The sequence below is a fragment of the Geobacillus sp. CAMR5420 genome (assembly GCF_000691465.1).
In the GTDB taxonomy this organism is placed as follows: domain Bacteria; phylum Bacillota; class Bacilli; order Bacillales; family Anoxybacillaceae; genus Geobacillus; species Geobacillus thermoleovorans.
In genome coordinates this window covers 1-55140 of the sequence record NZ_JHUS01000017.1, presented here as the reverse complement: position 1 = coordinate 55140, position 55140 = coordinate 1, and the positions used below count along the sequence as shown (strand labels likewise).

The following is a 55140-nucleotide window of genomic DNA, read 5'->3' as shown; positions in this document are numbered from 1 at the left end:
GGCTGGCGGACAAGCGCCACCAAGTCATACCCGATAAAGCTGATCGTAAAAATCATGATCATCTTTCCAAGCAAGACCGCTAATACAAACTGCTGGCGGCTGATGCGTGACAGACCGGCAACGATATTGACAAGCGCCGACGGGGTGAAAGGAAAGCAATACAGCAAAAACAGCGGCCCGAATCCGTGCCGTTCAATCCAGTGCATAAACTGGCGCACTTTTGGATGGCGGCGGACAAAATGAAAGAAACGCTGCTGGCCGATCTTCCGCGTCAGCCAAAAGACGATGAGCGAGCCGAGCGAAGCGCCAATCCAAGAAATGAAAAACCCTTTCCACAACCCGAATGCCGCTGCGTTCGCCATCACAAACACAACCATCGGCAAAATCGGAAAAAACGACTCGAGCAGCGTCGCCGCAATGCCGGGAAATATGCCGAAGGAACGGTAATGGTCGAGCAAGGAAAGCACGTGGTCGAGCGTGAGCCATTGTTTCAAAGTTTCCATATTCATCGTTCTTTCTCCATTCAAATGCCGTTTATATTTTTATTTTACACGCTCGGCCGCGCAATTTGAACTTTTGCTTGTGAAAACCCATTTTTTTATCATGGCGGTTATTCCGTCACATGCTTTTCTTGCTGCATGCGATATATGTATTGCAGTTTGCGCTCTCTCGCCTCCATTCGCTCCGACAGTTTCGTCCGCAGCTGGGCTGTTCGGTGCAATTGGTTGATGAAAGATTTGCAGGACACATCGAGGACAACGCTTTTCCCGTTGCGGAAGTATACAACCGTCCGCTCATATTTCGCAGGCTCATACCGATAGACATGCATATGCGACAGCCAAACACAGCAGGAATCTTTCGGGGAAGCGGTGGGAAAGAAGTAAATTTCGTTGGACGGTTCAATGGCGATCGGCGCTTTGTGGGTGATGCCGATCACGGCCTTTGTTCCCTCTTTTCTGCCTTGAAAGCTGCAGCCATAATAATCGCAGCTATGTCTAATAATGTCGAGGGGCGTTTGTTTGACAATGTACTCGCCATCTTCCTCGACGACCTTTGCATACAGGTCATTGTTCAACAAATAAGGGAGAATCGCCATCGTATAACGGCTCACGACGAAATGGTTTAGGATGATAAATTCATTTACTTTCATCGTCTCATCTCCTCTCAACGAACTCACCACTCCTATCATACCACTAATAGTTATATTTTTCTATATTTTGAAAAAAGTTAGCGGGTTTTTTGCACAAAAAATCCCATGACGATCGTCATGGGCATTGTCAGGAGTTTTCAAACGTCTGGCCGATTTCTTTCATTGCTAAATACTCGTTCGCTTGCTCGAGCGCCGTATGTTCGCCGACCGAATCGCCTGCATACGTTTCCTCGTTCATCCACGATTGTTCAAAATGGAGATCGGTGCTGACGCGGAATTCGGCAGGGATTAGCTCCGGCAGACTATCTTTTTTCTTTTCCATTTCATCGCCTCCCTCCGTCTATAGAGTGCGCCAGCTTTTTCCTTTTATACGCAAAAAAAGCCCGGTCAAACCGGGCTTCCGTCGATATACGGCAATAGCCGCCGTCAAGCGGTCGTAAACTGCTCCTCTTCCGTCGATCCTTTCAAAGCGACTGTTGACGATTGGCCGCCGGAGATGACTTGGGCGACTTCGTCGAAATAGCCGGTGCCGACTTCGCGCTGATGGCGCGTCGCCGTGTATCCGTACTTCTCGGCGGCAAATTCTGCTTGCTGCAGTTCGGCGTATGCAGCCATGCCGCGTTCTTTGTAGCCGCGCGCCAGTTCAAACATGCTGTAGTTGAGCGCGTGGAATCCAGCCAGAGTAACGAACTGGAACTTGTACCCCATTTTGCCGAGCTCTTGCTGGAATTTGGCGATCGTTTCGTCGTCCAATTTTTTCTTCCAGTTGAACGACGGCGAGCAGTTGTACGCCAGCAGCTTGCCAGGGAATTTTTCATGAATGGCTTCCGCAAACCGGCGCGCTTCTTCCAAATTCGGTTCGCTCGTTTCGCACCAAATAAGGTCGGCGTACGGCGCATAGGCAAGTCCACGGGCGATCGCCTGATCGAGCCCTGCACGCGTGCGGTAAAATCCTTCCGGCGTCCGTTCACCGGTAATAAACTGTTGATCGCGCGGATCAATGTCGCTCGTAATCAAGTCGGCCGCATTGGCGTCCGTGCGGGCGATGAGCACGGTCGGGACGCCCATGACATCGGCGGCAAGCCGCGCCGCGATCAAGTTGCGCACCGCCGTTTGCGTCGGCAAAAGCACCTTTCCGCCCAAATGTCCGCATTTTTTCTCCGATGACAGCTGGTCTTCAAAATGGACACCGGCCGCTCCCGCTTCGATCATCGCTTTCATGAGCTCAAACACGTTCAGCTGGCCGCCGAACCCCGCCTCGGCATCAGCCACGATCGGAACAAAGTAGTCGATGTCTCCACTACCTTCCAAATATTGAATTTGATCCGCGCGCTGCAACGCCTGATTAATGCGTTTGACGACGTGCGGAACACTGTTGGACGGATACAAGCTTTGGTCCGGATACATTTGCCCGGCGAGGTTGGCGTCGGCTGCCACCTGCCATCCGCTTAAATAAATGGCTTTCAACCCGGCTTTCACTTGTTGCACGGCCTGATTCCCCGTCAACGCACCAAGCGCGTGGACATAGTCTTCGGTATGGAGCAGTTTCCATAGTTTTTCTGCGCCGCGCCGAGCGAGCGTATGCTCAATATCGATCGAGCCGCGCAGTTTAATGACATCTTCGGCGCTGTACGGGCGGACGATCCCTTTCCAGCGCTCTTCATTTTTCCAGCTTTCCTCTAATTGTCGGACACGTTCAGCAAATGACGCCATTTTTCCTTCCCCCATCTCTTTGTTATAATACATTATTTTTATTTACGGTTTTATTATATAACAGAAAGAAAAAAATGCAAGCTTTTTTTGAAACTTTTTTTGAATTAGGAAAATAGACACAAACTGTTCGTAAACAACACCGTTTTCCTATCCGTACTTTTGGTATGATCATGAATAGAGGAGTGATGAGAATGAGAAAGTGGTATACGATAGCAGCGTGCCTCGTACTGTTCGGAATCGGCGCCGGCATCTTTTACTTTACCGTTTATAAGCCATCTGCCGCGCGCCTTCCCCACGATGTCACAATGGAAACTGCCTGGGGGCGTCCGTATGCGTTCGGCGACTTGCCGCCGAAAGTGCGGCTCGTTGAGTTTATTTATACAAACTGTCCGGATATTTGTCCGAATACGACAATGCAAATGGCGAAACTGCGCGACCGGCTGGAAAGCGCTGGTGTATTTGGGCGGGATGTCGAATTTATCACCATCACGATTGATCCGGCCCGCGACACGAAAGAAAAGCTGCAAACATATGCCCGCACGTTTGGCGTAACCGGCGACGGGCAAGGCTGGGTATTTTTGCGCGGCAGTGAAGCGGACACGAAAAAAGTAGCGGACGCCTTCCACTTTCAATACCGCGACCCGGGCAACGGCATGATCGTACACACGACGCTCGCCTACTTGCTTGGCCGCAACGGTCGTGTCGTCAAACAAATCGGCATGGGGACATCTCGATTTCATGTCGATGAGGTATACGAGGCGATTATGGAGGAATTGTCATAACCATGCAGCAAGTTTGCATACCTGTCGCAAAAGGAAAAGAGGAAGCGATGTCCGCTTCCCTTTGTGAACTACCCACCACCTACGCTTCGCTTAGAGGTGGGGGCTTCAAGCGACTTGTGTGTGTTCGCTGAACGGTAAGCCACACACAAGAACCCTTTACGCTTCCCTTCGTTCCGAAGGTGTCCGTTCTAACCATATTCTATCCTATTCGTTGGCTAACGCCAACCGAAATTCATCTCCCACTTTCACTGGTGCTGGCGCACCTTCACGTTTAGAAGTAGGAGACTTCTTTCGGAGGGAAGTTAAACAAATAACGAATACAGGCTGAGCGCTGCAACCGCCGCAAGCACGACGATCATGACGTTGGCCCCAAGCCAAGCTGTGATGACGGCCGCCGCAAAACCGATGACACCGAACCAAAAATCATCTTGGATGAAAAAAACGTCAGGAATAATGAGCGCCCCGAGCACCGCATACGGCACATTTTTCAGCACTCCTTGCCAAAACGACGGCAGCTCGACGCCGCCGAGCAACACAAACGGCAACAGGCGCGGCAAATACGTCACGACCCCCATGCCGATGATCATCCATACGATTGTGCTATTCACCGCCGTTTCCCCCTTCCTTCGTCAGCCATTGAACGATGATGGCCGACAACAATGTAGCCAAAACGATCGACCAGCCTTTCGACAAGTGAAGAGCAAACGTGCCGATCGAGTTGAATAAAGCCGACAGCCCCGCCAGCCAGACGATTTTCCGCTGCTTTTTCAACGCTGGAACGAGCAGGCCGATAAACATGGCATACAAGGCAATGGACATACTTTCTTGCAAACTTTCCGGCAAACCGGCCCCAGCGGCATAACCAATGCCCGAGTTGACAACCCAACTGCCATACGCCATGGCAATGAGCCCAAACATATACGAGGCGTTGATCGTTCCTTCTTTCATCGCCGCCACCGAAAACGTTTCATCTGTAATGCCAAAGGCGTACAACGCTTTTTTCCAAAGCGCGTCCGGCTCAGCCTTTTCATTAAGGGACGCCGACATTAAAAAATGGCGAATGTTTAATATGAATGTCGTCAACACGATTTCAAACACCCCAGTGCCAGCGGTAAGCAGACTTAACGCGATATATTGCGAGGCGCCGGCGAAGACGACGATGCTCATGAGCACAGTCTCGGCGAACGTCAGTCCGGTTGTTTTGGCGAGCAGCCCAAACGCCAGCGCGATCGGCATATAGCCGATGGCGATCGCTACTCCTGCTTGCACCCCTTGGCGAAACGGCGCCATCTTGCCGGCTGCCCATGTCGTTTCCATCCATTTATCCCCTCCATTTGACTAGATTGATAACTTTATTATCTAAAAATTCCTTTCGTTTCGCAACCCGAACGTCCATTCATTGTTTCCGCTCACGCCAAACACGAGACAAACGCAGAAAGAGGCCAATCTATGATATAATCAAACTGATTCATGATTGATGGCAACAGAAAAGGAGTGCACGTCCATGTCAGTGAAACCGTATGTATTAACCGACCGCGGCATTTTCCGTTATGAACAAGTCACGTACCCGATGGAAGAGCGCGGCTTGCAATTCGGTGATGGCGTCTACGAAGTCGTCCGCTTATATAACGGGATATACGTTTGGCTTCGCGAGCATCTTGACCGGCTGTACCGTTCAGCGGCCGCCATTCGCCTATCCGTTCCGTTTGGCTGCGAAGAGCTCATCGAACAGCTTGAGGAGCTTCGCCGCCTCAACGATGTGCAGGAAGATGCGATTTTGTATTTGCAAATGACGCGCGGCAGCTTCCCGCGCAACCATGCGTTTCCGGCGGAAAACCGGCCGAACTTGTACGCCTACATCCAGCCGATGGCGCGGAAAACCGAGGAAATGACACATGGGGTGCGCACGATTTTGACGAAAGATGTCCGCTGGGAATACTGTTACATTAAAAGCTTGAACTTATTGCCCAACGTATTGGCTAAACAAGAAGCGGTTGAGCGCGGAGTGTTTGAAGCGATTTTGCATCGCGACGGCGTCGTAACCGAAGGCAGCTCGTCAAACATTTTCCTTGTCAAAAATGAAACGGTGTACACCCATCCGGCCACCGCACGGATTTTAAACGGCATCGTCCGCACGAAAGTGAAGCAGTTTTGCGCTGAGCTTGGCATTCCATTTGTCGAAGAAGCGTTTTCCACCAACGACCTTGCGGAGGCGGACGAACTGTTTTTAACGAGCACGACGTCAGCGATTATCCCGATTATTCAAGTCGACGAAACGGTGATCCGAAGCGGCGCGCCAGGGGCGGTGACGAAGGCGCTGCAAGCCGCCTACCGACAAGCGACGCAGCGAGAAACCCAAAATATCTGACCGGCCGGCCGAACAGAAGAGGTGTCCCCTAGCCAAAGAAGGACACCTCATTTCGTTTATGAGCTGAGCACGGCGCGGTCGCTCGCAAACTGGCTGCCGCGGATGCGTTGGAATGCCTCAAGCAGCCGCTCGACCGTCAGCTCCTCTTTCTCCTTTCCTTCTGCGGCAAAAATGATTTGCCCGCCATCCATCATGATCAACCGGTTGCCAAGGCGAATCGCCTGCTCCATGTTGTGCGTCACCATGAGCGTCGTCAGGCGGTGCTGCTCAACAATTTGCTTCGTCAACTCCGTGACCAACTCCGCCCGCGCCGGATCAAGGGCGGCGGTATGTTCATCGAGCAACAGCACATCCGGTTTTGTAAACGTCGCCATCAACAAGGAAAGCGCCTGCCGCTCCCCGCCGGAAAGAAGTCCGACTTTGGCGGCGAGCCGGTCTTCAAGCCCTAAATGAAGCGTTCGCAGCGTTTCCCGAAACCACTCGCGCTTTTGCTTCGTGACGCCAAGACTTAACGTGCGCCGCTTCGTCCGGTTGTAGGCGAGCGCCAAATTTTCCTCAATCGTCATATGCGGGGCGGTGCCGGCCATCGGGTCTTGAAAGACGCGGCCGATGTAGCGGGCGCGCGCATGCTCCTTGAGCGCGGTTACATCGCAGCCGTTGATCCACACTTCGCCGGTATCAGGAGACAGCCGTCCGGAAATGATGTTCATGAGCGTAGACTTGCCGGCGCCGTTGCTGCCGATGACGGTGACGAAATCGCCGGGGGCAAGCGTCAGATCAATGCCGCGCAAAGCGATTTTCTCGTCAGCCGTTCCTTCGTTAAACACTTTTGTAATTCGTTTCAGCTCCAGCAACGGTTTCCCCCCTCTCCAACTGCCGCACCCTCCGCTTTTTCCGCTGCCGTTCTTTTTGCGCCGCCAACGTGTTGGGCACGACGAGCGCCAGCATGACAATGAGCGCGGTAATCAATTTCACATCGCCCGTCTCCAAAAACTCAACCCGCAGCGCAAGCGCCAAAATGAGCCGATACACAATGGCGCCGCCAATCACCGCCCATGTCGCTCGCGCAACCGAACGGGCGCCAAACAGCGCCTCTCCGATGATGACAGACGCAAGTCCGATGACGATCATCCCGATTCCCATGCCGACGTCGCTGAATCCGCCATACTGGGCAACAAGCGCCCCAGACAAGGCGACCAACGCATTCGACAGCCCGAGTCCGAAGACGATCAACCAGTCGGTGTTGGCGGAAAAACTGGCCACCATCGGTTTGTTGTCCCCGGTCGCCCGCAGCGCGATTCCGACTTCCGTTTTCAACAGCCAATCGAGCAGCCATTTCACCACGAGCGCGACGACGGCCATCGAAACGAGCACCGCCCACGTCCGCGGCGCAAACCCGGTGAAAGAAAACAGCTTGTTGAGCGTCTCATCCAATCCGGATTGCCGCCAGGCGGCAGTGATTTTCGTGATGACCGTTTCTTGCTGCAACAGCGGTACATTCGACTTTCCCATGATGCGCAAATTGATGGAATATAAAGCAATCATCATTAAAATGCCGGATAAAAGCGGATTGATTTTCCCTTTCGTATGCAAAAGCCCGGTCAGCGCCCCGGCGGCAAAGCCGGCCGCAAGCGCTGCAGCCGACGCAGCAAACGGATCCGCTCCGCCTGTGATGAGCACCGCGGCGACCGAAGCGCCGGTGACAAAGCTGCCGTCAACCGTTAAATCCGGAAAATCCAGCACGCGGAATGACAAATAGACGCCAAGCGCCATCACCGCATAAATCAACCCCGCTTCCACCGAACCAAACATCGCTGCCGACATGCCTACCCCCCCTGTTGGTGACAAATCCCTCCTTCAATGAAGGAGGGACGGCCGTTTATTCAATATACTCAGCGATCGAATCCCATTCCGGATTGAGCTCAATCCCCATTTCTTGCGCGGCTTTTTTGTTGATGACAAGTTTCAATTTTTGCGGATACTGAACCGGCAGATCGGCCGGCTTTTTGCCGTCCTGCAAAATTTGCGCCGCCATTTCCCCGGCTTCATAACCGATGTCATAATAGTCGAACCCATACGCCGCAAACCCGCCGCGCTTCACAGAATCAAGCTCGCCGACAAACAGCGGAATGTCATGCTCGTTCGCCACTTGAATGACCGATTCCAACGCGGACACCACCGTGTTGTCAGTGATGATATACAGGCAGTCCACTTTGCCGACAAGCGATTCCGTTGCCTGCTTCACTTCAGCCGAGGTCGATACCGACGCCGAAACGACTTGCAAATCGGTTCCTTGCATCGCCTTTTTCACCTGCTCGATTTGAGCGACGGAGTTTTGTTCGCCGGCGTTGTAGACCATGCCGACACGGTTGCCTTTGATATATTTGTCAATAAACTGCACCGTTTTCGGAATCGCCTCCGGGTGCGTATCGGTCGTGCCCGTCACATTGCCGCCCGGCTTTTCCATCGATTGGACGAGCTGGGCGCCGACCGGGTCGGTCACCGAAGTGAACACGATTGGAATGTCTTTTGTCGCATTGAGCGCCGCCTGCGCGCTTGGCGTTGAGTTGGCGAAAATCAAGTCGACGCCGTCCGAAACAAAATTATTGGCGATCGTTTGGTTGTTGCTTTGGTCGCCTTGGGCGATTTGCACGTCATACTCAACGGACAGCCCTTTGTCTTTTAACGCCTGCTGGAATCCCTTGCGCGCCGCATCGAGCGACGGATGCTCGACAATTTGCGTCACGCCGATATGGTATGTTTTTTCCTTCCCGCCTTGTCCGCCGCTTCCCTCGCTGTTTGTTGCCGTTTCTTTCGCTCCGCCGCAGCCGCCAAGCAATAAAAAGCCGGCTGCACACACCGCGGCGAACCGCCGAATCGATTGGCCCATGATCCCATCCCCCTATGTAGAGAAGTTTAGTCCTTTTAAACTTTTATGTGTTAAATTATATAAATTTATCTACTTGTTTTCAATATACTATTCAAAAAAAAGAAAAGGTGCTGAAAATTCAGCACCATCAAGCATGGGAAGACGCGAGCTGCTCTTTTAACGCTCTTCGCAAAATTTTTCCTGTCGCATTTTTCGGCAGCTCGTCCAAAAAGTCAATCGCGCTCGGCACTTTATATTTTGCCAACCGCTCACGGCAGTAAGCGATGAGCTCTACTTCCGTCAGCTCCCGATTTTTCGCGACGACATACGCCCGCACCGCCTCTCCGTAATCCGGGTCCGGCACGCCGATCACCGCGGCTTCAACGACATCCGGATGGCTGTACAGCACTTCTTCGACTTCGCGCGGATACACGTTGTAACCGCCGACGATAATCATCTCTTTCTTTCGGTCGACGATATAGAAATAGCCGTCCTCGTCCATGCGCGCCAAATCGCCGGTGTGCAGCCAGCCGTCGCGCAAGGCCGCCGCTGTCTCTTCGGGCATTTTGTAGTACCCTTTCATGACGTTCGGCCCGCGAACGACAAGCTCGCCGACTTCGCCGACGGGCACTTCTTCTCCGTATTCGTTGACGACCTTATTTTCAACGTTTTTGATGCTCGTTCCAATCGAACCGGGTTTGCGCGGCCGGTCGAGCGGATTGAAGCAGGTGACGGGGGACGCCTCCGAGAGCCCGTACCCTTCCGAGATGATGACATTGAACTTTTTCTCAAAGTTTTCAAGCAAGGCGACCGGCATCGAAGCGCCGCCCGAGATGCAGAGGCGGAGCGTTCGCAAATCGTCTGCGCTTCCTCCCTCATGCTGGTAAAGGAAGTTGTACATGGTCGGCACGCCGGCAAAAATCGTCGCTTTTTCCTCGCGGGCCAGCTGGAACAACTTCGACGGGCTGAACTTTGGCATGATGAGCACCGTTCCGCCGTTCATCAGCGGGGCATTGAGCGCCACGGTCAAGCAAAAGACATGAAACATCGGCAAGGCGGCAATGACGCGATCGTTTTCGTTGATGCCTAAATAATCGGCCGTATCTTGAGCATTGCTGTATATGTTTTTATGAGTGAGCATCGCCCCTTTCGGCTTGCCGGTCGTCCCCGATGTGTACAAAATGACGGCGACATCGTCATCATCCAGTTCAGGGCCGGTAAAATCCGGGCTGCCGTCCGCTAACACTTCTGCAAACGATTTCATTCCTTCCGACAGGGAAATGGCTTTTTCCTTCCCTTCCGGCGTTTCACAAACTATTGCATGCTCGAGCAACGGAAGCCGCTTCTTCGCCTCCGCAAACAACGGGGCGAGCAAGTCGAGGCCGATCACCGCCTTGACGTCGCCGTTATGCAAAATGTAAGCGATTTCTTCCGGCGTATAAATCGGATTGATCGGAATGACGGTCGCCCCAAGCCGCAACGCCCCATACAAGCCGATGACAAACTGCGGCGAGTTGCCAAGCAACAAGGCGATATGGTCGCCTCGGCGAACGCCAAGCCGCGCCAACCCGTCGGCAAATCGGGAAATGGCTTCGTCCAATTGTTGATACGTGCACCGCTCTTTCATGAACACATACGCTTCCTTGTCCGGCAGCTGCTTAGCGATTTGCGCCAGCCGCGTCGTTACGTTCATATAAGCTCCTCCCCCAAAATGAATGAATGACCATTCATTTTATAAGTAAAAAAATTCGAACTATATTCATTATAAAAAAAAGAACAGCAAAGGGCAAGGGGAAGCGTTTCCTTTGCTGCTCTCTCTTATTTTGGCCTATTGCGCCCACGTTAGGCCAGTGCGGGCGAGGCGAATGACGCCGCGGAACGTCCGGCCAGCCTCCTCAACCAGCTGCTCGTGCCGGCCAACGTGCGGCAAATGCGTCAACCATAATTCTCCGACACGTGCTCCCTCCGCGATGGCCGCCGCCTCCTCGCTCGTCATATGCCCGGCCGGCGCTGCGTTTTGCCCAGCGTAAAAGTTGCACTCGCAAATGAACAAGTCGGCTCCTTTGGCAAACGACAGAAACTCCGGTATGTAGCTTGAATCGGCCGTATAAACAACCGTCTTGCCGCCAGCAGTAATGCGCATCGCGTAGCATGGCACCGGATGAACCGTTTTCATAAATGTGATCGAAAACGGCCCAACAGCCAGCGTCCCATTCGGATCATAGGCCCTCCCTTCCGTAATGCCGCTATGCGTCAAGCGGGAAAACGCCGCCTCGTCTTCCGCATGGCCGTAAATCGGCAAGACGGGAAGGTCAGCCCCCAAATTTTTCTGAATGAGACGCGCGTATTGGATCGGGCCGATGTCGGCGATATGGTCGTAATGGTAATGGGAGATGACGACCGCATCTAAGTTTTCCACAGCCGTATAATTTTGCAGCTTGGCAAGCGCCCCGCTTCCGCAATCGACGAGCAGGCGAAATCCGTCATGCTCGAACAAATACGCCGATGTCGCTTCATTGGCGGCAGGAAATCCTCCCCAATAGCCGATGACCGTCACTTTCATTTTCTGTTCTCTCCTTCCATTCGTTTTGTCTTCATCATACACAACCGCGCCTATTTTTTCATCTTTGTTGATTTTTGTTTTAAAACACCTATTGACATTTTGTTATGTGTTATAATACAATGGAATTACCAAGACAACGGAGGGGATCGGAATGTTGACCAAAGTGTTAGAATTTTTCAGAAACTTGCCGCCTAAAAAATGTCTGCACTGCGGCAAAGAGATTGACGAGCAACATGAATGCTACGGCAACACGTGCTCTGATTGCCTTGGCGCCGCTTACCGCCAATAGGTGAGCGGAAGCATCCCTTGCGTCGCGGCGCCGGCTGCCCCGCCGGCGTTAGGCTGTTCCCCGATGCAGCCTGCCTTTTCTCTTTACTGCCTCCAGCTAGGAGGCATTTTTTTGCTAACCTCGGGACTGCCATCGCACACATCTGTTCTATGGCGGCCCATCTGCAAAAAGCAACCTCCCGTCCTAGCAAACGGTTTTCCTTTCAGCCATTTTCCGCCCATTGTTTGATCCCGGATATTGGCCAATACGAAAGGCGTCCCAATCTTTTTGGGACGCCTTCGAGACGGACTTTATGGTTCAATCATCACACTTGAGCCGCTGTTTCCGTTTCCGTCCATACCGCATAACGGCGGCGATACAGAAGGAGAAAATACGCGAGCGTCGCCAAGGCAAAGACCGCGGCTGTCGCAAGCAATATCGTTGTTTCCTTCCACATGACCGAAAAATCACCGCTTGAAATGACCGCTCGCAACCCGCGGATCGCATGGGTCATCGGCAGTCACGGATGGAGCGACTGCAACGCACTCGGAACGAGCTCAATCGGATACGTGCCGGCGCTTCCAACTAGCTGGGTAATCAATAGCAAAATGGCAAGAAACCGGCCCGGATTGTCAAACACGGTGACAAGGAATTGAACGATCATCATAAACGTTATGCTGATGATCCAAGTGAACAAATGCCAAGCAAATGAATGTTTTTCCTTCAGCCGCTTGACGACATCGTCGCCAAGATGCATCGGTTCGCCGTCAAGCTTAGCTCCTTGGTCTTCATTGACGACAGCGACCGGCAGGCGGTCCAAATGACCGTATGGGTCCCAAAACGCCCATAAAAACGACCCGCTGTACAGAAGAGGAATGAACAGAACAGCAAGGATCAGGATAAACACTTTCGGGCGGAGCACGATGGCCCGCAGCTCTTTTCACAGCATATGGCGCTCCCTCCTTTGTACAGATGACCAAATTGTCCATATGGTCAATTTTCAACAAAAAAAGAGGATCATCTACCTCGACAATCCTTGCAAAAAATAGAGCGTAAACAATTCAGCAATTTGTTCTTTTGTCAACGGTTCATGATCTTTTTCCCAATCGACGATCAAGGCGATGTACGTCTTGAGCATCAAAAACGCCGTAATTTCCGAATTGCACGGGCGAATCTCCCCTTTTTCCACCGCCGCATCAATTTTTTGCCGAATGAATTCGACCATTGCCCTGTCCAGTTTGGCAAGCACTTCTTGCACCGCCGCCGTACCGATATTGCGCACTTCTTGAAGCAGCTTCGCCGTCAGCTGATGGCGCTGGCGAAATTCCAAAATGCGGTACAAGGCGCGGTGGACGTTTTCGGAAAACGGCAGCGACGAGTCCATCGCCAGCTCCGCTTCCGCCTTGATTTCCACAATCAATCCGGAGACGATTTCATCGAGCAGTTCCTCTTTGCTTTTAAAAAACGTGTAGATCGTCCCCTTGCCGACGTTGGCGAGCTTGGCGATCTGCTCCATCGTCGTCGCTTTGTAGCCAAAGGCAGCAAACGATTGGGCCGCCGCTTCGATGATTTGCCGTTTGCGGTCGCTTGCCATACTCCTCATCCTTCAAACTGACTAAATGAACAATTTGGTCAATCCGTATTAATCATATCATGAATCAGCCTCGATGTAAAGGTTGAAACGAGCATGGCCTTGTGCATCGGAAGCCAATCGCTTCCCGCCATCTGAAGGCGTAAAACTGCCACATAAAACACCCATGCGCGCGTTTTGCGCTCCACTCGGCATGAAAACGGAAACTCCATACACTCGCATTTTCACGGAAAACATCCATGAGCCATTTTTGCACTTTTCCCCAGGCATGAACATGGCCGCTCAAGGCGTATGTATTTTCATACGAAAAAGACGGGCGGGCGAGCGTCCGCCATCGAACGGAAGCGGCGAACCGTTCGGCCGTTTACAAATTGTTTGTTAATGGACGCTGCTATACATAGTAGATGCTCGCTCCACCGCTGTCGGCTGCAAGTACTCAAGCACATCGCGGGCCGCTTTTTCGCCTTGGTCAATGCAATCCGGCAATCCGAGCCCTTCGTATGAGCTGCCGGCCAAAAACACCCCCGGCAGCGCATCGCCCATCTGCCGTTTAATGTGCGCCAGCCGCTCGCGGTGCCCGACCGTGTATTGCGGCATGGCCCGCTTCCAGCGCGAGATGACGGCGAACTCCGGTTGGCCGGCAATATTCATCACTTTATTTAAATCATCCAATACAACGCGGACGATCTCATCATCAGGTTGGTCGACGATCTCCTCATCGCCCGGGCGCCCGACGTAGCCGCGCAAGAGCGCCTTGCCAGGCGGCGCGGTGTGCGGCCATTTTTTATGCGTCCATGTGCACGCCGTCATCGTGTAATCGCTGCGGCGCGAAACGACAAACCCGGTGCCGTCAATGTCTTGGCGGATCGCCTCCTCCGGGAATGCGAGCGCCACCGTCGCCACCGACGTCAGCGGCACTGAACGGAACGGGGCGAAAAACGGATAGTCAGCGAACATGTCAGGCACAACATGATGCGGTGTTGTCACGATGATGCCGTCTGCCCCCCACACCTCTCCTGTGCTCAGTTGCAGCCGATACGCCGAATCGGTGCGAACGATCCGCTCGACACGCACCCCTTTGATGACGCTGCCCGGCTCAAGCCGTTTTTCCACTTCATCAACGAGCGACTGCAAGCCCGTTTTTAACGTCTGGAACGCCCCTTTCCGCTCTTTTTGCTCTTTCGGCGTCGTTCGTCTCGCTCCACGGACAAGGCTTCCGTATTTTTGCTCAAGCTGAAAAAACTGTGGAAACGTCGCCATTAGGCTCATCTCATCGATGTCGCCGGCGTAAATGCCGGAAAGCAGCGGTTCGATGAGATTGTCCACCACCTCATCGCCGAGGCGGCGGCGGAAGAAGCGGCCAAGCGGCATATCACCATCGACTTTCACCGGCGGCAGCACAAAGTCAAGCGCCGCCCGCAGCTTGCCGGCTGGGGAAAACAGTCCGGTCGTTAAAAACGGGGTGATGCGCGTCGGAATGCCCATCACCGCTCCGCCCGGAATTGGATAGAGTTTGCCGTTGACCAAAATGTACGATGTTCCGGTCGCGTTATGAACGATCTCATGTTCAAGGCCGACTTCCTTCACAAGGCGAAACGCGCTCGTTTTCCGCGCCAAAAACGAGTCTGGACCGCGTTCAATGACAAAACCGTCGCGGACGACCGTCTGCACTTTTCCGCCGAGCCGGTGCGTCGCCTCGACAAGTTTGCATGCAAGTGGGAGGCGTTGCTCTCGAATCGCTTTTTGCAAGTAGTAAGCAGCCGTCAAGCCGGTAATGCCGCCGCCAATGATGACGACCGTCCGTTGCCCTTCATTCATGTCGATCGCCTTCTTCCGCCCACCGCTTTAACACAACCGACGCCAATGCATCAATAAACAATGGATTCGTGTTGGGCATCTCCGGTCGGTAATAGCGGGCGCCGATCTCTTCCGTCACCTGTTTGCACTCAATGTCGTTGTCATACAACACTTCCAAATGGTCGGCGACAAAACCGACCGGCGCGTAAACGAACGACGTATAGCCGCGCTCTTCGTAAAGCTGGCGCGTCAAGTCTTGCACGTCCGGCCCAAGCCATGGTTCCGGCGTCTGACCGGCGCTTTGCCAGCCGACGGCATAGTGGGCGACGCCGGCTTGATCAGCAATTCGTTTCGCTGTATCTTCGAGCTGCGTTGGATACGGGTCACCGGCTTGAATAATTTTTTCCGGCAAACTATGTGCGGATACGATCAGCACAGCTCGCTCCCGCTCACGTTCCGGCATGGCGGCAAAAATCGCTCGCACTTGTTCCGCCCAATATTGCAAAAACTTCGGCTCGTCATACCATTGATCAATCGTGTAAATGGTCGGCCCGCCGAGCTTTTCCGCTGCCGCTTTCGCCCGCTCATTGTACGAGCGAATGCTGAATGTGGAATAATGGGGCGCTAGGACGATCCCGACCGCTTCTTTGATGCCGTCATCATGCATGCGCTCGACGGCATCCTCAATGAACGGCTCAATATGTTTGAGCCCTAAATACATGCGAAACTCGACTTCATCTTGCACTTCGTTCAGCCGCTCCTCGAGCCGTTTCGCCTGCTCTTCCGTAATTTTAGCAAGCGGCGACAACCCGCCGATCGCCCGGTAGCGCGCTTTTAAATCCTCGATTTGTTCTTGCGGCGGCTTGCGCCCATGGCGAATGTGCGTATAATACCGTTCAATATCATCTTCCCGGTACGGCGTTCCGTACGCCATCACGAGCAGCCCCACCTTTTTTTTCACCATTGTGCCACCCCCTCGTTTAGTTCGTTGACGTATATTCGTGGATAAAAGCGGTCAGACGCTTCAGTGTCGCCGGCTGAACATCCGGAAAAATGCCGTGGCCTAAGTTGAAGATGTAGCCCGGCCGTTCCATCCCTTCGTCCAAAATGCGCTTCACCCGTTCTTCGATCACGTCCCACGGCGCAAGAAGCACCGCCGGATCCAAGTTGCCTTGAATGGCTTTCGCAATGCCTTGGCGACGCGCTTCGCGAATCGACAGCCGCCAGTCAAGGCCGATGACATCAAGCGGCAAGTCGTTCCACTCATGCACTAAGTGACTGGCGCCGACGCCAAACATAATGAGCGGAGCCCCTTCTTCCCGCAAAGCGGCAAAAATGCGCGCCATCGCCGGCTTGATAAACGTCCGGTAATCGTCAGCATTGACGGCGCCAACCCAAGAATCAAAAATTTGCACGGCGCTTGCCCCTGCCCGAATTTGCGCCCGCACATAACGAATCGTCATCTCAGCGAGCTTGTCCATTAAGGCGAACCACGCTTTCGGTTCAGCATACATGAACGCTTTCGTCTTATGATAATTTTTTGACGGACCGCCTTCAATCATGTAGCTCGCCAACGTAAACGGCGCCCCGGCAAACCCGATGAGCGGCACATCCAACTGTTCGTTGACAAGGAGCCGAATCGTTTCAAACACATACGGCACATCATGTTCTGGATCAATCTCCCCAAGCCGCTCGACGTCTTGAAGCGAGCGAATCGGATTCGCGATCACCGGCCCGACGCCGCCCTGAATCTCGACGTCCACGCCAATGGCCGGCAGCGGTGTCATAATGTCTTTATATAAAATGGCGGCATCGACGCCATATTGCTCAACTGGAAGTCTCGTGACGTACGCGCAAAGCTCCGGTTGATGCGTAATTTCAAACAGCGAATATTTTTCTTTCAGCGCCCGATACTCTGGTTGCGACCGTCCGGCTTGCCGCATATACCAAACCGGCACGTACGATGTTTGTTCGCCGCGGCAGGCGCGCAAAAATGTATCGTTGATCTGTCTAGTCATCTCCATCCGCCTTTCTTTCCTCACAATCCCGTCAACGGTTTCGCGTTTTCTTACCTTTAAACGTTGCCTATCTCCTTTTCACTATACAGCTTTCCGTACCCAATGTATAGAGAAGAAGGCGAACTGTCAAAAAATCGACCGATTTTTAAGTCCATGCCCATTATAGCAAAAAAGCTGCCCCGGCCGCACGGGACAGCTTTCGTTTCAGATGAGAAACATGGCGACAACGGTCGTAACCACCAAGCCGACAGCAACAGGAATGAGGTTGCGGCGCGCCAGCTCAAACGGGTCGACCCCGCAGATCGCTGCCGCCGGAATGAGCGCCCATGGAACGAGCGTGCCGCCGCCGACCCAAATGGCAGCAATTTGACCGAGCGCCGTCAACGTCGCCGTTCCGCCGCCGATCGCTACAGAAAACAAATGGGCGACCGAACCGGCGAGCGAGATGCCAGAAAACCCGGAGCCGTCAAGACCAGTAATCGCCCCGACGATCGTGAGCGTGACCGCCCCCACCTCATTGTTCAGCGGCACCGCATGAGCCAAGGCAACCCCTAAATCGTTGACGATGCCTTGCGATGCCTGCGGCAAATAGTCGCCGATGATTTTCACAAACCCAGCATCGCCAAGATAGAAAAACGCGGCGATCGGAATAACGGGGCCGAATACTTTAAATCCGAATTGGAACCCTTCTATAAAGTAATTCGTCACTTCCGCAAAGCTTTCTTGCCGATGGGCGAGAACGGAGATGAGAATCAAAATGAAAATCGCCGTTCCACCGACCAAGGAGGTCGCTTCCCCGCCTTGCAACCGCAAATAAAACATCGCGATGACATCAAGGGCAAACAAAATCGGAATCAACAGCGCGAGCCATTTTTTCGTTTGTCCCGTCAGTAAATGGCTTGTTTTTTCCAGCGTTGAATCGACCGTTGCAGCCATTTCCGCCTCCCCGCTTGCAAGTAGCCCTCGCTTCATGTCACGGCGCAGCAAGTAAAACGCGGTAACCGTTGTGACGACCCCCATTACAAAAACAAGCGGCACGCTGGCAGCAATGACATCGCCGACCGGCAGCCCGGCGGCATCGGCCGTTAATTTCGGCGCCCCTTGGATGATAAAATCGCCGGAAAGCGCGATGCCATGCCCGAACAAGTTCATCGCCATCGCCACTCCCAACGCCGGCAGACCGACGCGGACCGCTGCCGGCAACAGAACCGCCCCCATGAGGGCAACGGACGGGGACGGCCAGAAAAACCAAGAAATGACCATCATCAAAATCCCGATCGTCCAATACGCCCAAGCCGGCGTACGGATGAAGCGGACAAACGGCGAAACCATGACATCATTGATGCCGGTGGCCGACAACACTTTGCTCATCGCCACAATAATAGAGATGACTAAAATCGTCGGCAATAGCTCCGTAATGGCGTAAATAAAGCTGTTAAACACCCCGCTGACCGCCGCGTTCAACGAATGGGTGGCGACCGCCGCCAATAAAAAGATGCCGGCAATGCAAATGAGCGATGTATCTTTGCGGGCGACCATAAACCCAATAATGAGCACAATAAACAGCAAGTAAATCCAGTGCAGCGCCACAAGCTCTACACCCATGAACCATTCCCCTTTCTTCCCGACTTCGAGCCCGACCCTGTGGACATGCGCCCAGGCCGGTGTACTACAGCATATGAAGCGGGAAAAAAGGTGTGAAAGCCACAGCAGTCCGTCGAGAACGAAAAACGCCGGCGCCAGCGCAAACAGCGCTAGCGTCCGGCCTTCTGCCCACGCCGCAGGCGCACGTACCGCCCTGCCGTCCAAAGCCCCCATATGTTTCCGCCAAGCCAAGTGGCGAGCCAAAGAAGACGCGGGGAAACAGCCAACAGTACGAGATGAAATATCGTATTTTGCCCAATCAGCAGAATGGAAAGCAACCGAACCGCCGCAGCACCCGGTTGCGCCTGCGGCAACGGGTACAGCCGCGGCCATAGCGAGTAGCGATGATGGGAAGGCAGCGCGGCCAGTTGAACAGCGGTCGCGTAAAGAAACAAAAATGCGATGGCCGCCCGCCCGTATTCGTGATCGATCACAGCCAGCATGACGCTTCCAATGGCGGTGAGGCGTACATACAGACCAGCATACCCGCCGGCGCGCAAAAACGTGCGGGCATACAAATGAAAAAACACATGCCGCTCGTCGTACGGTATCAAAGCGAGCAGCGGATCAAGCCAGCGCCGCCGCTTCGCCGCCTCCCGCCATTCCGGAACGTCGGTAAACAAGTTGGCCAGCCGGTAAAACGCCGTTGCCGCTCGCTGTTCTTCGGCGATGATCCGTTCCCATTTCCACGTTTTCCCTCTCACCAACCGTGACAAATAGATGGAAAGAGCGGCCATCAGCCCGACGACAACGACAAACAACGGCCATGGCGCCGCCGCCAGCGCCAAATAAACGAACACCGCCGCTAAGCTGAAGCGGGCGAATGCGCCAAAGCGGTGAAAAGACGGCTCAGCGATATAGCTTCCTTTCCAAGCGGCCCATAAGCTCCATCCTTTGAAACAAAAAAGGCCGAGCAAAAAAAGCGGCCACGGCACCGGGGAAAAGCGAGCATGCAATGGACCCGCCAACAGCAAAAGCAAAGAAAGGCCGTACGCCTGCCATAACCATGAGAACAAAAACGCCCGCTGAATATACGGCCCCAGCCGTTCTTCCGCCGGCAATAAAAACACCGTATCCGCCTCGCGGAACAAGGTGCGCACCGACCCGGCGGCCGCCGCCCAGCCGAACACGACCGCCGCAATAGCCGGATACGGAAACGAGTCAGGAAGCGCCGCCGCCCAGCGCTCGTACATCACCGCTATGCCGCCAAGCACGATGATCAAACCGACGAGCAAATGGTCGTTGAACATATAGCGCAAGTAGCGGATCCGTTTTCGCCATTCCGCTTGGAAACGCTGCTTCCAAAGACGGCGGGCGTCAATCATAGCTCATCGTCCTTTGTCAATTCGATGTACAGCTCATCAAGCGACGCCCCCCGCAGCCCGAACTGGCGGCGAATGTCATCAAGCGTCCCTTTGGCTTTGACGCGGCCTTTGTGCAAAATAACGAATGAGTCGCAATACCGCTCTGCCGTCGCTAAAATGTGCGTCGACAGCAAAATGCCCGCTCCCTTCGCTTTCTGTTCGTTCATTCGCTCAAGCAGGGCGTGAATGGCAAGCGGATCGAGGCCGAGAAACGGCTCATCGATGATATAAAGCGGCGGTTCAAGCAAAAAGGCGCATACAATCATGACTTTTTGCTTCATTCCTTTTGAAAAGTGAGCCGGAAACGAGGAAAGCCGCCGCTCCAATCGAAACTCGCGAAGCAGCGGCGGAAGGCGGCGTTCATACTCCGCTTCTCTCAGCCCGTACGCCATCGCCGCTAGACGCAAATGTTCCTCAAGCGTCAATTCTTCATACAACACCGGCGTTTCCGGGATAAAAGCAAACTGCCTCCGATACGTTTCCGGCCCGTCCGCAAGCCGATGGCCGCTGATGGAAATCGCACCGCGGCGCGGTTCCATCAAACCGATAATATGTTTGATCGTCGTGCTTTTGCCGGCTCCATTTAAGCCGATCAAGGCGACCATTTCACCGCGGTCGACCACAAACGTCACGTCTTCAAGCACGTTTTGCGCCGTATAGCCTCCGGATAGATCCTTCACCTGCAAAAGTGTCATCGTCCGCCCCCTTTCCGTTCTGGCGTTTATCCCCATTGTACCAAACCATAGCCTCGCTTACCAAAAAAAGATCACACCGTTCTTTTGCATAAACTCACTCAAGCCGGGCATGATAAATAGCGAAGAGGGGATGAGGAATCAAAAAGTTGATGAACGATCCATCCGAAATGGGGTGTTCGTCAAAGACGCCGTTGTGAGCTGCAAAACGTTGTAAACGTTCCTAGGGAGCGACCATCGCATTCGTTGCTGGGAAGCAACGAGCCTGTCCAAAGGGGATGGTCACGTTGAACAAAGGAAGCGCTCACGCCGAACCAACTTTTGCCGCAAATGGGGTGTTCATCAAACGCACATTTGCTTGAATCATCCTCTCCCCTTTTCACCAACCGGGATGTAACCTGCGTTGCGGGATTACATCCCGGTTTTTTTATGGTAAAATGAAGAAAACAGGAAAGAAAGGGTGACCACAGTGAGCGATTGCATTTTTTGCAAAATCATTAACGGCGAATTGCCCGCGGCGAAAGTGTACGAAGACGACCATGTGCTCGCGTTTTTGGACATCAGCCAAGTGACAAAAGGGCATACGCTTGTCATCCCGAAAGTACATACGGAAAACATTTTCACCCTCACGTCGGAGGCGGCCAGCCAACTGTTTCGCGCAGTGCCGACGATTGCCAATGCACTCAGGCGAGCATTTTCCCCGGTCGGGCTCAACTTACTGAACAACAATGGCGAGCAAGCGGGGCAGACAGTGTTCCATTACCATCTTCACCTCATTCCACGCTACGGCAAAGGGGATGGGTTTGGCGCGGTCTGGAAGTCGCATGCAAGCGACTATACGCCCGCTGACCTGCAGGCGATCGCGGCCGCCATTCGCGAACAGCTCGGCTGATCTCCCGTTGTTGAACAGCAGAAAGGTCAAGCCCACAAATAAAAAAACGGAAGCAGGGATGTTCTGCTTCCGTTTTTTACTGTTTTCCTTGCTGCCCGATTACATCTTGCAAATCTTTGTCTTTGATCTCAACACCGGCATCTTTCACCAGTTTGTCCACTTTTGACTGCATCGTCGTAGGATCAAGCTTGTTCCGTTTGACTTCAAACGCAATTTCGTCTTTCATTTCGTTGAACGACTTTTTCTTTTCTTTGTCCGTCACTTTAATGATATGGTAGCCGTAATCCGTTTTCACCGGATCGCTCACTTCGCCGACTTTCAGCTTATAGGCGGCTTCTTCAAACTCCTTGACCATTTTCCCTGGGCCAAACCAGCCTAAATCGCCGCCGTTGGACGCCGAGCCTGGATCTTGGGAGTATTCTTTGGCCAACTTGGCGAAATCCTCGCCTTTATCAAGCTTCGCCTTTACTTCTTTTGCTGTTTTTTCATCTTTGACCAAAATATGGCTGGCACGAATTTTCGGTTTGTAGTTGTCATAATACTCCTTCAGCTCTTTCTCCGTCACTTTTATGTCTTCAACGGCCGCTTTCGTCCGCAGCAAATCGAGCTTGACCATTTCGCGGATCACTTTTTCTCCGTTCTGCTGCACGGCCAAATCATATTGCGTTCCATACGCCTCCTTGATTCGTTCGATTTCGCGGTCGATCTCTTCATCGGTTACCTTGTATTTTTTGCTCAACACTTTTTCGTCAATCAAATCACGAAGGACGGATTTGCCGACGCGCTCTTTCATCTCATTATAAAATTCGTCTTTCGTAATATTGCCGTTTTTCGTTTCCACAATCGCTTCCGAACCGTCGTTGCTGCAGGCCGACAAAGCCATGAGCGAAACGACGGCAGCGGCCATCATCCATTTTTTCATTCGCTTCACAACTCCTACATCTTTTTTCGATTGAATGTTCCCACGCTTTCAAGCGGCGCGGATCGAATGGCGCCCAAGCGCGCCCAAGAAACAACATGCTCGCCTCTTCAGCCACGACAATAACTATACCATATTTCCAACGAAAAAAAAACCTCTTTCCGCTTTAGTCATCCGCCCATAACATGCACGCTTGCCATACATATGATGAGGATGAAGCGCTCGACAGGCTTCTTCTTGCCGAAAGGGGGTGTTACGATGAGCGCACCTTATTCCGGAGGCTTTGCGTTGATTGTTGTGCTGTTTATTTTGTTAATCATTGTCGGCTGCGCCTGCGTCATCTACTAAACGAAAGAGGGTGCTCCCGCAAAAGGAGCACCCTTTTTTTGCCGCCTTCCTTGAAACGAAGGGAGAGGCAACGACAATGGAACTCGCTCCATCAAAAGGAAAACATAACAATCCCCGCATCAACCGTTAGAAGAGAGAAAAGTTATGTAAACAACACTTCAAAGTAAGAAGAGATTAATAAAATCGTAATCAGGACATTGATCGTGCGAAAAACCGCCGGCTGCTGCTCCTCCGGGATGTCACGCTGCGCGCAAAGCGAGTGTGTGAGCTGGTTGATAAAAAATAAGACCACAACCGCCAGGAGGATGAAAGAAAGCACCAAAACTGTTCCCCTCCTCTTTGATTCTTCGCCAAACGCCGCCCATGGCTTTAACTTTACATCGTTCATGGCGGGAAATCAATCATTTTTCTTTTTCCGGACACAAACCGATTTTTCTATTGGTGAATGCGCACAAATTCGGTAAAATATACGTAAAAACGGTCACATTTTCGTCACCAAAAGGAGCACGATATATGGAATCGTTGGAAAAGCGAGTGGCCAAGCTGGAATTTCACCAGTCTCTGCTGATGGAAATGATCGACGAAACGAAAAAACCATTTTATTCCCTCATCATCCGCGCGGATTTGACCAAAGAAGAAGTCGACGCCTTCTTGGCGTTTTGCCAAGAGCTTGCCGACCAATACGAACAGCAAAAAGCGGAAGGGTTGACGATTTTCACTCCCCTGCTCGTGCAGTTTGCTGGGATGCTTCATCCGAACCTTCCGCTGGAACAGACAGTTGACGCTCTTTTGGCCCAACAAATGTTTGTCCCGCTGATGACCGAGCTGAAAACGCTCATTCGCACCATCAGTTAGCCTGGCTGGCCAATTCTTTCTCGTGCTCTTCCGTTTTCGGCTTTCGCTTGACAAGTTTGCCGTCCTGCTCGATAAAGTCTTCTTTAATGTTTTCAAACGCCCGCTCAAAAATTTCCATGAAATCATCGCCATAAATATTGCGGACGATGCACATCATTTCTAAAATTTCTGGAAACTTTCCGTACAACTCGCGCAACGGCAACGCCCCATTGAAAACGGCATTTTTCGTCGGGTCATACGTCTCCATCAGCTTCATCAACACTTCTTCGCCTTTTTCCGTCAACTCAATGTACGTATTGCGCTTGTCATCCTGTTTTTTGGAAAACGAAAGCAATCCTTTTTCTTCTAATTTCTTTGAGAAGTTGAACGCCGTCGACACATGCATCACACCGAACTTGGCGATTTCCGAAATCGAGGCCCCTTTGAAGTGGTAGGCGATCCATAAAATGTGATGTTCGTTAATGTTCAAGTCAAACGGCTTGATCCACCGTTGCCAATCTTTTTCAATGGATTTCCATAGCGCTTTGCTCAGCTGGGCAATTCGTTGGCTGAATAACATCGCCTCTTTGATGGAATAATGCTGTTCTGTCGCTTTCATCGTTCCACCCACTCTTCCCTCACCGTATTTTTTACTCTCCATTATATCAATAAAACAAAAAGGAATAAAGACAAAAGTATTTATTTTTATGATTTTTTTTGCATATTCATAGTAGTAAGCATAAGGCGCTTAGCGCATACAGGAGGAGAATGCCATGGTGTATATACAATGGCTGCTTATCGCTGTCGGATTCTTATTTTTCTGTCTTTTTATAAACGCATTTTTCGCCTTATGGAAAGCGCGGGCGTACCCGCCGAAAGCATTGCTGAAAGAACGGACTTTGCGCTATATTGGAATAGCGTTCATTTGCTTGCTCACCGCTTGGCTTCTCAGCTATGTCTAATACGCGTTAAAAACAAATGGAGCATAACACGAGTGTTGATGATCCATTATTTTACTAAAAGCACAGAATCATTTGACTGAACACAAGCTTTTCTGCCTCTTCCCTCGAACAAGAACGCCGGCGGGCAAATGTCATTTGCCCGCAAAGCGTTCATTGTTCGAGGAAGGCATGCGTACAGCATGCCCAGTCGGCAAGCGGTTCGCTTGCCGACTACGGCAGAAAAAGCTGATAATAGAGCGATTTCAACTGGTTTTTAATGGTTAATCAACACGCCTGAGAGCATAAGTATTTTTTTCCTACTCTCTCTTTGATAGCAAAAAACCCGACCAGCCATGATCGGGTTTTTTGCCGTTTACACGTGTGCTGTGACGTTCATCCGCCGGAAAATGGACGCCGCAATCGGATAGATAATGGCCATGGCCACCGCATTTAACGCCGCGGTTGGCAGCACAATCGTGACAAACAGCGCAGAAAAGGTCGTTCCACCCGGCAACCCAACAATAAGGAGCGCCGCGGTTAAAAACACCGCCCCGGAAATGACGGTGCCGACAGCCGCCAGCACTGAAGCCCCAATGACCGTTTGGCTGTATGCTTTCATCAAAGTCGCTAGGGCAAACACGACAAAGGCGGTGATGATCTTATCGATCATATTCGGCAGCTGTCCGCCCGGGAACGTCGTCGTCATGGCTGAGATCAAGCCAGTGACGACGCCGACAAGGCCGACCGCTTTGACGTTCGGAAAAAGCAAAATCGCCAAAAACATCATCGCCAGCATCATATCCGGCTTCATTCCGAAAAACAACCCCGGAATGACCGCGTGCAACACGGCTCCGATTCCGACTAACAGCGCCATCGATACTAATGCTCTCACATTCATGCTCATCTCTCCTCATCTCTCCTCGTCTATATCTTTTGCTCGAGAATTTTTCTATCATTATATCACTTTGCAGTGTAAAAGTGAAGAAGAAATTTTCAGGCAAAACGGCGGCGGAACTCGTTCATGAACGACGCGAGCGCTTCGCACGCCTCAAGCGGCACCGCGTTGTAAATCGACGCCCGGCAGCCGCCAACCGATCGGTGCCCGCCGAGCCCGACAAACCCGCGTTCTTTCGCCTCGGCGAGGAACGTTCTCGTCAGCTCCTCATTTGGAAGCGTAAAGGTGACGTTCATGAGCGAACGGCTCCCCTTTTCGGCGTGCGGTTTGTAAAAGCCGCCGCTTTCATCAATCGCCTCATACAGCACGGCTGCCTTTTGCTGGCTGCGCTCTTCCATCGCCGCCACACCGCCTTGCTCTTCGACCCATTCGAGCACGAGCGACAGCATGTAAATCGCAAACGTCGGCGGCGTGTTGTACAGCGAATTGCTCTTCTGGTGCGTCCGGTAATCAAGCATCGTCGGCAGCCCGTCCGGAATGCGCTCAAGCAAATCGTTGCGGAGAATGACAACCGTGACTCCTGACGGGCCGAGATTTTTCTGCGCCCCGGCGTAAATGAGGGCAAATTGACTGACATCGAACGGACGACTTAAAATATCGCTCGACATATCCGCGACCAAGTCAACCGGCGTGTTCGGAAATTCCTTCCATTGAGTGCCGAAGATCGTGTTGTTTGACGTAATATGGACATAGGCGGCGTTTTTCGGCCATTGGACGTCATCAAGCGGCGGAATGTATGTGTAGTTCGCTTCTTTGCTCGAAGCGACGACCGTTGTCAAACCGATTTTTTGCGCTTCTTTCAGCGCTTTCTCCGACCACGCCCCGGTCAGCACATAACAGCCGATTTTCCCTTCCGTGAGGAGGTTCATCGGCACCATGGAAAACTGCAGGCTCGCCCCGCCTTGCAAAAATAAAATGTCATATCCGTCCGGCACATTTAGAAGCCGCTTGAGCCGCTCTTTCGCCGCATTATGGACAGCCTCGTATTCCTTGCTTCGGTGGCTTAATTCCATCACCGACATGCCGGTGTTTTGAAAATTAAGGAGCTCTTTTTGCGCCCGCTCAAGCACCGGAAGCGGCAGCGCTGACGGGCCGGCGTTGAAGTTGTACGCGCGTTTCATTGTCATCCCTCACTTTGCCTCCTGGTAGTCCATTGATATTATTATCCTAACACGATTCGCAAAAAAAGAAAGAGAATTTTTCGAAAAAAACGCTTTCAAATGAAATCTTCCAAAAAAAGAAAGTCCCTGGTAACTATTCACCCCAGTGCTAGTGTATAAAAAAGCCCAGCACAAATAGGGCATTTCGGTCATAGAAAATGCCCTAGGTAGCGGAAAGAACTCGATCGATCGTTTCGCCTGCCAACAGAAGACATAACGAATCCCACACGTTTTTTTCGTGTTTCGTCAGTGTGGAAACGATGCTTCTTGCGATGCAAAACGACTGCGCGAATGTTTCTTCGCGAAACGTACCCGAAATGTTCTCTTTGACTTTGACCATGCGAAGATCGCGTTCGGCTTGGTTGTTGTCAAAGGGAACATGTACTTCACGTAAGAAACGCAGCGCTTCTTCCTTTCGTTTTTGAAGCCGTCGAACAAAAGCGAGTGCTTTTTTCGGAAGAGGCGTCATCGTTTCTAATCGGTGTTGTGCTCTTTCTAGGATGCGATCATACACTCGTTCCCACCGTCTCGCTTCTTCTTCGGAAAGTGCACCGTGATGGGCTTCGACGGCTTGCTTGGCGGCTAACAGAAACGTGGTCATGCGCATCGCCCACGTATGCCCTTGTTCGATGAATCCTTTTAACTCACGCAAATGGTGGGCATGACAAAGGGCATGGGTGGCATGTGTGTATTTAGGATACGTACCGAACGCATCGTGCATCATCGTCCCTTCATATCGGGGAAGAATCCCGATATCATCGGTCGCTTTTTTTCCACGAGAAGCGTGAGGAGCCAAGTATGTATATCTCGATGTACACGCGACATGCACCCATGCGAGTTTCCCATTGATGCGCAAACTCGTTTCATCGACATGCAGGATGTTGGATTCAAGTAAGGCGTCTTCGATGATGTCCATATTTGATTCCAGCGATTCGCGTCCTCGTTTCACCATATTGGCAAGAGTTCCCGTACTAATCGAGTGTTGATATAACGCTTCGATTGTATCACTTAAACGCTTGTACGGGATCAATTGGATATGATGTAAATAAACAACGAGCGCCGTGAGCCGTGGACCGTATTGCACATGATTCGTGACATGGGATGGGAATTCGGCTTGTTGCACGCATCGACAATGTGGACACGATTTCACTTCACGTTCATGTTGTGTCACCTCGATCGCCACAGGAGGGACATCAAACACTTGACGGATATCGACTTTGAACGGTTTGACTTCACGCAAAGAAGCTCCACATCCTTGACACGTATGCACACGGTGGGACGACACGATGATGTGGACGTTCCACTTGACGGAGCGTCGTTCCTTGATGTCCTTCTTGTCCGCCTGGCTTGTTGCCAGATGGTTGACGAGAAGAACGTGTGTTGGCAAAACGGTCAGAAGATGGGGGCAAATGGCTATTAGAGCTGTTTTTTTTCGTGCGTGCTTCCAGCTCTTGAACGCGATACTTGAGTTGTTCATTTTCTTTGCGTAGCTGTTTGTTTTCTTTCAACAGTTGCTCAATGACTTGTTGTTGGTGAGTAATGAGCTGCTTTTGTTGTTGGACTTTGCTGATTAAGCTTTCAACTGTAAATACAGCTTGTTGTACCGTCAACATGCGATTCACCTCCTTGTCTATCAGTATTCACATCATAGACAAGGAAAGAAGAAAATATTCAGCTCACTTTATGATGTGGCTGAATAGTTACAGTCCCTGCTATTGCAAGGACTTCGCTTGTTTCCGCCGCTCGCGCTCCTTTCGGATGCGCTCCATGTAAATCTCCCCTTCTTTTTCAATAAATGCTTCGTCAATTTCCCGCTCGCGCGCCGCCGTTTTTACGGTCATATAGCCGCTGAAAATAATACCGGCAACAACCAAATACACCCACCAAGGCAAACTGAGCATCGCCATTCCCCCTTGTATGCTTGTCTTGTCTTAGTACACTATACGCGCAACAAGGGGGCAGTATGCATGGAGAAAGAGGCGGGAAAGCCGCCTCTTTCTTAGGGACAACGCTTATGCTTCGTTTCGCTTCTTCTTTGTTTTCTTCTTCGCTTTCTTCCACTGTCGGCGCAGCTCGTTCAACTCTTCTTTCGCCTGTTCATACTGAGCCGTCGGGACGATTTCAATGATCGGTTCGATCATGATCCATCCCTCCCTTGGTCCGCCCCTTACTCTTTACTACCCGCGTTTTTTGGCTTTGAAACAGACAAAAACGCCGGTTTGTAAAACGAGCGGTTGTCAAGGGCAAAGACGCGTTCAGTGAATTCACCTGGTTTCACTTTCTCAAGCGCACGGTCGATCATCGTAATTTTCGCATCCAAATTGTCAATGTAATGAAGCACCTCGGCTTCTTTGACAAGCGGCGGCTTCGGGCTGCCCCATTCCGCCTTGCCATGATGCGCGAGCACAAGATGCTGCAAAATGACAACTTCTTCACCTTGAATGCCGAGCTGTTCCGCCGCCTTGCTGATCTCGCTCACCATGATCGAAATGTGTCCGAGCAAATTCCCTTCAAGCGTATACGCCGTCGATACCGGACCAGATAATTCCATCACTTTGCCAAGGTCATGCAAAATGACGCCGGCATAAAGCAAGTCTTTATTGAGCGACGGATAGAGATGGACGAGCGCCTTGGCGAGTTCAAGCATCGACACGACATGATACGCCAGTCCGGAGATGAATTCATGATGGTTTTTCGTCGCCGCTGGGTACTCAAAAAACGCCTTTTCGTATTTTTTCAACAAATAGCGGGTAATGCGCTGGATGTTTGGATTTTCCATCGCAAATATGTATTCCATCACTTTCGCCTTCATTTCCTCGCGCCCGAGCGGAGCCGTCTCCAAAAAGTCATCGATGCGCACCGCATCGCCCGGATGAGCAGGACGGATCGAACGGATGCGCAACTGCAATTTGCCGCGGTAGTTATGGATGTCTCCCGCCACTTTGACGATGCACTCCGGCACATACCGCTCTTCGTCATCCGGCGAGACATCCCACAGTTTGGCTTCAATGTCGCCGCTTTTATCTTGCAAAATCAACGTCAAGAACGGCTTGCCGTTGCTGGCGATGCCTTTCGTTGCGGATTTGATGAGCAAAAAGAGATCAACTTGTTCCCCAACCTCATAATGGATGATGCCTTTCGCCACTTCGTTCTCCTCCGTTTCTCTGTACGTACTTTCTAGTATATCATAACGGGCAAAGGGCAAAAAGAAAGCCTTGCCGAAACGGCAAGGGAACATTAGCCCAAACGTCCCGTCACGCTGTTTATTTTTTTGTCAGCTGGATGGCCTGTTTTATATCCTTGAAAATGTTCATTCGTCCATACATCAGCACGCCGCCTCGATACACTTTGGCGCCAAAATAGATCAGCAAAACAATCGTCGCCACCAAAAGCACAAGGCAAAGCGCCACTTCCCACCCCGGCACGGACACGAGGCCGATGCGCAAAAACATGAGCATCGGCGCGAAAAAAGGAACGAACGAAGCGCCGGTCACGAACGCCGACTCTGGGGCATTCAAGCCAAACATCGCGATCATAAAGGCAGCGACAACCAACATCATGACCGGCGTAATCGCCGGCTGCACGTCCTCAACCCGGCTGACGAGCGAACCGAGCACGGCAAACAGCACCGCGTACAAGAGGTAACCGAGCAAGAAAAAAACGAGTGCATACACAAAGATCGAGGCCGGCAGGCGGTCAAATCCGAGGAAACGCCACACTTCCTGCCCGCTCGTTTTTAACGCGGCGAACGCAACGGCGAAAAACACGAAAAATTGCGTCAAGCTGACAAGCGCAACGCCGATGATTTTGCCAAACAGCTGTTGGACCGGCGGGACGCTTGACACTAAAATTTCCATCACGCGCGACGATTTTTCCGTCGCCACCTCCGTCGCGATCATGCCGCCATACATCAAAACGAACATATACATCGCGAAAAGAAGGACATAAACAAGAGCGCGCGCTTGGTTCAACTCCTCTTCCGTCTTCGCGTTTTTTTCCAATGCCACCTTTTGGAACGGAACAGGTTTGTAAAGCTCCGCCATTTGTTCATCCGTCAGGCCAAGCTTAGCGGCTGAAAGCGCTGTTTTCAGCTGGCTCAGCGCTCGTTCCAGCTCCTCAGGCGTCTGATTGTCCACAATCGTATTGGCATAATACACCGCTTCCGGCAATCCTTCCGCATCCCTGGACAATACGAGCAATCCGTCCCATTTGCCTTCTTTGACTGCTTCTTTCGCTTCGTTTTCCATATCCGTAATTTTTGTCAACGCGATTTGATTATGGTTTGCCTGCTTCTCAAGCGGACCGTACAAAGATCCCGTGCGGTCAATGACCGCGACATGAGGCTTTTCATCACCGGTGAAAAACTCAATGATCGGCTGAATGTTGGCCACCCCGATGATCAACAGGCAAGTGATGGCAGTGGTCACCAAAAATGCTTTCGCCTTCAGCTTCGTCTGATACGTATGTACCGCCACAAGGAAAAACTTATTCATACGCCGCACCTACTTTTTCAATAAAGATATCATTCAGAGACGGTTCTTCCAAGGCAAACAGACGAACCGCGACTTTTCCTGCTATATGGCCGAGTATCGCTTGTGCCGTCTCCTCATTGGCGATTTGCAGCCGCACCCCTTCCGCCGTCCTCTTCCACTGCAAAACGCCAGGAAACCGCGCCAATTCTTCAAACGGCCCGTCCCCTTGAATAACAAGGATTTGTTTGCCAAACGAACGTTTCAGTTCACGCAGCGCTCCAGCCACCACCGCGCGGCCGCGGCGCAAAATGCAGACATGTTCGCACAGCTCTTCCACATGTTCCATCCGATGACTCGAGAAGACAATGGTCGTGCCGTTCCGTTTTAAATCAAGCACCGCTTCTTTCAACAGTTCAACGTTCACCGGATCAAGACCGCTGAATGGCTCATCCAAGATTAATAGCTTCGGTCGATGAAGCACAGCAGCGATAAACTGGATTTTTTGCTGGTTGCCTTTCGACAGCTCCTCCACCCGCTTGTTGGCGTAATCGCGGATATGGAAGCGCTCGAGCCAGCGGTCGATTTCCGGAAGAATATCCGTCTTTTTCATTCCGCGCAACCGCCCTAAATACAGAAGCTGCTCTTGCACTTTCAGCTTCGGGTACAACCCGCGCTCTTCCGGCAAATAGCCGATCAGATGGCTTTTCGAGTAATCAATCGGTTCGCCTTGCCAACGGATCACCCCTTCCGTCGGGAGCAGAAGGCCTAAAATCATGCGAAAGGTCGTCGTTTTTCCCGCTCCGTTCGCCCCAAGCAATCCGAACATCTCCCCTTCTGGAACCGTCAACGTCAAATGGTCGACGGCCGTCGCCTGACCAAACCGTTTCGTCACCTCAATGATCTCTAAACTCATCCACATTCCCCCAACGTAAAACAAATTTTCCACCCACATTATTAAAACGTGCAGTCTCAAAAAAAGTTTCAGACAGAAGCAGGAATTTGCCGATCCAACCTCTAAATGAAAGAGAAATGAATGATGATTCAGCGAAAGGAGATGGTGACATGCCGATGTATACGTTGACCGCTTTTGAGCGCGATGGAGAAAAATTGCTCGATGAAACGTTTGAAGCAGCCAATGATGAAGAAGCGAAAAAAATCGGTGAACAAAAGTTGCGCGAGCGCGGCTGTTGGGAGAAAACACACCGTTGCGTCAATGCCAGCGGCAAGCTCATTTTATTTCACCGTTAATCAAAACACCCCGGGGTTGTTCCCGGGGTGTTGTTATTTATCCAAATATTTCCTTTAATATATTGATTTTCTCTTCCGTATATTCGGCGAAATGCTCGTTGTACACTTTCGGCTCTTTTGGGTTCGCCTGGCGGGTGATTTTCCGCGTTTTCGGATCGACAAACTTGCTTGATGCCCCGCAGCCAAGGCCGATGATCGACTGCTGCTCTTCCATGATCATAATGTTGTATATGCTCTCTTGACCTGGCAGCGCGTAGCCGACGTTTTCAAGGTTGCCGAGAATGTTTTTTTGTCGATACAAATAGTAAGGGACATAACCGTGTTCCTTTGTCCATTCTTGGGCAGCCTTCATCATCGCCTGCACTTCCTCGCGGCTGGCGACTTTGTACTTTTGTTTGTTCTTTGTCATTTCCGACGCCCGTTTAAATGACAGCGTGTGGATGGTGAGCGATTCCGGCATGAGCCGCTCCGTCTCGGCGAGCGTATGCGTAAATTCCGCCAGACCCTCGCCGGGCAGTCCGATGATTAAATCCATATTAATGTTGTTCATACCCATTTGCCTTGCTAAATGAAACTTGTTGATCGTCTCTTCGACCGTATGATGGCGCCCGATCGCTTTTAACGTCTCCTGAATGTAGGATTGCGGGTTAATGCTGATGCGGTCGATCCGCCACTTTTTCAACACTTCGAGCTTCTCCGGCGTAATCGTATCCGGACGCCCGGCTTCCACCGTGATTTCGCGGACGCGGTCGACGTCTGGAAATACGTCATACATATGAGCGTACAGCCGGTCCATCTCGTCGGCCGTAATGCTCGTCGGCGTCCCGCCGCCGTAGTAAATCGTTGTGATGCGGATGCCGCGCTCGCGCAAAAAGCGGCCGACCGCCTCCATTTCGTAATGAAGGCCGGCCAAAAAGGCGTCGACCGACCCTTGGCGGCCGTTGATGGCGTACGCCGGAAATGTGCAATAGGCGCATTTCGTTGGGCAAAATGGAATGCCGATATAGATGCTCACTTCGTGGGCCAAATCGTATAAATCCGGAACGACCGTGAGCTGACGATCCACGATCGCTTGCATTAATTCGATTTTTTCGTTTGTCACTAAATACTCTTCAGCCAGCTTCCGGTGCGCCTCTTCTTTCGAAAGGCCTGAGCGCAAAAGCTGATGAAGCAGCTTGACCGGACGAACGCCGGTCAGCACGCCCCACGGCTGAATGAGGCCGGTAGAACGCTCAAGCAACGTCAAATAGACATGCAAAACGGCGTTTTTCAGCTGTTTTTCGTACGTTTTCCCGTCAGCATCCGCCGGCGTGCTGCATTCATGACTCGCTTCCTCAACGCGCCCGGACGTCTTGTCGAGAAGCGTCCCAGAAACAGCGATGCACCCGTCTTTCTTGACGGAAAACATAACGGCCATATCGGCCTCGGGAAGCGGCGCGAGCGACAGCTCCGGCGCTTCGAAGAACAGCTCGGTCATCACTTCGAGCGGGCGCTGAAACCGTTCCGGATGCGGCAGTCCTTGAATTTCGATCCGCACGTTCATCACCTTTTCTTTCAAACTTCTTTCAGTGTACTGAACGGCTGTTTCCTTCGTCAAGCGGAAGAATGCACCTTTGCCGCCGACTTTATGGAAATGACTCCCGCCCGGCCAACTAGATTAAAAAAGCCGGACATTCGCTCCGGCCTCATTTTTATGATTTTCGTGAAAACGGCAAGCGCCAGTTGTCCTCTCACGGTTCGCTCCCCGCTCAAGCTGCTTACTGTTTCGTTTTGAGTTTTTGCAAAAACTCGATCCGTTGCTGTTTGCGGAAATGTTCTTTCACCATGTAGGCGACGCCGAGCTGTTCGTTCGAACGCGTCACCCAGTCGGCCGCCCGCTTCACCTCAAGCGGTGCGTTCCCCATGGCGACGCCGAGCCCAGCCGCTTCAATCGCCGGCAAATCGTCAAGGCCGTCACCGATCATCACCGTTTCTTTCAACGATACGCCGATATGTTGAGCCAGCCGGCGCAACCCCGCGAGTTTAGACACTCCTTGCGGGACAATTTCCATTTTTCCGTTTGGCTGCATAATCATATCAATGGACGGAATCGATTTCGTCAATAAAGCGGCCGCTGCATCCCTCTCTTCGTCTGTAGCAAAATATACATCAATTTTCGGCACAGCGATCGGTTCGTCGATCAGCACATCGCCAAGCGAGTCGACAAATTGAGTCGGATAGAAAAACGGGTCGCTTGAGGAGAGAACCGTTTGCACGACAAGGTTTTTCTTCACTTTCTTCCGATTGCCGAGCGAATACCGCTCATGCATGAGGCGGATGTTGCAGTTGAAATTTTCCAAAATTTGCACGATATTAAACGTCCGCTCCTCAGGGATCACGGCGTCAAACAGCCTATCATCAAGCGTTCTGGCAATCATCGCTCCTTGGAATGCAATGAGCATCCCATCAAGCCGCAGCGCTTTCGCCACTTTGCGGGCGGAAAGCAAATTGCGGCTCGTGATTAACGTAACATAAACTCCTTTTTTCTTCACATAGTCGACCGCCTCTTTTGTTTCGCGCGGCAGGCGGCCGTTGTTTTTTAAAATCGTTCCGTCAATGTTGAGCGCCAACAGCTTATACACGGCTGTCTCCCCCTTTTGTCCGTCTCAACCTCTCTTGCCGCCGCCAGCAAGCTGGCGGCGGCTTTGCATTCCTTATCATTTTCATGACTATGACGAAACGGACAAAAAAAGAACACCCGACCGGGTGTTTTTCCTATCTTCCTTCCATGAATGAACGGTGCAACTCCTCAAGCGGCTTCATGGCGATTTGCTGAACCTCGGCAATGGTCATGCTCATTTGCTGCTCGAGCGCCATCAGGCGGGCGAGTTTCTCGTTTTGCTGGGCGAGCGCCATCGCCTTTTGCGCCTGTTCGATTTCATCAGGCAAAATGGCCGCCCCGCGCATCTGTTTTTCATGGAGCCGAAGCTGGATGTCGCGGACATTCGCGAACATTCGATAGGCGATTTCATCTCGGCGGACATCTTCGTATGCCCGTTTCAGCTGCTGAAACGGCTCGCTCGCCCGAATCGCCTGCTCAAGCTGTCTAGCGAGCGCATGAAGGGGTTCAGACATAAAAAGAGCCTCCTATACGAATATCGTTCACGTTCTAACGTATGCGCCATCTGACGGCGATATGCCACAGCCTACAGCCATAAGCCAATGACGCCTTGAACGGCGCCGATCAGCCCGCCAAGCAAGGCGCCCAAATACGTAATCATCTTTAGTTCACGGCGGGCGATCGATAAAATGATCGCTTCCAATCGTCGTAATGAAAACGACTCCACTTGGTCGCGGACAATATCCGCCAACCCAAGCTGTGCAACAATCGCCTCGATTTTGTCGCTTAACAGGCAGCTGACCGTTGCCGCCGCCTGCGGGATGAGGCGGTCAAACAATGGTTGCTCGTACGGAGCGATCAGCTCATCAAGCGGGCGATGCAGCCAGCCGTCGCTTTGCACCAAGCGGCGGGCAGCCGACCGCACCGCTTCATCGATGCGCCGGCGGCCGATCATCTCTTCCACGGTTGCGAGCGGATAGTCCAACCATTTGTTCCACTCCGTCCAAAGAAGGCGGGAGAGCACCTCTCTTGTGCCAGCATGGCGCAAAAATTTACCGAGCTCCGCCTGCACCTTATCGACGAAATTGACATTGCCAAGCAGCATCTGCAGCATATTTCCAACCATCCCGCGCTCTTGGAAAAAACGCTCGATCATGCTGGAAATCTGCTGCTTTCCCTCCTCGCTGCGAAAGTAGTCAAGCGTCCTGTCGGCCAAATAACCCGCTAGACTTTCGACGCGCGCTTCCATTGTCTGCTTCAACTCCGCTGGCAATACATCGCGTATCGGCCGCAGACGCCACGTTTCGCTCCACCGTTCGTACGCTCGCTCAGCTTGCTCGGCCGCCATCGCCTCGAGCCGCTCGGCGGGAGAGCGAATACCAAGGCGTTCAAGCAACTCAGCCGGCGTTTCTTTGCGCGCAAGCCACTTTCGAAGCCATTCCCGCCCCCACTCGGCCATCTCGGCCGTAAAGGACGGATCCATGAGTTTGCGCCGCAATCCTTCCGGCGTCACCAAATGTTCCACGACCGTTTTCCCGAGCTGTTCGGCCAGCTCCCGCCGCCGCTTTGGAATCAATCCCGGCGTAAACGGCAGCCGTTTTCCAAACACGTACATCGGCTCATATGGGCGAAACAGCATCACGATGGCGATAAAATTCGTCACCCCGCCAATGAGCGCCCCGACCGCCACCATAAACAGCAAATAAACGAACGTTTCCATCCTCTTCTCCTTCCGTCCCCGCCGCTGTCACCAAACGGCGTCCGTCATCATACGATGGCGATATAAACGTTTGCCTAATTGTTCATTATAGAGCTTGCCTGACGAATGCGCAAATGAGGGACTGCGATGAGCAAACAACGAACGATGGCTGTGCTGACGGAAATCAATGAAACAAGTGAACGGGCTGCCTTTGGATCCATCCATCATTTTTGCGAGGAATTGGCGGCATATGCTAGAAAGCGTGGTCTCTTTTTTTACGTGTCCTCGCCGGCGCTTTACTTAGAGGGAGTCGGCTATCAGTGGACCGAAAGCGGATGGGGCAAGCGGGACGTGCCTCCAGCCGATGTCGTTTACAATCGCCTTCACTCTCGCAAGCTCGAACGCTCCCCTTTGTTTGCCGAGCTGCTCGCTCGGCTTGCCGAAGAAAACGGGATGATGTTCAACCATCGCTTTTTGCATAAATGGGAAGTGCACTGCCATTTTGAGCGGCACGAGTACTTGCACCCGCACTTGCCGAAAACGGCGCTCTGGAGCGGTCAACATACGCTTGAGGCGTTCCTTGACGCTTTCCCATCCGTCTTTCTCAAGCCGATCTATGGCAGCCAAGGGCGAGGGATTTTCTGCCTCCAACATTCGGACGACGGAATTTGTCTTCGCCATTCCACTTCCGCTTCAACGGCCGTATATCGTTCGATGGACGCTTTAGCTTCCGCTTTGCGGCAACAAATCCGAACGCCGATGATCATCCAACAAGGGCTTGAGCTTCGCACCCTCGACGGCCGCCCGGTCGATTTTCGCCTGCTTTGTCATCGCGCCCGCCACAATGATTGGCGCGTCACTTCCGCCGTCGCCCGCGTAGCGCCGCCCGATCAGTTTGTCGCTAACCTTGCCCGCGGCGGAGAACTGATGGCGGTCAATGATGTCTTGCGGAAGTGGTATACGAGAGCTGACGCGTTCCAGCAAAAACAGCTTCTGAAAGAAATCGCACTGGAATCCGCCGCCGTTCTCGCCTCGGAAGCGGAGGGACTGTATGGAGAGTTTGGCGTTGATCTTGCCATTGACATCCATGGCCAGCCGTGGATCATCGAGGTGAATACGAAGCCGTCGAAACAGACGGATATGGCCGCTTCCTACCAATCGGTCCGCCCGTCGGCGAAGGCGATCATCGACTATAGTTTGACATTGATGGAGGAAAAGGAGTGAACCGTTTTGCTTTCACTCGGTTTTGTCACCCTTGACGAACAGCAAGACCACACGTATTGCACTGAGGTGGCGAAATGCGCCAGACGCTACGGCATTTCCGTCTGCCGCTTTTCGCCGCTTGGCATCGATCCGCAGACGGAAAACGTCCGCGGCTTTCTCTTTCAAGAGGAAACGAACGAATGGACAAACGCCGTCTTTGCCATTCCGCCATTTTTATATGACCGCTGCTTTTACGGCAATGATGAGCGGTCCAAAAAAGCAAAACCGATTATGAACTGGTTGAAGCAGCGGCCTGACCTCACGTTTTTAGGCTATGGCCTGCCGGGCAAATGGGACGTATATGAAGCGCTCTCCTCTCACCCGCTCTTGTCCGCATACGTGCCTCCGACTGTCCGGCTTGAGCGCGCCGATGATGTGCTTGCGCTTCTCCGCCGCGAACAAGCCGCCATCGCCAAGCCGGTGCACGGCTCCGGAGGACGCGGTATTTGCATCTTTCAAAAGAAAGGGAAGGCGCTGTCCGTCCAAGACAGTCACGGTCAAGAACAGGCCGTCATTGCCCGCCGAAGCGAGCTGGAACAGCTCCTCGCCTCTTGGAGCCGCCGCGGCGAGTATGTCCTGCAGCCATTGCTTCAGCTATCGACCCCGGAGGGTGAACCGTTTGACCTCCGCATTCTTTTGCAAAAGGATGAAAACGGACGCTGGGTGGAGCGGGTGCGGGCCGTGCGAGTCGGCCGACCGGGGGCATGGGTGGCCAACGTCCGCGCCGGCGCGGACATTCGTCCGTTTTCCGAGTGGCTCGACCACCTTTCCTCTTCAAAACGTCTCTTCGTGCTCGATGGCGTTGAGACGATCATCCGCACGCTGCCAGTTTATATGGATCACACGTTCGGTCCTTTGTTTGAAATCGGCTTGGATCTTGGTGCAACCGACAACGGGGCGGTGTGGATTTTGGATGTCAATTCCAAGCCGGGGAGAAAAGTGGCGCATCTTCTGCCCCCGGAGCAACAAAACGAACTGTACGAAGCGCCGCTTCGGTATTGCTTGTTTTTGGCCAGAGGGGGGAAAAGCCAATGACCTACACGTTGATCATTGACGAAAAACAAACAAATACGGTGATTCTTCCCGCCACGCTCCAAACATCTAGGCAAACATCAGCCGCGTTCGGCAGCCTTGTCACCCCATGCCGGGTCATTTCTTCCCCCCGTCTCACCGACCGTGTGATTGTGGCGCATGACGTTGCCCGATGCTTGTCGATCCCATTTGCCGCTGACGTTCATGTCTTTTTGACCGATGAAGCTGTTCACTTCGGGCCGCTTGTCGGCATTTTGACCGCCGGATTCACAAAGTCGCTCCACCGCCCGGTCGGCAGCCGGAGCTTCTTTTTTGCCAAGTTGCTGGCGCAAGAAAAGCAAGTCGGCGGATTTGCCTTTTTGTTTGGCGCGCCCCATATTGACTGGGAAAACGGCATGACGAACGGCTATTTTTACACAGAGCGCGGCTGGGAACGCCATACGGTGCCGTTGCCGAATGTCGTTTACAACCGGCTGCCAAACCGGCGCGTCGAAAAGGAGGAAACGTTTCAAACGATGACGAAGACGCTGCAAACCACCTACGGCATCCCGATCTTTAACGGGTGTTTTTTCAACAAATGGGACATTTACCGCCGGCTCGCTGTCCATCCGAAGGCGCAGCCGTATTTGCCGGCGACGTCCGCCCACGTGACGCAGCACACCATTGAGCAGTTTCTTGCCCGCTACCGTGAAGCGTACATCAAGCCGGCCGACGGCAGCCTCGGCCGCGGCATTTATCATGTAGCGAAAAAAAACGCCTATGAATGCCGGTTCCGCGATGAAAGCGGAGAAATACAAACAGTGCTGTTTCCCACCGCCATGGCGGTGTGGCATCATTTGCTCGCCCATGCGCCGCTTCACCGCTATGTCATCCAACAAGCGGTTCCGCTTCTTGCCGTCAACGGCCGACCGGCTGATTTCCGCGTTCACGTTAACAAAAACGAACACGGCATATGGCAAGTGAGCGCCATCGCCGCCAAAATCGCTGGAAAACAAAGCATCACGACCCATATGAACAGCGGAGGCATCGTCAAAACGCTGGAAGAAATTTTCCCGGATGCCGCCGAGCGCGAAATCATGCTCGCCCGTCTTTCTGACGCCGCCCTTACGCTCAGCCGTTGCCTTGATGAAGCATCAGAAACGTTGATCGGCGAAATCGGTTTTGACCTTGGTGTTGACCAACAAGGAAGGATTTGGATGTTTGAAGCCAATTCCAAACCCGGACGGTCGATTTTTAAGCATCCAAAATTAAAGGACGCAGACGAACGAACAGCGCGGTTGCCGCTCGCTTACGCCGTCCACCTCAGCAAAACAGCCATCACCGAACCCGAGGCGCTTTGGCCATGCTGACGATCGGCTACCGTCCTGACACCGGCGAGTGGGTGTGCAACAGTCCGGGCGGCCCTTATCGATTCGGCAGCGGCTGGGTTGCTCCCGCCGCTGTCCTTCCCGATCTCGTCTTTCCCGTCCGCGAGCAAGATGGACGGGTGGGACCGCTCGTCGGCGTGCTGGTCAGCGCCTCGTCCCTTTCCGCTTTGCTGGCTGGGAAAAAGCCGTGGCTTGAAACCGTTATCCGCTCCATCCACAAAGCCGGCGGCATCTCCGTCGTCAGTGCGGCCGCCGGCATCGGAGAGAAAACGGTCTCCGGATATCTATTCGTTCCGACGCTTCATCGTTTCATCGAAGCGGCCGCTCCACTGCCCGATGTCGTCTACAATCGAGTAAAAAGCCGCGAAGAAGAAGAAAGCGAGCCGTTTCAAACGGCGGCTGCCCAGTTGAGCGCCCATGGCGTTCCACTTGTCAACCGCTCTTTTTTCCGCAAATCGGACGTTTATGACGCGCTGCGGTCCGACCGCCGGCTCTGGCCGCATCTATTGCCGACGGCGCCTGTCCAAACAGCGGCCGATCTTCGCGCTTGGCTCCGCCAATACAGCTGCATTTACTTGAAGCGGGATGACGGCGCCAGAGGAATGGGGCTGTTTCGTCTCACCGCCTTGTCAGAGACGGAAGCCATTTGCGAATATCCGGGCGGCCAAAAACGGTTCTGCTCGCTCGATGCGCTCGCATCACTCATTCAGTCCGGCCGCTACATCGCCCAAGCATTGGCTGAAACGGACGAGTGGAATGGACGCCGCTACGATTTGCGCGTGCTCGCCCATTGGCACAACGGCCGCCATACGATCACCGGCATCGGTGTTCGTTCGGCCGACGTCGAGTCAGTGACGACCCATGTGTTTCATGGCGGAACCATCCTCCCGTACAAAGAAGTCAAGGAACGCATCGATGAAGCGGCGCTCGAGCGGCTTATTGCCTTGAGCGGCGCACGCCTTGGCGAACGGTTTGGCTTTGTCGGCGAGTTTTCCGCCGACATCGGCGTCGGAAGCGAACAGCAGCTTTACATTTATGAAATCAACGCCAAGCCGATGGTGTTTGATGAGCCGGAGATTGAGGCACGGCGGCTTGAGAGGCTCAATCAGCTGTTTGCCGAGCTCGCTCATCGTACGCCATAGCTAGAAACTGGCCGCTGTAGCGAAGCGCCTGGCGGAACACAGCATCAACCGCTTGTTTGGCGGCTCCATTTAAGCTTTGGCAGACGTTCTGGCATAACATCGCTTTTTCCCACTCAGCCGCCGCCATGGCTTGCAAGAGATCACAACGAGGTGCGCCTGCTTTGCTTTGCTCTCTTTCCGCTCGACCGTCGGCGTTAGCCCCAGCAACTAAATAATGCACGTATTGCCAAAGTTTACGCTGCCGCTCGGCTTCAGCCAAATAGACCGCCCATGCCTCATCCGTTTCCATCTCAGCGAGCTGCCGGGCTTTGTCTTCCGCCGCGGCGGTCGTTTCGAGCAATTTTTTGATAAGCATGATCATTTCCTTGCCACCCTTTCTTCCCGCTTGTCCTCTTTCATCCATATGAATGGCATGGATAGCGTATGCCTATTTTGGACAAACTTTAGGAAAAACGATGAGAGGAAGGAGCGAGATGATGGAACGAAATGAAGCCAAGCGCCGGGATTCATTGTACGAAGGGCGCGATGAATACTATATGGACATCGACCGCATGATCAACGAAGGGATGGCCGGAGGTGCCGTGTACGGCCACGGCGATGACGTCAACATTGAGGAAGCGCGCGATCTTGTCAAAGAAGAGCCGCCGTACGAAGCCGGCCAGTAAACGGAGCCGATTTTCCCGCCTCGGGAAAGTCGGCCTTTTGTTCTATGAGCCCCTCCGCCGATGCGTTAGGCGGGGATCGTTCGAGACGCCCGCTGTTGACCAAGCCGCCCGTTCATCCTGCGGCTTTCCCGCTTTCATCCATTGTCTTTCTTTCCATTCGCGGGGATTTGGTATAATGAAAACAACGCCGATTCATCTTCGGCGTGACATCATCCTTGACAGAAAAGGGTGCGCCGCGATGCTAAAAGAGCTCGAATCGCTTTATGAAGGGGACATCGTCATCAACGGTCAGCCGGAACACCCCGAAGATTACGAATGGTTTTATACCGCCGATGGTGATGAGATCGGCATCGCCAAGCATCGATTGACAGAGCAGGAGCGGCGATTGCTGGCGCTTTTTTTCACCCCCGCCGAGCGCCGACGCGAACCGGAAAGCGAAGAGGAGCGGGCATGGAAACGATGGATGGCAACCGGCGACCCAGCCGCGCTCGCTCGGCTCGCTGCTCCGTATTGCCGGTTCATTCATTTTACAGCCAGCCGGCCGATCACCAACAAAGAGGAGTTTGCTGACGCCGTTCGCGGCTTATTTTCCTCCCCGGTTGCCATCGTCTGGGAACAAGATCGGCGCGGGCTGATCGTCGAAGCGAAACAAAAGCGGACGACGGAGCCGCCTTCGTTAGCGGACATGGCTGAGGCGCTCGCCGCTGATTTTTATACGGCCATTCATTTCTTGATCGGCCCAATCCGCTCCGTCGATGAACGGCTATATGAATCGTTTCTCCTTGAAAAAGAGTGTTTTTCCGCCGCTCGGCGCTTTTGGCCGAAACGAACGGTGTACGAATGGGAAGACGTCATTCCGCTTCCGCTCTTTGAAGAAGGAGCAGTCAGTGAGAAAGCTCACCAAACCCTCTCGTTTCTTGACGGATTCGACGAGGAGGAAGTGCGGGCGATGGAGACGTTTTTGCAATGCAACTTAAACGTCTCGATGGCAGCGAAAAAGCTGTATATGCACCGCAATAGTTTGCAATATCGAATCGATAAATGGGCGGAGCAAACTGGTGTTGACATCAAACGGTTCAAAGGGGCGGCAGCCGTCTATTTGGCTATCTTGCACCGGCGCCGTTCGTAATCCCCCGCTTTTTTGTCATGTCGCCGAAAATCGGCGGCATTTTTTGTGCACCTCGTCCATTTACGAATGTTCCTATTTTTCTATACACTAATGGCAAGAAAACGATTTCGGCGATGAGGAGGATGGTTATGGCAGAACTCATTCTTGATCATATTTACAAAATTTACGACAACAATGTGGTCGCCGTCAAAGACTTCAATTTACATATTCAAGACAAAGAGTTTATCGTATTTGTCGGCCCGTCCGGCTGCGGCAAATCCACCACGTTGCGGATGATCGCCGGCCTTGAGGAAATTTCCAAAGGCGATCTTTACATCGACGGCAAACGAATGAACGATGTGCCGCCGAAAGACCGCGACATCGCCATGGTGTTCCAAAACTACGCTCTGTATCCACATATGAGCGTCTATGACAACATGGCGTTCGGTTTAAAACTGCGCAAATTCCCGAAAGCGGAAATTGACAAACGCGTCCGCGAGGCGGCGCGCATTCTTGGGCTCGAGCAATATTTGGACCGCAAACCGAAAGCGCTCTCCGGCGGGCAACGGCAGCGCGTGGCATTGGGACGGGCCATCGTCCGCGATGCAAAAGTGTTTTTAATGGACGAGCCGCTCTCGAACTTGGATGCGAAACTGCGGGTGCAAATGCGCTCAGAGATCGCGAAGCTCCATCAGCGCTTGGAAACGACGACCATTTACGTCACCCACGACCAAACGGAAGCCATGACAATGGCCACCCGTCTTGTCGTCATGAAAGACGGCGTCATCCAGCAAGTCGGAACGCCGCGCGAAGTATACGAAAAACCGGAAAACATTTTTGTCGGCGGCTTTATCGGTTCACCGGCCATGAACTTCCTTCGTGGAACGCTCCAAGACGGCAAGTTTGTCGTCGGCCAAACATCCTTTGGCATTCCGGAAGGAAAAATGAAAGTGCTGCGTGAGCAAGGGTATGTCGGCAAGGAAGTGATTTTAGGCATTCGTCCGGAAGACATTCACGACGAACCGCTCTTCCTTGAAGCATCTCCGGCGACGAAAGTCACCGCTCTCGTCGAAGTCGCCGAGCTGCTTGGCGCTGAATCGATGATCTATTTTAGCATCGACAACCAAGAATTGGTCGCTCGCATCGACGCCCGCACGGAAATCAAGCCGGGCCACCGGATTGACCTGGCGCTTGATATGAACAAAGCGCATTTCTTTGACGTTGAAACGGAACGGCGCATCCGGGCGGCGGATGAAAAGTAACCCCCCATTGTTGTTCATATAGATTCATTCGAAGGCGTTCTGAAAAAACGGAACGCCTTTCCTTTCCACTCCATCAACAGCCTTATTCCTTGATAAAACGCACTTCCTCCTCATGGCAAGTCGGACAGTAAAACAAATGAACACATTCATGATTCGTATACGTGCGCAAATAGCCGTCGACAAGCTTCATGACGTCCGCATCCATGTACGGGCTGTAGTCATCGAAATAATCTGTAACTTTCCCATGATCTTCCATTGGTTGCCGGCAGTAGCTGCAATACACCGTCACCCGGCGCAACCCGTTGCACAGCGGGCATACATTCATGTTGCTTCCTCCTCTAGGATGTTCCTTATCTTTACATATTCCCTAATGGTGACGGCGGTAAAACGTTAAAAATTCCCATATTCTCACCATGCATAACAGGCAAAAAACGTCCCAAACTATGAGTACCGCCAGCGAAATCACCCATCCGTTGCAACAGGGACGCTGGCGAAGCCAAAGGCGGGTGGGCCGGTGGGTTCAGCCAAGCTTGGCACACGCCTTGCAGCGTGAAGTATTGGTGCAAATCCAACCACCCCAACCATCAAAAATTTTTAAGAGGAGATGATCAACGATGGCACGCAACAATAACAACAACCAACTGTTAGTCGCTGGTGCTCAACAAGCCATTGATCAAATGAAGTACGAAATCGCCCAAGAATTTGGTGTGAACCTCGGCGCTGACACGACTTCTCGCGCGAACGGTTCGGTCGGCGGCGAAATTACGAAACGTCTTGTCGCCATGGCTCAGCAACAACTTGGCGGCCAATTCGGCAACATTCAATAACCGCCTTAACGAACAACTTCATATAGATGGCAAACGCCCCGGGCCGTCAGCCCGGGGCGCTTTCATATGGAAACGGGGAGCGAATCAGGCGCCTCCCGCCTGCTCGGCAAGCGGTTGGCTCAATGAGACAAGCACTTTGCGAATGCGCCGATTGTCGACTTGGCGGACGGTGAACGTCAGCGATCCATATTGCAACGTTTCGCCGACTGCTGGAATACGCTCAAACATCTCAAAAATCCAACCACCCAACGTATGCGATTCGCTCCTTGGCACGTCGATGTTCATCACTTCGCAAAATTCATCCAGCGGCAGTTCGGCGCTGAACTCGAAGCTGTGCTCGTCGATTTGGCGCACCGTTTTCACCGCTTCATCATGCTCATCCCATATTTCGCCGACAATTTGCTCGAGAATATCTTCGAGCGTAATCAAGCCAGCGGTGCCGCCAAACTCGTCGACGACGATCGCCATATGCACTTTGCTTTTTTGCAGCTCCGGCAGGAGATCGGACACTTTCATGGACTCGACAACGAACAACGGCTGGCGCAACAAATCGCGGATGCGCACCTCCCGCTTTTGCACAAGCTCGCTGAAAAAGTCGCTTTCCGACAAAATGCCGATCACGTTGTCAATATCCCCTTCATAAACCGGGATGCGGGAATATTTCTCTTCCAAAAACACGTCGCGAATCTCTTCAATCGGCTGGTTCACTTCCACCGCCACCATATCAGCGCGCGGCGTGAAAATTTCTCCGACCAAAATTTCATCAAAATCGAGCGAACGTTGGATCAATTCTTTTTCTTTGTTGTCAATGACCCCTTCCTCTTCACTCAGCTCAACCATCACTTTAATATCTTCCTCCGTCACAGCCGGCACAGCCACCCCTTTGGCGAACCTCTTGGCGATTCGATCTTTTAAGGCTTGGAGCGACGCCGTAACCGGCGTCATCAACTTCATCAGCGCATAGGCAAGACTGGCGTATCGGATGGCGAGCTGCTCCGCATGCTCTTTCGCCATCGATTTTGGCAAAATTTCACCGAAGACGACAAATAATACGGTCATCACCGCCAGCGTGGCAAACAAGCCCATCTGTTCCCCAAGCAACGAAACGGCGATGTCCGTAAACAGCACGACCGTCACGACGCTGGTGAGGCGGTTGGCCACAGCAAGCGCCAACAACACGCGGTCAAGCTGACCGATCACCGCTTGGAGGCGCTTATTGTGCAGATGCTCTTCCGCATAATGCCGCAACCGTGCCTTGCTTGCCGAAGAAAACGCGGCTTCTGCTGAAGCGAACAGTGCATTCGCGAGCAGGGAGAGGAAAAACCACCCGAACAACCTTAACGGCCACTCTTCCAACGAATCTTCACACTCCTATGGATGGTGACTATGTTATTCATATCCATTTTTCCGCCGAATCATGCGTAAAAACCACACTTGCCGCGCTAAGCGGAAACAAAGCGATGCGGCCGGCAGCAGCCGTTTTCGCTCTTCCTATCTTAAATATAACAAATTTTTCGCCAACTGACTATAGCTGGCGAGTTGTCCTTCCATATAAAGCCAGACAACCAAAAAGAAAAATGCGCCGGATGAACCGAGGCGCATCATGATTCAAGCCAACAGGAACCAATCAAATACACAAGAACAAGCAATGAGGCAATGTTGAATGTCACCGACCACTCGGCCATTCGTCTTCCCCTCCCTTTTCTTCCCCTCTTTCATCGTACCATATTGACGGCGGGAAAAGCAGGAGGAGAAGGGTGTCTTTTTGACAGTTTGATGAACAAAACAAGGGCGTCCTCCCATCAATAGACGCCCTCATTTCATTTTCTCTCGTTTCAACCTAAATAGCGGTAATAGATCGCCTTTGCCTCCTGCACGTCTTTCGTGCCGTGCACAAGCGCACGGCCATCACGAAAGACAACCAACCGCTTGTCGCCGAGCGAAACGGAGACAAGATACGGGTTCGCTTCCGCTTGAAGCCCTTGGCGGCGAAACAGCTCCGCCACTTCATTCAAGTCGTACTCGCGTCGGGCAGGCGGACGGATTTGCACAGAATCGCGCCCGCACAAGACGGCAGTCTTCGTCCGTTGTTCATAGGAAAGAAACGGATAAGATGGATGACGTCCGCACGTCGGGCAACCGTCCTTTTTCACCCCGTCAATGCGAATGGCGGCATATTCGTTCGTCCAAAGGTCAAACGAAACGAGCTTGCCGCGGAGCGCCGACCAGTCCTCCACTAAAATTTTTAACGCCTCAGCCATCTGATAGCTGACAACCATTTGCACCGCTGGGCTGATAATGCCGGCCGTATCGCACGTCAATCCCCCTTGCGGCACCGTTTCAAGCAAGCAATACAAACAAGGCGTGCGGTTCGGAATGAAGGCGCAGCTTAAACCGTAACTGCCGACACAAGCGCCATAAATCCACGGAATGTTGTACTTGTAGGCAACGTCATTGATGACAAGGCGCGTATCAAAATTGTCTGTCGCATCGATCCATAAGTCAGGGCGTTGCTTGACAGCGATCGTTTCCAATTCTTCCGGGCCGGCGTCGCCGACAATGGCCTCGATCTCAACCTCGCTGTTGATTTGTTCAAGGCGCCGTTTGGCGGCGATCGCCTTTGGCAGCCGCTCCTTCGCATCCGCTTCGCTGTACAGTTGCTGGCGCTGCAAGTTGCTCCATTCGACGTAATCGCGGTCGATGATTGTCAATTTGCCGATGCCGGCGCGCACGAGCGCTTCGGCGTTGCCTGTGCCGAGCGCTCCGGCACCGATCAGCACGACATGCTTTTCTCGTATTTTCTTCTGTCCTTCCTCTCCAATCGGTGCAAATAGTTGCTGTCGGGAATACCGTTCGTTCAAACAACACTCATTCCTTCCATTGGGCTACTCGCTGACGCGTACCGTTTTTTCGGGATGCGTCCGGCTTCATAGCCGAGCCGGCCCGCTTCTACCGCCAGCTTCATCGCTTTCGCCATTTTCACTGGATCGGCCGCGCCGGAAACAGCGGTATTCAACAGCACCCCATCCGCGCCAAGCTCCATCGCCAGCGCCGCGTCCGCCGGTCCGCCGATGCCGGCGTCGACAATGACCGGCACGTTCGCCTGCTCAATGATAAAGCTCAAATTGAGCGGATTGATGATGCCTTGCCCGGACCCGATCGGCGAGGCGCCCGGCATGATCGCATGGCAGCCAAGCTCCTCAAGCCGCTTCGCCAGCACGACGTCATCGGATGTGTACGGCAACACGATAAACCCTTCCTCAAGCAGCATTTCCGCTGCTTTTAACGTCTCAACCGGGTCGGGAAGAAGCGTTTTGTCGCAGCCGATCACTTCTACTTTTATCATATCACACAATCCGGATGCCTTGGCGAGTCGGGCGATGCGCACCGCTTCTTCGGCCGTTTTCGCCCCGGCGGTGTTCGGCAAAAGCTTATATTTGCTTAAATCGAGCTGCTCTAAAAAGTTCGGCTGCTCCGGGGAAAAGATGTTCATCCGCCGGACGGCGAACGTTAAAATTTCCGCCCCTGATGCTTCCACCGCTTCTTTTTGCACGTCCAAGCTCGGATATTTGCCCGTGCCAAGCAACAGCCGCGAAGAAAATTCATATGGGCCAATTTTCAACATCATCAACCGCCTCCTACAAAATGAACGATTTCCACGCGATCACCATCGCATAGCACCGTCGTCCCATACTCATGTTTTTGGATGATGCGGACATTGACTTCGACGATGCAAAGTTTGTTCTCAAGCCGGAAATGGGCAAGCAAATCGCCCACCGTTTTCACCTCGTCGGGCACGGCGACCGTCTCCCCGTTAATCACTAACGTCATTCCACCCCCACCTTTCCGATATGGCGTGTCAACGAAAATGGCGCAAGATCAAACGCCGTCTCTTTCCGCTCCACTAAGTCGGCGACAAGCAGACCGGTCAATGGGCTGAGCAAAATGCCGTTCCGGTAATGTCCGGCAGCGACAAATATCCCGCGCCGCTCCGGATGCTCGCCTAGATAAGGCAAGCCGTCTTCGGTCTGCGGCCGAATGCCGCTCCATGATGCCACCCATTCCGCCTGTTCGATGTCCGGAACAAGATGGGCGGCGCGGTGAAGCAAGTTCATCACCCCACCGGCCGATACACGTCGATCGAACGTGCCGGGCGTGGACGTCGCTCCGATGAGCAGCCGGTTTCCTGATTTCGGAACGATGTAGCAGCCGTTTTTCGCAAATACAGTCGTTTGCAACAACGGAACCGGGGCGCGCACCATGACGCATTCCCCCTTGACCGGATAAACGGAAAGCGAAAGCCCGACCCGCGCGCCGAGCCGCGCCGCCCAAGCGCCGGAAGCGATGACGACCGCCTCGGCGGCAAACGTTCCGCCTGTTGTGTCTAACACATGCCCACTGCTGTCGGAACGGATGTCGAACACTTCCGTATACTCGTACAGACAAGCGCCGGCGGAGGCGGCGGCATAGGCAAGAGCGGCGGCCAAATCCGGAGCGCTCACTTGCCCATCGCCAGGGATGTACATCGCGCCAGCAAGCGCTTCCGCCGCAAGACGCGGCTCCATTTCAAGCGCCTCCCCTTTCGTGAGCCACTGCACCGGTTCGCCTATGCCCCGCCAAAATGTATAATGGCGATAGAGATCGTCTGCTTCCTCTTCCGTTGTCGCTAGTTTGATCAATCCTTTTTCGACAAGGCCGATATCGATGCCGGTCCTCTCCCTCAGCTCTTCAGCCAAGGCCGGCATGAGAGCTCGGCTTTGCAAGGCAAGCGGCACAAGCGGGCTTGACGTCGAAAACTCGGATTGCGCCCCAAGCATGCCGGCTGCCGCGCTTGACGCCCCGCTTCCCATCGTTCCTTTTTCAAAAATGGCGACGCGATGCCGCCGCTTGGCGAGCTCAAAACCGATGGCCGCCCCAATCACCCCGCCGCCGACGATGGCGACGTCATACCGATGCGTCATCCCCTATCCCCTCCCTTTCACGATGTCTGCCAGCCGTTTAGCCTCAGCAACGGGGTCAGCAGCGAAAAAAACAGCCGACAATACTGCCACCCCGGCTGCGCCCGCTTCCAGCACCCGACGAGCGTTGCCGGCGTGAATGCCGCCAATGGCGATGACTGGAATGGACACGGCGGCCGCGATTTCCGCAAGCGAGTCCAGACCGCGCGGCCGTAAACCGGGCTTGCTGTCCGTCGGAAAAATATGGCCATACAAACAAAAGTGAGCGCCATCCTGTTCGGCTTGTTTCGCCTCCTCAAGCCCGTGCACCGAGCAACCAACCGTCAAGTCCGGAAACGAGCGGCGGACGGCGCGCACCGGCAGGCTGTGATAAGCAAGCTGCACACCTTTGACACCGTAGACAGCCGCGACATCAACCCGGTCATTGACGATGATTTTTTGCGGCGGCACCCCGACGCGAAGCAGGGACATGACAAACGCCGCCACTTCACGCGCCGTCTTCCCTTTTTCGCGAATATGAATCAGGTCGGCATACGGATGGGTGTGCGCACAAATCGCGGCGAACTCGCCAACCGTCTGACGCCCGGTGGAAATGAAATGGAGAACCCCCATCGCCATCCCTTTCTTTCTACCGTACATCGCTTATAGAAATATACGGATAATGAACGCCGACATAGTAGGCGGCGAACATCAAAGCGGCAAACAAGGCGACAAGCCAAATATCATATTTGCCGAACCCGATTTCATAATAAAACGTGCGCCCCCCGCTGCCGGAAAATTGTTTCGCTTCCATCGCCACAGCGATGCGCTGGGCGCGGCGGATGCTTTGCGACAACAGCGGAATGGCGTAGCGCTTCACTTTGCTGAGGCCGCCCTTGTTCGGCACGCCGCGCACTGTTAACGCATAGCGGATCGTCTGAAACTCTTCAAGCATAATCGGCAACAACCGAACCGCCGCCAAAAAACTGTACGCATACTTTGGCTTCAGTCTCAACTGCTGCATGAGCGAATAAAACAACGGAACCGGCCGGGTCGTCAGCGAAAAAATCAACCCGAGAAGCCCAAGCGCCAAAGCGCGAAACCCGATGTGCACCCCGCGCCAAAAACTTTCCGCTGTAACATGGATGAGCCCCCAGCGAACCCATGTCGTCGTTCCCTCGCCAAACATCATCATCGATGAAGCCGTCGAAACAAACACGAGGAAAAACGGCAAAAACAGCCAAAACAACACATTCGCCGGATAGCCGGTGCCAAAGCAAAACAAAACGAAGAGAGCGAGCGAAACGTTAATCAGCACGTTCGGGTTATGAATGAACAACACAGCGAAAAAGAGCACGACAAGCACAATGAGCTTCAAACTCGGGTTCGTCTCATGAAGCCATGTCTCGCGGCAGCGAACCTCCCATTTCATCACCCTGCCCCACCTTCCGCCAACACCGGCTCTCGGATGTCAAGCCGTTCGTCCCGAACGAGCGCCCCATCTTCAATCACCCACTGTCTCGTCGCAAAGCGGCGGACGATTTGTTCGTCATGTGTAACCATCATGATCGCCGCCCCTTGTTCACGGTATGCTTCAAGCATTTCGAGCAACGCGAACGTATTTTTTGCATCTTGCCCAAATGTCGGCTCATCAAGCAAAAAGAGGCGCTGGCCGGCGACGATCGAAGCGGCGACGCTCAACCGCCGCTTTTGTCCGACCGACAGTTGGTACGGGTGCTGGTCTTGCTGCTCAACAAGGTCAAATTCACGCAACAGACGGTCGACGATTCCCTCAATTTCCTCTTTCGGCCGCCCCTCAAGCCGAAGCGAGTAGGCGAGCTCTTCGCGAACGGAATGGGCGACAAATTGCCATTCCGGATTTTGGAAAACGAACGCAATATGGCGGTAAAGCGGGTGTTGCCGCTTGATGTCGGCGCCTAGCAGCATATACTCGCCGTCCGTGCGAATGAGTTGCATGAGCGCATGCAACAGCGTGCTTTTGCCGGCGCCGTTTTTTCCGGTGACGGCAATCCATTCGCCGGCGTGCACCGTTGCTTCAGGAACATAGATTTTCGCCTCACGGCCGCGGAACCCGCGAAAACGGGCGAGGCGAAGAAGCTTCTCGCCTTTATGGTGTTTCCGCCGCCTTGCCGTTCGATCATAGTCGTCCCAGACGCCTGGATACCAAATGCCTTCAGCGGCAATGACGTCTTTATAGTCGGAAAACACCGCTTTCGCCTCGCCGTCGGCGACGATGCGCCCATCGCGGCCGAACAAGACAATGCGATCCACAAAGTCGAGCACATGGTCAATTTTATGCTCGACGATGACGACCGTTTTGCCGCGGCCCACCTGCTTCACCGTTTGCCATACCGCCTTCGTCCCTTCTTCATCGAGCAGCGCCGTCGGCTCATCCAAAAACAAGATATCCGGCTCAAGCGCCAGCACCGAAGCAAGAGCCAACCGCTGCTTCATTCCACCGGAAAGCGTATGAATATCAGTATGCGGGGCGATCTCCAAACCGACTTGGTCCAGCAGGGCACGGATGCGGACGGGCATCTCGTGGCGCGGCACGCTTCGATTTTCGAGGGCAAAAGCGATTTCCTCGTCCGCATACGGCATGCAAAATTGCGCATCAGGATCTTGGAAAACATAGCCCCACCGTTTCGGCCGCTCAAGGCGCTCCGCTTTCATCGGCACATCGATCGAGTGGGGAATGATGCCAGCCATCACTTGCAATAATGTCGACTTGCCGCATCCCGACGGACCAAGGAGGAGCACTTTCTCCCCCTCGGCAATCGAAAGCGACAAGTCGCGAAACAGCAGCCCGTCGCTCCCGGGAAATTTCAGACGCAGCCGATCAATCGCAATTGCTTGTTTCATCGCCATTCGCCGCCTTACCGGTTCAACGCATCGTAATCGTCTTTCGAGGCCGGACGCCACATTTGCGTCACTCCGGTTTTTTCGAGCGCTTTCGCCAATGAAACAGCAAACACGCCGGAGATGAGGATGGCACCGATAAAACGCGCCAGCAAAAAGAGCGCCATATTCCATGGGGCGAGCGCCTCAATATAGCCTTTGTAAAAGTCCATGATGAGCGAACCAATCGTCGCCCCGACCGCGCCGAGCGATACAACGAACGCATCAAAGCGCCGATAGCGGAAGGCGGCAAAGACGAGCTCGGCAAACAGCCCTTGAACGACCCCGTAAATGAGCACTTCAAGCCCCCATTGCGATCCCATAATGAGTTCGCCGGACGAGGCGGCTACTTCAGCAAGCAGCGCCACCCCTGGCTTGCGAATGAGCAAATAAGCGAGCGAGGAGGCGATAAACCACATCCCGTAAATGAGTTGGTCAAGATGAAATCCGAATACTCCGACCGCACTGTACAACGGACCCCACAATTTGTAAATGATGCCGAACACAATCGCAATGACGATCGTCGTTAAAATATCCGCCAATTTTAACCCTTTTGTCTTCACTTCCATCCTGTTCTCCTCCTTGCATCGAGTCAACGGCTCGCCGCCAATTCAGCCGACGGCCACTGCTCAAGCCGATACGCCATCTCCCAAAACTCGTACTCATATTCGCTGCTGATGAGGAAATGCCGCTTCATCCGATGGCGATCCTCTTCGGTGACCGCGTCAGCGATGTCGTCAAGCCGCGCGATTTGCTCTTCCACAAGCGAGCGGAACCAGTCCGAACTGTAGGTGCCGATCCATTTTTCATAAATCGGATCGTTCGGCCGGCATGTTTTCAAGCGCTCGCCAATTTCGTAATACAGCCAGTAGCACGGCAAAATGGCGGCGATAACATCACCGAGATGCCCTTCGTACGCCGCGCGGTACATGTGCGACGTATAGGCGTACGCCGTCGGCGCCGGAATGAACGCCGCCCTTTCCTCTTCCGTAATGCCTAGCAGCTCGGCGAACGTTTCATGCAGCGACAGCTCGGCTTCGCACGTGCTTTGTGCATGGTGCGCCAACCGGGCTGTCGTCGCCAAATCCGGCGATTTCGCTGCCCCGATCGCCTGCACGCGGGCAAAATGGCGCAAATAATAGGCATCTTGCATCACGTAATAGCGAAACTTCTCGCGCGCGAGCGTCCCTTGGCCAAGCTCCTGAACAAACGGATGGCGAAAGCTCGCCTGCCAGATCGGATCGGCCGCTTGGCGCAATTGCTTTGCGAATGACATTCGTCCTCCCCCTTTTTTAGCAAAATAAAAACGCCGCTTCCTTTGCCTATTGGCGTAAAGAAAGCGGCGTGGGCATGCGACGACGTTGGCAAGGCAAAGCGCCTAGCCTTGCTGTGCTGCTCCTCCACTTCCCTACGCTGGCATTACCCAGATCAGGTGCTAAGGGTCTCAAAGGCACACTTTGATCTCAGCCTTTCTAAAGGCCCCCCTAGTGGATGATGGTGCAATTTTCAGTTTTCTTTACACTTATCATACCACGACGGCAACGGTTGTCAATCTTTTTTTCGCCGACGTTGCGCCGCACGTTTCAACGTTATTAGGCAAGGAGTCCCCCACCTCTAAGAGAAGGGAAGGTGAGGGAGGAATTGCCCTTTTTTATTTTTTGTACGAAAAACGGTTCGTTTTTCAGTAATACACGGTAAAATTATAATACTGAAAAGGTAGCGTCAAAAGTTC

At 53.1% G+C, this 55140-nt stretch carries 62 protein-coding genes, 1 pseudogene and 1 riboswitch (1 of these 64 only partly in view); of the genes and pseudogenes, 16 read left to right on the top strand and 47 right to left on the bottom strand.

Annotated elements, in window-relative coordinates; translation table 11 throughout:
- The 4 genes from DI44_RS12825 to aceA all read right to left on the bottom strand — a co-directional run.
- Positions 1 to 509, bottom strand: the 5' portion of a protein-coding gene (locus DI44_RS12825; protein WP_033011630.1) for a TVP38/TMEM64 family protein. It extends 115 nt beyond the left edge of the window; the window shows 509 of its 624 coding nt (coding positions 1–509); the start codon lies at positions 507 to 509; its stop codon lies beyond the left edge, outside the window.
- Between the two features lie 101 nt (positions 510 to 610).
- Positions 611 to 1150 (bottom strand): competence protein ComK, encoded by a 540-nt coding sequence (locus DI44_RS12830; protein WP_033011628.1) that lies wholly within the window; start codon positions 1148 to 1150, stop codon positions 611 to 613.
- Positions 1151 to 1277: 127 nt separating this feature from the next.
- Positions 1278 to 1472, bottom strand: coding sequence for a hypothetical protein (locus DI44_RS12835; RefSeq protein WP_033011626.1), 195 nt, complete (start codon positions 1470 to 1472; stop codon positions 1278 to 1280).
- Positions 1473 to 1576: 104 nt separating this feature from the next.
- Positions 1577 to 2863 carry an isocitrate lyase gene (aceA, locus tag DI44_RS12840; RefSeq protein WP_033011624.1) on the bottom strand — a complete coding sequence of 429 codons (1287 nt, stop codon included), beginning with the start codon at positions 2861 to 2863 and terminating at the stop codon, positions 1577 to 1579.
- Between the two features lie 191 nt (positions 2864 to 3054).
- Between aceA and DI44_RS12845 the strand changes: the two genes are divergently transcribed.
- A complete protein-coding gene (locus tag DI44_RS12845) occupies positions 3055 to 3645 on the top strand; it encodes an SCO family protein (protein ID WP_033024809.1) in 591 nt (196 codons plus the stop codon).
- Between the two features lie 302 nt (positions 3646 to 3947).
- Here the strand turns inward: DI44_RS12845 and DI44_RS12850 are convergent, their stop codons facing one another.
- Both DI44_RS12850 and DI44_RS12855 read right to left on the bottom strand, forming a co-directional pair.
- Entirely contained in the window at positions 3948 to 4253 is a 306-nt protein-coding gene (locus tag DI44_RS12850; RefSeq protein ID WP_011230177.1) for an AzlD domain-containing protein, read from the bottom strand.
- Positions 4246 to 4962: an AzlC family ABC transporter permease gene (locus tag DI44_RS12855; RefSeq protein ID WP_014195014.1), complete on the bottom strand. Its 717-nt coding sequence runs from the start codon at positions 4960 to 4962 to the stop codon at positions 4246 to 4248. The genes DI44_RS12850 and DI44_RS12855 overlap by 8 nt, the downstream gene beginning before the upstream one ends.
- A 187-nt stretch (positions 4963 to 5149) precedes the next feature.
- Between DI44_RS12855 and dat the strand changes: the two genes are divergently transcribed.
- Complete coding sequence (gene dat / locus DI44_RS12860; protein WP_033024808.1) at positions 5150 to 6013, top strand: D-amino-acid transaminase; 864 nt, start codon at positions 5150 to 5152, stop codon at positions 6011 to 6013.
- A 56-nt stretch (positions 6014 to 6069) separates the two neighbouring features.
- On the opposite strand, the gene DI44_RS12865 is transcribed toward dat, so the two are convergent.
- From DI44_RS12865 to DI44_RS12885, 5 genes are all read right to left on the bottom strand, one after another.
- A complete protein-coding gene (locus tag DI44_RS12865; protein WP_011230174.1) occupies positions 6070 to 6867 on the bottom strand; it encodes an ABC transporter ATP-binding protein in 798 nt (265 codons plus the stop codon).
- Entirely contained in the window at positions 6833 to 7837 is a 1005-nt protein-coding gene (locus tag DI44_RS12870) for an ABC transporter permease (RefSeq protein ID WP_033024807.1), read from the bottom strand. Before DI44_RS12870 ends, DI44_RS12865 begins: the two co-directional genes overlap by 35 nt.
- A 55-nt stretch (positions 7838 to 7892) precedes the next feature.
- Positions 7893 to 8903, bottom strand: coding sequence for an ABC transporter substrate-binding protein (locus tag DI44_RS12875; RefSeq protein ID WP_033024806.1), 1011 nt, complete (start codon positions 8901 to 8903; stop codon positions 7893 to 7895).
- Between the two features lie 127 nt (positions 8904 to 9030).
- A complete protein-coding gene (locus tag DI44_RS12880) occupies positions 9031 to 10575 on the bottom strand; it encodes a fatty acid--CoA ligase family protein (RefSeq protein WP_033024805.1) in 1545 nt (514 codons plus the stop codon).
- Between the two features lie 135 nt (positions 10576 to 10710).
- A complete protein-coding gene (locus tag DI44_RS12885) occupies positions 10711 to 11445 on the bottom strand; it encodes an MBL fold metallo-hydrolase (RefSeq protein ID WP_033024804.1) in 735 nt (244 codons plus the stop codon).
- 151 nt (positions 11446 to 11596) lie between these two features.
- Here DI44_RS12885 and yhfH point away from each other — a divergent pair, with 151 nt between their 5' ends.
- On the top strand, positions 11597 to 11734 hold the full coding sequence (gene yhfH, locus DI44_RS17770) for a protein YhfH (protein ID WP_074044590.1): 138 nt from the start codon (positions 11597 to 11599) through the stop codon (positions 11732 to 11734).
- Positions 11735 to 12038: 304 nt separating this feature from the next.
- Here the strand turns inward: yhfH and DI44_RS19090 are convergent, their stop codons facing one another.
- From DI44_RS19090 to DI44_RS12925, 9 genes are all read right to left on the bottom strand, one after another.
- Entirely contained in the window at positions 12039 to 12227 is a 189-nt protein-coding gene (locus tag DI44_RS19090; protein ID WP_198527186.1) for a hypothetical protein, read from the bottom strand.
- A 6-nt stretch (positions 12228 to 12233) separates the two neighbouring features.
- A complete protein-coding gene (locus tag DI44_RS19085) occupies positions 12234 to 12635 on the bottom strand; it encodes a YhgE/Pip family protein (RefSeq protein ID WP_198527185.1) in 402 nt (133 codons plus the stop codon).
- Between the two features lie 99 nt (positions 12636 to 12734).
- Positions 12735 to 13307, bottom strand: coding sequence for a TetR/AcrR family transcriptional regulator (locus tag DI44_RS12890; RefSeq protein ID WP_033024803.1), 573 nt, complete (start codon positions 13305 to 13307; stop codon positions 12735 to 12737).
- A gap of 375 nt (positions 13308 to 13682) precedes the next feature.
- A complete protein-coding gene (gene hemY / locus DI44_RS12900) occupies positions 13683 to 15122 on the bottom strand; it encodes a protoporphyrinogen oxidase (RefSeq protein ID WP_033024801.1) in 1440 nt (479 codons plus the stop codon).
- Complete coding sequence (hemH, locus tag DI44_RS12905) at positions 15115 to 16065, bottom strand: ferrochelatase (protein WP_033024800.1); 951 nt, start codon at positions 16063 to 16065, stop codon at positions 15115 to 15117. The genes hemY and hemH overlap by 8 nt, the downstream gene beginning before the upstream one ends.
- 16 nt (positions 16066 to 16081) lie before the next feature.
- Positions 16082 to 17119, bottom strand: a complete 1038-nt coding sequence (gene hemE, locus DI44_RS12910) for a uroporphyrinogen decarboxylase (RefSeq protein ID WP_033024820.1) — start codon at positions 17117 to 17119, stop codon at positions 16082 to 16084.
- Positions 17120 to 17323: 204 nt separating this feature from the next.
- On the bottom strand, positions 17324 to 18724 hold the full coding sequence (locus DI44_RS12915) for a hypothetical protein (protein WP_033024799.1): 1401 nt from the start codon (positions 18722 to 18724) through the stop codon (positions 17324 to 17326).
- A 149-nt stretch (positions 18725 to 18873) separates the two neighbouring features.
- Positions 18874 to 20088 (bottom strand): ABC transporter permease, encoded by a 1215-nt coding sequence (locus tag DI44_RS12920; RefSeq protein ID WP_033024798.1) that lies wholly within the window; start codon positions 20086 to 20088, stop codon positions 18874 to 18876.
- Positions 20085 to 20822 carry an ABC transporter ATP-binding protein gene (locus tag DI44_RS12925; RefSeq protein WP_033024797.1) on the bottom strand — a complete coding sequence of 246 codons (738 nt, stop codon included), beginning with the start codon at positions 20820 to 20822 and terminating at the stop codon, positions 20085 to 20087. Before DI44_RS12925 ends, DI44_RS12920 begins: the two co-directional genes overlap by 4 nt.
- A 466-nt stretch (positions 20823 to 21288) precedes the next feature.
- Between DI44_RS12925 and DI44_RS12930 the strand changes: the two genes are divergently transcribed.
- Positions 21289 to 21711, top strand: coding sequence for an HIT family protein (locus DI44_RS12930; protein ID WP_033024796.1), 423 nt, complete (start codon positions 21289 to 21291; stop codon positions 21709 to 21711).
- 76 nt (positions 21712 to 21787) lie between these two features.
- On the opposite strand, the gene DI44_RS12935 is transcribed toward DI44_RS12930, so the two are convergent.
- On the bottom strand, positions 21788 to 22633 hold the full coding sequence (locus DI44_RS12935) for a peptidylprolyl isomerase (protein ID WP_015374039.1): 846 nt from the start codon (positions 22631 to 22633) through the stop codon (positions 21788 to 21790).
- A 255-nt stretch (positions 22634 to 22888) separates the two neighbouring features.
- Here DI44_RS12935 and DI44_RS17765 point away from each other — a divergent pair, with 255 nt between their 5' ends.
- The gene (locus DI44_RS17765; RefSeq protein WP_021322511.1) at positions 22889 to 22978 is read left to right on the top strand and encodes a YjcZ family sporulation protein; all 90 of its coding nucleotides are present in this window, start codon (positions 22889 to 22891) and stop codon (positions 22976 to 22978) included.
- A gap of 142 nt (positions 22979 to 23120) precedes the next feature.
- On the opposite strand, the gene DI44_RS12940 is transcribed toward DI44_RS17765, so the two are convergent.
- A complete protein-coding gene (locus DI44_RS12940) occupies positions 23121 to 23300 on the bottom strand; it encodes a hypothetical protein (RefSeq protein WP_033006720.1) in 180 nt (59 codons plus the stop codon).
- 191 nt (positions 23301 to 23491) lie between these two features.
- On the opposite strand from DI44_RS12940, the gene DI44_RS12945 reads away from it, so the two are divergent.
- The gene (locus DI44_RS12945; protein ID WP_011230157.1) at positions 23492 to 23833 is read left to right on the top strand and encodes a YhaI family protein; all 342 of its coding nucleotides are present in this window, start codon (positions 23492 to 23494) and stop codon (positions 23831 to 23833) included.
- On the opposite strand, the gene DI44_RS12950 is transcribed toward DI44_RS12945, so the two are convergent.
- Positions 23826 to 24431, bottom strand: coding sequence for an HTH-type transcriptional regulator Hpr (locus tag DI44_RS12950; protein ID WP_011230156.1), 606 nt, complete (start codon positions 24429 to 24431; stop codon positions 23826 to 23828). The genes DI44_RS12945 and DI44_RS12950 overlap by 8 nt on opposite strands.
- A 154-nt stretch (positions 24432 to 24585) precedes the next feature.
- Here DI44_RS12950 and DI44_RS12955 point away from each other — a divergent pair, with 154 nt between their 5' ends.
- Positions 24586 to 24774 (top strand): hypothetical protein, encoded by a 189-nt coding sequence (locus DI44_RS12955; RefSeq protein WP_013146234.1) that lies wholly within the window; start codon positions 24586 to 24588, stop codon positions 24772 to 24774.
- A 352-nt stretch (positions 24775 to 25126) separates the two neighbouring features.
- On the opposite strand, the gene DI44_RS12960 is transcribed toward DI44_RS12955, so the two are convergent.
- The 8 genes and pseudogenes from DI44_RS12960 to DI44_RS12990 all read right to left on the bottom strand — a co-directional run bounded on the left by DI44_RS12960 (position 25127) and on the right by DI44_RS12990 (position 32253).
- Complete coding sequence (locus DI44_RS12960; protein ID WP_033005728.1) at positions 25127 to 25651, bottom strand: tryptophan transporter; 525 nt, start codon at positions 25649 to 25651, stop codon at positions 25127 to 25129.
- A gap of 95 nt (positions 25652 to 25746) precedes the next feature.
- On the bottom strand, positions 25747 to 26829 hold the full coding sequence (serC, locus tag DI44_RS12965) for a 3-phosphoserine/phosphohydroxythreonine transaminase (protein WP_033024819.1): 1083 nt from the start codon (positions 26827 to 26829) through the stop codon (positions 25747 to 25749).
- A gap of 202 nt (positions 26830 to 27031) precedes the next feature.
- Positions 27032 to 28481: pseudogene (locus tag DI44_RS0116940) on the bottom strand (IS66-like element ISGst1 family transposase).
- A 99-nt stretch (positions 28482 to 28580) separates the two neighbouring features.
- Complete coding sequence (locus DI44_RS12970) at positions 28581 to 28769, bottom strand: sporulation YhaL family protein (RefSeq protein WP_011230152.1); 189 nt, start codon at positions 28767 to 28769, stop codon at positions 28581 to 28583.
- Positions 28770 to 28880: 111 nt separating this feature from the next.
- Positions 28881 to 29009, bottom strand: a complete 129-nt coding sequence (locus DI44_RS12975) for a hypothetical protein (protein ID WP_013523055.1) — start codon at positions 29007 to 29009, stop codon at positions 28881 to 28883.
- A gap of 26 nt (positions 29010 to 29035) precedes the next feature.
- On the bottom strand, positions 29036 to 30013 hold the full coding sequence (gene yhaM / locus DI44_RS12980; protein ID WP_033005724.1) for a 3'-5' exoribonuclease YhaM: 978 nt from the start codon (positions 30011 to 30013) through the stop codon (positions 29036 to 29038).
- A gap of 118 nt (positions 30014 to 30131) precedes the next feature.
- On the bottom strand, positions 30132 to 31361 hold the full coding sequence (locus DI44_RS12985; protein WP_033024795.1) for an ABC transporter permease: 1230 nt from the start codon (positions 31359 to 31361) through the stop codon (positions 30132 to 30134).
- Positions 31354 to 32253 (bottom strand): ABC transporter ATP-binding protein, encoded by a 900-nt coding sequence (locus tag DI44_RS12990; protein WP_033024794.1) that lies wholly within the window; start codon positions 32251 to 32253, stop codon positions 31354 to 31356. The genes DI44_RS12985 and DI44_RS12990 overlap by 8 nt, the downstream gene beginning before the upstream one ends.
- Before the next feature lie 149 nt (positions 32254 to 32402).
- Here DI44_RS12990 and DI44_RS12995 point away from each other — a divergent pair, with 149 nt between their 5' ends.
- Positions 32403 to 32588, top strand: coding sequence for a YhzD family protein (locus DI44_RS12995; RefSeq protein ID WP_013146241.1), 186 nt, complete (start codon positions 32403 to 32405; stop codon positions 32586 to 32588).
- Positions 32589 to 32625: 37 nt separating this feature from the next.
- Here the strand turns inward: DI44_RS12995 and DI44_RS13000 are convergent, their stop codons facing one another.
- From DI44_RS13000 to DI44_RS13015, 4 genes are all read right to left on the bottom strand, one after another.
- A complete protein-coding gene (locus DI44_RS13000) occupies positions 32626 to 34131 on the bottom strand; it encodes a coproporphyrinogen III oxidase (protein ID WP_031206558.1) in 1506 nt (501 codons plus the stop codon).
- Positions 34132 to 34345: 214 nt separating this feature from the next.
- On the bottom strand, positions 34346 to 35209 hold the full coding sequence (locus DI44_RS13005; protein ID WP_011230145.1) for a Cof-type HAD-IIB family hydrolase: 864 nt from the start codon (positions 35207 to 35209) through the stop codon (positions 34346 to 34348).
- Positions 35210 to 35342: 133 nt separating this feature from the next.
- Positions 35343 to 35702 (bottom strand): YlbF family regulator, encoded by a 360-nt coding sequence (locus DI44_RS13010; protein ID WP_033024793.1) that lies wholly within the window; start codon positions 35700 to 35702, stop codon positions 35343 to 35345.
- A 71-nt stretch (positions 35703 to 35773) separates the two neighbouring features.
- Entirely contained in the window at positions 35774 to 36907 is a 1134-nt protein-coding gene (locus tag DI44_RS13015; RefSeq protein WP_033024792.1) for a DUF445 family protein, read from the bottom strand.
- A gap of 126 nt (positions 36908 to 37033) precedes the next feature.
- On the opposite strand from DI44_RS13015, the gene DI44_RS13020 reads away from it, so the two are divergent.
- From DI44_RS13020 to DI44_RS13035, 4 genes are read left to right on the top strand one after another with little or no spacing between them, the layout of a single operon-like run.
- On the top strand, positions 37034 to 38110 hold the full coding sequence (locus tag DI44_RS13020) for a YheC/YheD family protein (RefSeq protein ID WP_011230142.1): 1077 nt from the start codon (positions 37034 to 37036) through the stop codon (positions 38108 to 38110).
- A gap of 6 nt (positions 38111 to 38116) precedes the next feature.
- A complete protein-coding gene (locus DI44_RS13025) occupies positions 38117 to 39184 on the top strand; it encodes a YheC/YheD family protein (RefSeq protein ID WP_033024791.1) in 1068 nt (355 codons plus the stop codon).
- Positions 39181 to 40530, top strand: a complete 1350-nt coding sequence (locus tag DI44_RS13030; RefSeq protein WP_033024790.1) for a YheC/YheD family protein — start codon at positions 39181 to 39183, stop codon at positions 40528 to 40530. Before DI44_RS13025 ends, DI44_RS13030 begins: the two co-directional genes overlap by 4 nt.
- Complete coding sequence (locus DI44_RS13035) at positions 40524 to 41690, top strand: YheC/YheD family protein (protein WP_033024789.1); 1167 nt, start codon at positions 40524 to 40526, stop codon at positions 41688 to 41690. The genes DI44_RS13030 and DI44_RS13035 overlap by 7 nt, the downstream gene beginning before the upstream one ends.
- Here DI44_RS13035 and DI44_RS13040 read toward each other — a convergent pair.
- Positions 41650 to 42051: a hypothetical protein gene (locus DI44_RS13040; protein ID WP_033024788.1), complete on the bottom strand. Its 402-nt coding sequence runs from the start codon at positions 42049 to 42051 to the stop codon at positions 41650 to 41652. The genes DI44_RS13035 and DI44_RS13040 overlap by 41 nt on opposite strands.
- A gap of 115 nt (positions 42052 to 42166) precedes the next feature.
- Between DI44_RS13040 and DI44_RS13045 the strand changes: the two genes are divergently transcribed.
- The 3 genes from DI44_RS13045 (at position 42167) to ugpC (ending at position 44725) form a co-directional block, all read left to right on the top strand.
- The gene (locus tag DI44_RS13045) at positions 42167 to 42355 is read left to right on the top strand and encodes a hypothetical protein (protein WP_013146251.1); all 189 of its coding nucleotides are present in this window, start codon (positions 42167 to 42169) and stop codon (positions 42353 to 42355) included.
- A 238-nt stretch (positions 42356 to 42593) separates the two neighbouring features.
- Positions 42594 to 43484 (top strand): helix-turn-helix domain-containing protein, encoded by an 891-nt coding sequence (locus tag DI44_RS13050; protein ID WP_033024818.1) that lies wholly within the window; start codon positions 42594 to 42596, stop codon positions 43482 to 43484.
- A gap of 128 nt (positions 43485 to 43612) precedes the next feature.
- A complete protein-coding gene (gene ugpC / locus DI44_RS13055) occupies positions 43613 to 44725 on the top strand; it encodes a sn-glycerol-3-phosphate ABC transporter ATP-binding protein UgpC (RefSeq protein ID WP_011230135.1) in 1113 nt (370 codons plus the stop codon).
- A gap of 82 nt (positions 44726 to 44807) precedes the next feature.
- Here the strand turns inward: ugpC and DI44_RS13060 are convergent, their stop codons facing one another.
- A complete protein-coding gene (locus DI44_RS13060) occupies positions 44808 to 45050 on the bottom strand; it encodes a hypothetical protein (protein ID WP_011230134.1) in 243 nt (80 codons plus the stop codon).
- Between the two features lie 289 nt (positions 45051 to 45339).
- Here DI44_RS13060 and DI44_RS13065 point away from each other — a divergent pair, with 289 nt between their 5' ends.
- Complete coding sequence (locus DI44_RS13065; RefSeq protein ID WP_011230133.1) at positions 45340 to 45552, top strand: alpha/beta-type small acid-soluble spore protein; 213 nt, start codon at positions 45340 to 45342, stop codon at positions 45550 to 45552.
- Between the two features lie 84 nt (positions 45553 to 45636).
- On the opposite strand, the gene DI44_RS13070 is transcribed toward DI44_RS13065, so the two are convergent.
- The 10 genes from DI44_RS13070 to tenA form a co-directional block, all read right to left on the bottom strand.
- Positions 45637 to 46908, bottom strand: coding sequence for a hemolysin family protein (locus DI44_RS13070; protein WP_033024787.1), 1272 nt, complete (start codon positions 46906 to 46908; stop codon positions 45637 to 45639).
- Between the two features lie 479 nt (positions 46909 to 47387).
- Positions 47388 to 48413: a thiazole biosynthesis adenylyltransferase ThiF gene (locus DI44_RS13075; protein ID WP_014194972.1), complete on the bottom strand. Its 1026-nt coding sequence runs from the start codon at positions 48411 to 48413 to the stop codon at positions 47388 to 47390.
- Positions 48410 to 49177 carry a thiazole synthase gene (locus DI44_RS13080; protein WP_033024817.1) on the bottom strand — a complete coding sequence of 256 codons (768 nt, stop codon included), beginning with the start codon at positions 49175 to 49177 and terminating at the stop codon, positions 48410 to 48412. Before DI44_RS13080 ends, DI44_RS13075 begins: the two co-directional genes overlap by 4 nt.
- Positions 49178 to 49179: 2 nt before the next feature.
- A complete protein-coding gene (gene thiS, locus DI44_RS13085) occupies positions 49180 to 49383 on the bottom strand; it encodes a sulfur carrier protein ThiS (protein ID WP_011230128.1) in 204 nt (67 codons plus the stop codon).
- Positions 49380 to 50513 carry a glycine oxidase ThiO gene (gene thiO, locus DI44_RS13090; protein ID WP_033024786.1) on the bottom strand — a complete coding sequence of 378 codons (1134 nt, stop codon included), beginning with the start codon at positions 50511 to 50513 and terminating at the stop codon, positions 49380 to 49382. Before thiO ends, thiS begins: the two co-directional genes overlap by 4 nt.
- 3 nt (positions 50514 to 50516) lie before the next feature.
- A complete protein-coding gene (gene tenI, locus DI44_RS13095) occupies positions 50517 to 51122 on the bottom strand; it encodes a thiazole tautomerase TenI (RefSeq protein WP_033024785.1) in 606 nt (201 codons plus the stop codon).
- Positions 51123 to 51138: 16 nt separating this feature from the next.
- Entirely contained in the window at positions 51139 to 51921 is a 783-nt protein-coding gene (locus DI44_RS13100) for an energy-coupling factor transporter transmembrane component T (protein WP_033024784.1), read from the bottom strand.
- Positions 51921 to 53372 carry an ABC transporter ATP-binding protein gene (locus DI44_RS13105; protein WP_033024783.1) on the bottom strand — a complete coding sequence of 484 codons (1452 nt, stop codon included), beginning with the start codon at positions 53370 to 53372 and terminating at the stop codon, positions 51921 to 51923. Before DI44_RS13105 ends, DI44_RS13100 begins: the two co-directional genes overlap by 1 nt.
- A gap of 14 nt (positions 53373 to 53386) precedes the next feature.
- Complete coding sequence (locus DI44_RS13110) at positions 53387 to 53977, bottom strand: ECF transporter S component (RefSeq protein ID WP_033024782.1); 591 nt, start codon at positions 53975 to 53977, stop codon at positions 53387 to 53389.
- Between the two features lie 23 nt (positions 53978 to 54000).
- A complete protein-coding gene (gene tenA / locus DI44_RS13115; protein WP_013523027.1) occupies positions 54001 to 54684 on the bottom strand; it encodes a thiaminase II in 684 nt (227 codons plus the stop codon).
- Positions 54685 to 54796: 112 nt separating this feature from the next.
- Positions 54797 to 54904: riboswitch (TPP riboswitch) on the bottom strand.
- Positions 54905 to 55140 lie beyond the last annotated feature (236 nt).

What these genes read in the sequence shown, in the direction of transcription:
- DI44_RS12830 (WP_033011628.1), bottom strand. Translation starts at nt 1,150, where the DNA reads ATGAAAGTAAATGAATTTATCATCCTAAACCATTTCGTCGTGAGCCGT.
- DI44_RS12835 (WP_033011626.1), bottom strand. Translation starts at nt 1,472, where the DNA reads ATGGAAAAGAAAAAAGATAGTCTGCCGGAGCTAATCCCTGCCGAATTC.
- aceA (WP_033011624.1), bottom strand. Translation starts at nt 2,863, where the DNA reads ATGGCGTCATTTGCTGAACGTGTCCGACAATTAGAGGAAAGCTGGAAA.
- DI44_RS12845 (WP_033024809.1), top strand. Translation starts at nt 3,055, where the DNA reads ATGAGAAAGTGGTATACGATAGCAGCGTGCCTCGTACTGTTCGGAATC.
- DI44_RS12855 (WP_014195014.1), bottom strand. Translation starts at nt 4,962, where the DNA reads ATGGAAACGACATGGGCAGCCGGCAAGATGGCGCCGTTTCGCCAAGGG.
- dat (WP_033024808.1), top strand. Translation starts at nt 5,150, where the DNA reads ATGTCAGTGAAACCGTATGTATTAACCGACCGCGGCATTTTCCGTTAT.
- DI44_RS12870 (WP_033024807.1), bottom strand. Translation starts at nt 7,837, where the DNA reads ATGTCGGCAGCGATGTTTGGTTCGGTGGAAGCGGGGTTGATTTATGCG.
- DI44_RS12875 (WP_033024806.1), bottom strand. Translation starts at nt 8,903, where the DNA reads ATGGGCCAATCGATTCGGCGGTTCGCCGCGGTGTGTGCAGCCGGCTTT.
- DI44_RS12880 (WP_033024805.1), bottom strand. Translation starts at nt 10,575, where the DNA reads ATGAACGTAACGACGCGGCTGGCGCAAATCGCTAAGCAGCTGCCGGAC.
- DI44_RS12885 (WP_033024804.1), bottom strand. Translation starts at nt 11,445, where the DNA reads ATGAAAGTGACGGTCATCGGCTATTGGGGAGGATTTCCTGCCGCCAAT.
- yhfH (WP_074044590.1), top strand. Translation starts at nt 11,597, where the DNA reads ATGTTGACCAAAGTGTTAGAATTTTTCAGAAACTTGCCGCCTAAAAAA.
- DI44_RS19090 (WP_198527186.1), bottom strand. Translation starts at nt 12,227, where the DNA reads ATGACCCATGCGATCCGCGGGTTGCGAGCGGTCATTTCAAGCGGTGAT.
- DI44_RS12890 (WP_033024803.1), bottom strand. Translation starts at nt 13,307, where the DNA reads ATGGCAAGCGACCGCAAACGGCAAATCATCGAAGCGGCGGCCCAATCG.
- hemY (WP_033024801.1), bottom strand. Translation starts at nt 15,122, where the DNA reads ATGAATGAAGGGCAACGGACGGTCGTCATCATTGGCGGCGGCATTACC.
- hemH (WP_033024800.1), bottom strand. Translation starts at nt 16,065, where the DNA reads ATGGTGAAAAAAAAGGTGGGGCTGCTCGTGATGGCGTACGGAACGCCG.
- hemE (WP_033024820.1), bottom strand. Translation starts at nt 17,119, where the DNA reads ATGACTAGACAGATCAACGATACATTTTTGCGCGCCTGCCGCGGCGAA.
- DI44_RS12915 (WP_033024799.1), bottom strand. Translation starts at nt 18,724, where the DNA reads ATGGGTGTAGAGCTTGTGGCGCTGCACTGGATTTACTTGCTGTTTATT.
- DI44_RS12920 (WP_033024798.1), bottom strand. Translation starts at nt 20,088, where the DNA reads ATGATTGACGCCCGCCGTCTTTGGAAGCAGCGTTTCCAAGCGGAATGG.
- DI44_RS12925 (WP_033024797.1), bottom strand. Translation starts at nt 20,822, where the DNA reads ATGACACTTTTGCAGGTGAAGGATCTATCCGGAGGCTATACGGCGCAA.
- DI44_RS12935 (WP_015374039.1), bottom strand. Translation starts at nt 22,633, where the DNA reads ATGAAAAAATGGATGATGGCCGCTGCCGTCGTTTCGCTCATGGCTTTG.
- DI44_RS17765 (WP_021322511.1), top strand. Translation starts at nt 22,889, where the DNA reads ATGAGCGCACCTTATTCCGGAGGCTTTGCGTTGATTGTTGTGCTGTTT.
- DI44_RS12945 (WP_011230157.1), top strand. Translation starts at nt 23,492, where the DNA reads ATGGAATCGTTGGAAAAGCGAGTGGCCAAGCTGGAATTTCACCAGTCT.
- DI44_RS12950 (WP_011230156.1), bottom strand. Translation starts at nt 24,431, where the DNA reads ATGAAAGCGACAGAACAGCATTATTCCATCAAAGAGGCGATGTTATTC.
- DI44_RS12955 (WP_013146234.1), top strand. Translation starts at nt 24,586, where the DNA reads ATGGTGTATATACAATGGCTGCTTATCGCTGTCGGATTCTTATTTTTC.
- DI44_RS12960 (WP_033005728.1), bottom strand. Translation starts at nt 25,651, where the DNA reads ATGAATGTGAGAGCATTAGTATCGATGGCGCTGTTAGTCGGAATCGGA.
- serC (WP_033024819.1), bottom strand. Translation starts at nt 26,829, where the DNA reads ATGAAACGCGCGTACAACTTCAACGCCGGCCCGTCAGCGCTGCCGCTT.
- DI44_RS12970 (WP_011230152.1), bottom strand. Translation starts at nt 28,769, where the DNA reads ATGCTCAGTTTGCCTTGGTGGGTGTATTTGGTTGTTGCCGGTATTATT.
- DI44_RS12975 (WP_013523055.1), bottom strand. Translation starts at nt 29,009, where the DNA reads ATGATCGAACCGATCATTGAAATCGTCCCGACGGCTCAGTATGAACAG.
- DI44_RS12985 (WP_033024795.1), bottom strand. Translation starts at nt 31,361, where the DNA reads ATGAATAAGTTTTTCCTTGTGGCGGTACATACGTATCAGACGAAGCTG.
- DI44_RS12990 (WP_033024794.1), bottom strand. Translation starts at nt 32,253, where the DNA reads ATGAGTTTAGAGATCATTGAGGTGACGAAACGGTTTGGTCAGGCGACG.
- DI44_RS12995 (WP_013146241.1), top strand. Translation starts at nt 32,403, where the DNA reads ATGCCGATGTATACGTTGACCGCTTTTGAGCGCGATGGAGAAAAATTG.
- DI44_RS13000 (WP_031206558.1), bottom strand. Translation starts at nt 34,131, where the DNA reads ATGAACGTGCGGATCGAAATTCAAGGACTGCCGCATCCGGAACGGTTT.
- DI44_RS13010 (WP_033024793.1), bottom strand. Translation starts at nt 35,702, where the DNA reads ATGTCTGAACCCCTTCATGCGCTCGCTAGACAGCTTGAGCAGGCGATT.
- DI44_RS13015 (WP_033024792.1), bottom strand. Translation starts at nt 36,907, where the DNA reads ATGGAAACGTTCGTTTATTTGCTGTTTATGGTGGCGGTCGGGGCGCTC.
- DI44_RS13020 (WP_011230142.1), top strand. Translation starts at nt 37,034, where the DNA reads ATGAGCAAACAACGAACGATGGCTGTGCTGACGGAAATCAATGAAACA.
- DI44_RS13030 (WP_033024790.1), top strand. Translation starts at nt 39,181, where the DNA reads ATGACCTACACGTTGATCATTGACGAAAAACAAACAAATACGGTGATT.
- DI44_RS13035 (WP_033024789.1), top strand. Translation starts at nt 40,524, where the DNA reads ATGCTGACGATCGGCTACCGTCCTGACACCGGCGAGTGGGTGTGCAAC.
- DI44_RS13040 (WP_033024788.1), bottom strand. Translation starts at nt 42,051, where the DNA reads ATGATCATGCTTATCAAAAAATTGCTCGAAACGACCGCCGCGGCGGAA.
- DI44_RS13045 (WP_013146251.1), top strand. Translation starts at nt 42,167, where the DNA reads ATGGAACGAAATGAAGCCAAGCGCCGGGATTCATTGTACGAAGGGCGC.
- DI44_RS13050 (WP_033024818.1), top strand. Translation starts at nt 42,594, where the DNA reads ATGCTAAAAGAGCTCGAATCGCTTTATGAAGGGGACATCGTCATCAAC.
- ugpC (WP_011230135.1), top strand. Translation starts at nt 43,613, where the DNA reads ATGGCAGAACTCATTCTTGATCATATTTACAAAATTTACGACAACAAT.
- DI44_RS13060 (WP_011230134.1), bottom strand. Translation starts at nt 45,050, where the DNA reads ATGAATGTATGCCCGCTGTGCAACGGGTTGCGCCGGGTGACGGTGTAT.
- DI44_RS13065 (WP_011230133.1), top strand. Translation starts at nt 45,340, where the DNA reads ATGGCACGCAACAATAACAACAACCAACTGTTAGTCGCTGGTGCTCAA.
- DI44_RS13080 (WP_033024817.1), bottom strand. Translation starts at nt 49,177, where the DNA reads ATGTTGAAAATTGGCCCATATGAATTTTCTTCGCGGCTGTTGCTTGGC.
- thiS (WP_011230128.1), bottom strand. Translation starts at nt 49,383, where the DNA reads ATGACGTTAGTGATTAACGGGGAGACGGTCGCCGTGCCCGACGAGGTG.
- thiO (WP_033024786.1), bottom strand. Translation starts at nt 50,513, where the DNA reads ATGACGCATCGGTATGACGTCGCCATCGTCGGCGGCGGGGTGATTGGG.
- tenI (WP_033024785.1), bottom strand. Translation starts at nt 51,122, where the DNA reads ATGGGGGTTCTCCATTTCATTTCCACCGGGCGTCAGACGGTTGGCGAG.
- DI44_RS13100 (WP_033024784.1), bottom strand. Translation starts at nt 51,921, where the DNA reads ATGAAATGGGAGGTTCGCTGCCGCGAGACATGGCTTCATGAGACGAAC.
- DI44_RS13105 (WP_033024783.1), bottom strand. Translation starts at nt 53,372, where the DNA reads ATGAAACAAGCAATTGCGATTGATCGGCTGCGTCTGAAATTTCCCGGG.
- DI44_RS13110 (WP_033024782.1), bottom strand. Translation starts at nt 53,977, where the DNA reads ATGGAAGTGAAGACAAAAGGGTTAAAATTGGCGGATATTTTAACGACG.
- tenA (WP_013523027.1), bottom strand. Translation starts at nt 54,684, where the DNA reads ATGTCATTCGCAAAGCAATTGCGCCAAGCGGCCGATCCGATCTGGCAG.